54 protein-coding genes, 2 tRNA genes and 1 pseudogene are annotated in these 54854 nt (G+C 64.4%); 24 read left to right on the forward strand and 33 right to left on the reverse strand.

Features of this window, described 5'->3' with window-relative positions:
* Positions 1 to 910 precede the first annotated feature (910 nt).
* Complete coding sequence (locus FAS41_RS26440) at positions 911 to 1102, forward strand: Com family DNA-binding transcriptional regulator (RefSeq protein WP_138526321.1); 192 nt, start codon at positions 911 to 913, stop codon at positions 1100 to 1102.
* An 8-nt stretch (positions 1103 to 1110) separates the two neighbouring features.
* Positions 1111 to 1485, forward strand: a complete 375-nt coding sequence (locus FAS41_RS26445) for a HEAT repeat domain-containing protein (protein ID WP_138526322.1) — start codon at positions 1111 to 1113, stop codon at positions 1483 to 1485.
* Positions 1486 to 1535: 50 nt separating this feature from the next.
* Here the strand turns inward: FAS41_RS26445 and FAS41_RS26450 are convergent, their stop codons facing one another.
* The 3 genes from FAS41_RS26450 to FAS41_RS26460 form a co-directional block, all read right to left on the reverse strand.
* The gene (locus tag FAS41_RS26450) at positions 1536 to 1904 is read right to left on the reverse strand and encodes a hypothetical protein (protein ID WP_138526323.1); all 369 of its coding nucleotides are present in this window, start codon (positions 1902 to 1904) and stop codon (positions 1536 to 1538) included.
* 101 nt (positions 1905 to 2005) lie between these two features.
* Positions 2006 to 2353 (reverse strand): carboxymuconolactone decarboxylase family protein, encoded by a 348-nt coding sequence (locus FAS41_RS26455; RefSeq protein ID WP_017522075.1) that lies wholly within the window; start codon positions 2351 to 2353, stop codon positions 2006 to 2008.
* Positions 2354 to 2496: 143 nt separating this feature from the next.
* On the reverse strand, positions 2497 to 2979 hold the full coding sequence (locus FAS41_RS26460; RefSeq protein WP_138526324.1) for a GreA/GreB family elongation factor: 483 nt from the start codon (positions 2977 to 2979) through the stop codon (positions 2497 to 2499).
* 124 nt (positions 2980 to 3103) lie between these two features.
* Here FAS41_RS26460 and FAS41_RS26465 point away from each other — a divergent pair, with 124 nt between their 5' ends.
* Positions 3104 to 3547, forward strand: a complete 444-nt coding sequence (locus tag FAS41_RS26465; RefSeq protein WP_138526325.1) for a hypothetical protein — start codon at positions 3104 to 3106, stop codon at positions 3545 to 3547.
* A gap of 6 nt (positions 3548 to 3553) precedes the next feature.
* On the opposite strand, the gene FAS41_RS26470 is transcribed toward FAS41_RS26465, so the two are convergent.
* The gene (locus tag FAS41_RS26470; RefSeq protein ID WP_138526326.1) at positions 3554 to 4045 is read right to left on the reverse strand and encodes an RcnB family protein; all 492 of its coding nucleotides are present in this window, start codon (positions 4043 to 4045) and stop codon (positions 3554 to 3556) included.
* A gap of 269 nt (positions 4046 to 4314) precedes the next feature.
* Here FAS41_RS26470 and FAS41_RS26475 point away from each other — a divergent pair, with 269 nt between their 5' ends.
* From FAS41_RS26475 to FAS41_RS26490, 4 genes are all read left to right on the forward strand, one after another.
* The gene (locus FAS41_RS26475) at positions 4315 to 4683 is read left to right on the forward strand and encodes an MbcA/ParS/Xre antitoxin family protein (protein ID WP_138526327.1); all 369 of its coding nucleotides are present in this window, start codon (positions 4315 to 4317) and stop codon (positions 4681 to 4683) included.
* Entirely contained in the window at positions 4684 to 5448 is a 765-nt protein-coding gene (locus FAS41_RS26480) for an RES family NAD+ phosphorylase (RefSeq protein WP_138526328.1), read from the forward strand.
* 77 nt (positions 5449 to 5525) lie between these two features.
* On the forward strand, positions 5526 to 5735 hold the full coding sequence (locus tag FAS41_RS26485; RefSeq protein ID WP_138526329.1) for a hypothetical protein: 210 nt from the start codon (positions 5526 to 5528) through the stop codon (positions 5733 to 5735).
* A 570-nt stretch (positions 5736 to 6305) separates the two neighbouring features.
* Positions 6306 to 7670, forward strand: a complete 1365-nt coding sequence (locus FAS41_RS26490; RefSeq protein ID WP_171049559.1) for a DNA recombination protein RmuC — start codon at positions 6306 to 6308, stop codon at positions 7668 to 7670.
* A gap of 151 nt (positions 7671 to 7821) precedes the next feature.
* Here the strand turns inward: FAS41_RS26490 and FAS41_RS26495 are convergent, their stop codons facing one another.
* From FAS41_RS26495 to FAS41_RS26510, 4 genes are all read right to left on the reverse strand, one after another.
* Positions 7822 to 9162, reverse strand: coding sequence for an NAD(P)/FAD-dependent oxidoreductase (locus FAS41_RS26495; RefSeq protein ID WP_171049558.1), 1341 nt, complete (start codon positions 9160 to 9162; stop codon positions 7822 to 7824).
* 94 nt (positions 9163 to 9256) lie between these two features.
* Entirely contained in the window at positions 9257 to 10147 is an 891-nt protein-coding gene (locus FAS41_RS26500; RefSeq protein ID WP_138526332.1) for a metal-dependent hydrolase, read from the reverse strand.
* Positions 10148 to 10155: 8 nt separating this feature from the next.
* Positions 10156 to 11928 (reverse strand): SDR family oxidoreductase, encoded by a 1773-nt coding sequence (locus FAS41_RS26505; RefSeq protein WP_138526333.1) that lies wholly within the window; start codon positions 11926 to 11928, stop codon positions 10156 to 10158.
* A complete protein-coding gene (locus tag FAS41_RS26510; RefSeq protein ID WP_138526334.1) occupies positions 11925 to 12809 on the reverse strand; it encodes a M24 family metallopeptidase in 885 nt (294 codons plus the stop codon). The genes FAS41_RS26505 and FAS41_RS26510 overlap by 4 nt, the downstream gene beginning before the upstream one ends.
* A 270-nt stretch (positions 12810 to 13079) precedes the next feature.
* On the opposite strand from FAS41_RS26510, the gene FAS41_RS26515 reads away from it, so the two are divergent.
* Positions 13080 to 13898 carry a MerR family transcriptional regulator gene (locus FAS41_RS26515; protein WP_280056066.1) on the forward strand — a complete coding sequence of 273 codons (819 nt, stop codon included), beginning with the start codon at positions 13080 to 13082 and terminating at the stop codon, positions 13896 to 13898.
* A 4-nt stretch (positions 13899 to 13902) separates the two neighbouring features.
* Here the strand turns inward: FAS41_RS26515 and FAS41_RS26520 are convergent, their stop codons facing one another.
* Positions 13903 to 14817, reverse strand: coding sequence for a LysR family transcriptional regulator (locus FAS41_RS26520; protein ID WP_138526335.1), 915 nt, complete (start codon positions 14815 to 14817; stop codon positions 13903 to 13905).
* Positions 14818 to 14900: 83 nt separating this feature from the next.
* Here FAS41_RS26520 and FAS41_RS26525 point away from each other — a divergent pair, with 83 nt between their 5' ends.
* The gene (locus FAS41_RS26525) at positions 14901 to 15359 is read left to right on the forward strand and encodes a DMT family transporter (protein ID WP_138526336.1); all 459 of its coding nucleotides are present in this window, start codon (positions 14901 to 14903) and stop codon (positions 15357 to 15359) included.
* Between the two features lie 135 nt (positions 15360 to 15494).
* Here FAS41_RS26525 and FAS41_RS26530 read toward each other — a convergent pair whose 3' ends face one another.
* Complete coding sequence (locus FAS41_RS26530) at positions 15495 to 18971, reverse strand: PAS domain-containing hybrid sensor histidine kinase/response regulator (protein WP_138526337.1); 3477 nt, start codon at positions 18969 to 18971, stop codon at positions 15495 to 15497.
* A gap of 229 nt (positions 18972 to 19200) precedes the next feature.
* On the opposite strand from FAS41_RS26530, the pseudogene FAS41_RS26535 reads away from it, so the two are divergent.
* From FAS41_RS26535 to FAS41_RS26550, 4 genes and pseudogenes are all read left to right on the forward strand, one after another.
* Positions 19201 to 19802, forward strand: a pseudogene (locus FAS41_RS26535) (GNAT family N-acetyltransferase).
* 65 nt (positions 19803 to 19867) lie between these two features.
* Positions 19868 to 20719, forward strand: a complete 852-nt coding sequence (locus tag FAS41_RS26540; protein ID WP_138526338.1) for a helix-turn-helix transcriptional regulator — start codon at positions 19868 to 19870, stop codon at positions 20717 to 20719.
* 205 nt (positions 20720 to 20924) lie between these two features.
* Complete coding sequence (locus tag FAS41_RS26545) at positions 20925 to 23090, forward strand: TonB-dependent receptor family protein (protein ID WP_138526339.1); 2166 nt, start codon at positions 20925 to 20927, stop codon at positions 23088 to 23090.
* A 168-nt stretch (positions 23091 to 23258) separates the two neighbouring features.
* On the forward strand, positions 23259 to 25133 hold the full coding sequence (locus tag FAS41_RS26550; RefSeq protein WP_138526340.1) for an MFS transporter: 1875 nt from the start codon (positions 23259 to 23261) through the stop codon (positions 25131 to 25133).
* Positions 25134 to 25196: 63 nt separating this feature from the next.
* On the opposite strand, the gene FAS41_RS26555 is transcribed toward FAS41_RS26550, so the two are convergent.
* The 4 genes from FAS41_RS26555 to rdgC all read right to left on the reverse strand — a co-directional run bounded on the left by FAS41_RS26555 (position 25197) and on the right by rdgC (position 28011).
* Positions 25197 to 25406 carry a cold-shock protein gene (locus FAS41_RS26555; protein ID WP_045210321.1) on the reverse strand — a complete coding sequence of 70 codons (210 nt, stop codon included), beginning with the start codon at positions 25404 to 25406 and terminating at the stop codon, positions 25197 to 25199.
* 205 nt (positions 25407 to 25611) lie between these two features.
* Positions 25612 to 25926 carry a quaternary ammonium compound efflux SMR transporter SugE gene (sugE, locus tag FAS41_RS26560; protein WP_017522056.1) on the reverse strand — a complete coding sequence of 105 codons (315 nt, stop codon included), beginning with the start codon at positions 25924 to 25926 and terminating at the stop codon, positions 25612 to 25614.
* A gap of 134 nt (positions 25927 to 26060) precedes the next feature.
* Positions 26061 to 27017, reverse strand: coding sequence for a bile acid:sodium symporter family protein (locus FAS41_RS26565; protein ID WP_138526341.1), 957 nt, complete (start codon positions 27015 to 27017; stop codon positions 26061 to 26063).
* Between the two features lie 73 nt (positions 27018 to 27090).
* The gene (rdgC, locus tag FAS41_RS26570) at positions 27091 to 28011 is read right to left on the reverse strand and encodes a recombination-associated protein RdgC (RefSeq protein WP_017522054.1); all 921 of its coding nucleotides are present in this window, start codon (positions 28009 to 28011) and stop codon (positions 27091 to 27093) included.
* A 177-nt stretch (positions 28012 to 28188) separates the two neighbouring features.
* Here rdgC and FAS41_RS26575 point away from each other — a divergent pair.
* The 4 genes from FAS41_RS26575 to FAS41_RS26590 all read left to right on the forward strand — a co-directional run bounded on the left by FAS41_RS26575 (position 28189) and on the right by FAS41_RS26590 (position 30180).
* Positions 28189 to 28264, forward strand: a tRNA-Val gene (locus FAS41_RS26575).
* A 13-nt stretch (positions 28265 to 28277) separates the two neighbouring features.
* Positions 28278 to 28354, forward strand: a tRNA-Asp gene (locus FAS41_RS26580).
* A gap of 285 nt (positions 28355 to 28639) precedes the next feature.
* Entirely contained in the window at positions 28640 to 29380 is a 741-nt protein-coding gene (bamJ, locus tag FAS41_RS26585; protein ID WP_138526342.1) for a BamJ family beta-barrel-assembly machinery protein, read from the forward strand.
* A 374-nt stretch (positions 29381 to 29754) separates the two neighbouring features.
* Entirely contained in the window at positions 29755 to 30180 is a 426-nt protein-coding gene (locus tag FAS41_RS26590; RefSeq protein WP_045210318.1) for a YkvA family protein, read from the forward strand.
* Here the strand turns inward: FAS41_RS26590 and FAS41_RS26595 are convergent.
* Entirely contained in the window at positions 30168 to 30914 is a 747-nt protein-coding gene (locus tag FAS41_RS26595) for a substrate-binding periplasmic protein (protein ID WP_246084942.1), read from the reverse strand. The genes FAS41_RS26590 and FAS41_RS26595 overlap by 13 nt on opposite strands.
* 97 nt (positions 30915 to 31011) lie before the next feature.
* On the opposite strand from FAS41_RS26595, the gene FAS41_RS26600 reads away from it, so the two are divergent.
* The 3 genes from FAS41_RS26600 (at position 31012) to FAS41_RS26610 (ending at position 32178) form a co-directional block, all read left to right on the forward strand.
* Entirely contained in the window at positions 31012 to 31329 is a 318-nt protein-coding gene (locus tag FAS41_RS26600; RefSeq protein WP_138526343.1) for a helix-turn-helix domain-containing protein, read from the forward strand.
* Positions 31326 to 31691, forward strand: a complete 366-nt coding sequence (locus FAS41_RS26605; protein WP_138526344.1) for a hypothetical protein — start codon at positions 31326 to 31328, stop codon at positions 31689 to 31691. Before FAS41_RS26600 ends, FAS41_RS26605 begins: the two co-directional genes overlap by 4 nt.
* Before the next feature lie 70 nt (positions 31692 to 31761).
* A complete protein-coding gene (locus tag FAS41_RS26610; protein ID WP_246084944.1) occupies positions 31762 to 32178 on the forward strand; it encodes an SEL1-like repeat protein in 417 nt (138 codons plus the stop codon).
* Position 32179: 1 nt separating this feature from the next.
* Here the strand turns inward: FAS41_RS26610 and FAS41_RS26615 are convergent, their stop codons facing one another.
* Together FAS41_RS26615 and FAS41_RS26620 are read right to left on the reverse strand one after the other, a co-directional pair.
* Positions 32180 to 33928 carry a bifunctional diguanylate cyclase/phosphodiesterase gene (locus FAS41_RS26615; RefSeq protein ID WP_138526346.1) on the reverse strand — a complete coding sequence of 583 codons (1749 nt, stop codon included), beginning with the start codon at positions 33926 to 33928 and terminating at the stop codon, positions 32180 to 32182.
* Between the two features lie 91 nt (positions 33929 to 34019).
* Positions 34020 to 36098, reverse strand: coding sequence for a carboxy terminal-processing peptidase (locus tag FAS41_RS26620; RefSeq protein ID WP_138526347.1), 2079 nt, complete (start codon positions 36096 to 36098; stop codon positions 34020 to 34022).
* A 138-nt stretch (positions 36099 to 36236) separates the two neighbouring features.
* Here FAS41_RS26620 and FAS41_RS26625 point away from each other — a divergent pair, with 138 nt between their 5' ends.
* Complete coding sequence (locus FAS41_RS26625; RefSeq protein WP_138526348.1) at positions 36237 to 37199, forward strand: NAD(P)H-quinone oxidoreductase; 963 nt, start codon at positions 36237 to 36239, stop codon at positions 37197 to 37199.
* Between the two features lie 181 nt (positions 37200 to 37380).
* Here FAS41_RS26625 and FAS41_RS26630 read toward each other — a convergent pair whose 3' ends face one another.
* From FAS41_RS26630 to FAS41_RS26655, 6 genes are read right to left on the reverse strand one after another with little or no spacing between them, the layout of a single operon-like run.
* On the reverse strand, positions 37381 to 38034 hold the full coding sequence (locus tag FAS41_RS26630) for an HAD family hydrolase (RefSeq protein WP_138526349.1): 654 nt from the start codon (positions 38032 to 38034) through the stop codon (positions 37381 to 37383).
* Positions 38034 to 39029, reverse strand: a complete 996-nt coding sequence (locus FAS41_RS26635) for an ABC transporter ATP-binding protein (RefSeq protein ID WP_138526350.1) — start codon at positions 39027 to 39029, stop codon at positions 38034 to 38036. The genes FAS41_RS26630 and FAS41_RS26635 overlap by 1 nt, the downstream gene beginning before the upstream one ends.
* Positions 39026 to 39814, reverse strand: a complete 789-nt coding sequence (locus FAS41_RS26640; protein WP_138526351.1) for an ABC transporter permease — start codon at positions 39812 to 39814, stop codon at positions 39026 to 39028. Before FAS41_RS26640 ends, FAS41_RS26635 begins: the two co-directional genes overlap by 4 nt.
* Entirely contained in the window at positions 39798 to 40640 is an 843-nt protein-coding gene (locus FAS41_RS26645; RefSeq protein WP_138526352.1) for an ABC transporter permease, read from the reverse strand. Before FAS41_RS26645 ends, FAS41_RS26640 begins: the two co-directional genes overlap by 17 nt.
* A complete protein-coding gene (locus tag FAS41_RS26650; RefSeq protein ID WP_138526353.1) occupies positions 40637 to 41446 on the reverse strand; it encodes an alkaline phosphatase family protein in 810 nt (269 codons plus the stop codon). The genes FAS41_RS26645 and FAS41_RS26650 overlap by 4 nt, the downstream gene beginning before the upstream one ends.
* Positions 41447 to 41503: 57 nt before the next feature.
* Positions 41504 to 42562 (reverse strand): ABC transporter substrate-binding protein, encoded by a 1059-nt coding sequence (locus tag FAS41_RS26655; protein WP_138526354.1) that lies wholly within the window; start codon positions 42560 to 42562, stop codon positions 41504 to 41506.
* 331 nt (positions 42563 to 42893) lie between these two features.
* Between FAS41_RS26655 and FAS41_RS26660 the strand changes: the two genes are divergently transcribed.
* Complete coding sequence (locus tag FAS41_RS26660; protein WP_138526355.1) at positions 42894 to 43610, forward strand: UTRA domain-containing protein; 717 nt, start codon at positions 42894 to 42896, stop codon at positions 43608 to 43610.
* A 178-nt stretch (positions 43611 to 43788) separates the two neighbouring features.
* Here FAS41_RS26660 and FAS41_RS26665 read toward each other — a convergent pair whose 3' ends face one another.
* The 5 genes from FAS41_RS26665 to minC all read right to left on the reverse strand — a co-directional run bounded on the left by FAS41_RS26665 (position 43789) and on the right by minC (position 48025).
* Positions 43789 to 45078, reverse strand: a complete 1290-nt coding sequence (locus FAS41_RS26665; protein ID WP_138526356.1) for a M18 family aminopeptidase — start codon at positions 45076 to 45078, stop codon at positions 43789 to 43791.
* Between the two features lie 158 nt (positions 45079 to 45236).
* Entirely contained in the window at positions 45237 to 45872 is a 636-nt protein-coding gene (locus FAS41_RS26670; protein ID WP_138526357.1) for an RluA family pseudouridine synthase, read from the reverse strand.
* Positions 45873 to 45949: 77 nt separating this feature from the next.
* Complete coding sequence (gene minE / locus FAS41_RS26675; RefSeq protein ID WP_045210300.1) at positions 45950 to 46204, reverse strand: cell division topological specificity factor MinE; 255 nt, start codon at positions 46202 to 46204, stop codon at positions 45950 to 45952.
* Positions 46201 to 47016 (reverse strand): septum site-determining protein MinD, encoded by an 816-nt coding sequence (minD, locus tag FAS41_RS26680; protein WP_017522034.1) that lies wholly within the window; start codon positions 47014 to 47016, stop codon positions 46201 to 46203. The genes minE and minD overlap by 4 nt, the downstream gene beginning before the upstream one ends.
* Positions 47017 to 47077: 61 nt before the next feature.
* Entirely contained in the window at positions 47078 to 48025 is a 948-nt protein-coding gene (gene minC / locus FAS41_RS26685) for a septum site-determining protein MinC (protein WP_138526358.1), read from the reverse strand.
* Between the two features lie 142 nt (positions 48026 to 48167).
* Between minC and FAS41_RS26690 the strand changes: the two genes are divergently transcribed.
* Together FAS41_RS26690 and FAS41_RS26695 are read left to right on the forward strand one after the other, a co-directional pair.
* Entirely contained in the window at positions 48168 to 49100 is a 933-nt protein-coding gene (locus FAS41_RS26690; RefSeq protein ID WP_138526359.1) for a lipid A biosynthesis lauroyl acyltransferase, read from the forward strand.
* Between the two features lie 55 nt (positions 49101 to 49155).
* Positions 49156 to 50343: a patatin-like phospholipase family protein gene (locus FAS41_RS26695; RefSeq protein WP_138526360.1), complete on the forward strand. Its 1188-nt coding sequence runs from the start codon at positions 49156 to 49158 to the stop codon at positions 50341 to 50343.
* A 111-nt stretch (positions 50344 to 50454) separates the two neighbouring features.
* Here FAS41_RS26695 and FAS41_RS26700 read toward each other — a convergent pair whose 3' ends face one another.
* The 5 genes from FAS41_RS26700 to FAS41_RS26720 all read right to left on the reverse strand — a co-directional run bounded on the left by FAS41_RS26700 (position 50455) and on the right by FAS41_RS26720 (position 54830).
* Positions 50455 to 51315: a pirin family protein gene (locus FAS41_RS26700; protein ID WP_138526361.1), complete on the reverse strand. Its 861-nt coding sequence runs from the start codon at positions 51313 to 51315 to the stop codon at positions 50455 to 50457.
* 141 nt (positions 51316 to 51456) lie between these two features.
* Positions 51457 to 52269, reverse strand: a complete 813-nt coding sequence (locus FAS41_RS26705; RefSeq protein ID WP_138526362.1) for an MlaA family lipoprotein — start codon at positions 52267 to 52269, stop codon at positions 51457 to 51459.
* A 4-nt stretch (positions 52270 to 52273) separates the two neighbouring features.
* Entirely contained in the window at positions 52274 to 53623 is a 1350-nt protein-coding gene (locus FAS41_RS26710; protein WP_138526363.1) for an alpha/beta fold hydrolase family protein, read from the reverse strand.
* An 85-nt stretch (positions 53624 to 53708) separates the two neighbouring features.
* Complete coding sequence (locus tag FAS41_RS26715) at positions 53709 to 54194, reverse strand: GNAT family N-acetyltransferase (protein ID WP_138526364.1); 486 nt, start codon at positions 54192 to 54194, stop codon at positions 53709 to 53711.
* A gap of 69 nt (positions 54195 to 54263) precedes the next feature.
* Complete coding sequence (locus FAS41_RS26720; RefSeq protein ID WP_138526365.1) at positions 54264 to 54830, reverse strand: hypothetical protein; 567 nt, start codon at positions 54828 to 54830, stop codon at positions 54264 to 54266.
* Between the last annotated feature and the right edge of the window lie 24 nt (positions 54831 to 54854).

Here is a 54854-nt window from a genome sequence, read left to right on the forward strand (position 1 = left end):
TTACAGATGGCCGAAACCCCTGAAATGCTTAGCGTTTCAGGGGTTTTGTCTTTTCTGCGCCTTCCGTTCAGGACAGGTACCCTGCCAGGTTGTTTCTACGAGCCCCATTATCCACGACAGGAGCGCCGTCATGCTCTTGATATGTGGCGGGCTCCATCGTTCATGGTTTTTTCGCGCCATTATTGTCTCTGTAGATGAGTGCGCTGCTATCGGAGTGCGCAGAGCAACAAGGGACTCTCGCCGGGTACATCGTTGAACATGGATTCGCGGATATCGATCGTAGAGAAGCATTGCGATTGAGATGCGTACTGGAAGAGCGACTCCCCCTTAGGCTCAATCCCGTCTGCTCAGGTCTGTTCGCCGCCACGCGCAGCCCGCGCATCGTTCGGCCTTCCGAATTCAGCCATCGCTGGCGACATAATCCTTCCGCTGAGGCGGATCCATTTTCGTCGCGCGAGCAACACCCAGTTTGTGCGCGGTTGAGCGGCGTAGGGGGGGGGGGGCTGGGGGCGTGCCGGCCCAGTGATTTCCTCGGGCTTCGCTTGGTTCCTTTAGTGCCTGTGGTGCATGCAAGCGGCGCTGCAAGGGCTCAGGCTGGCGTTCTATGGGGCAGATGGCTGGCATATGGCCGAAGCTGCTGGAATGCCTGGCGTTTCAGAGGGGGCTTTCTGGGATGTGTCTGCCAAATGTGCGTCGCCGTGCTTCGGGTGTCGGCCGGTAGCCATCGGCAGTAAGGCTCGCGAAGCGCAACCAGCTCGCGCCTGGAGGGTTGACGATAGCGGTGCGAAGTCCACTTATGGCCGTGTATTGAACGCACATTCTCGCTGACCAATTGATGAAGAACCGTCCCTTGTCGGATCATTGATTCATTGATTCATTGATTCATCGATTCGGAGCAAGGACTCTGGAGATGTTGAACGATTTCCGTTGTGGCAACTGCAACCGCTTATTGGCTCAAGTGGGAGCCTTTTCCGAAGTTCAGGTGAAATGCACTCGCTGCGGCACCCTCAATCATCTGAAGGCCCCGAGCCTCTCACTATCGCCTGTGAGCGACTTCCGTGCAGCACGACTGCGAGCTCCCTCAATCATTACTGACAGGTGACTAGCATCATGACGACCACTTTTGAAAAACTGATTCAAATCGTAGGCGATGGGTTTTTTTCGCAGGGGTTCAATGCGCTCGGGGCGCTGGGCGGGGACGACGCGCTGAATTATCTGCTGCTGCAATCGCAGGATCCGGCGCGGACGAGCGCTACCGTGAGTGCACTGGCAGAGATTGGCACTCAGCCAGCCATTGATCGTTTGCTTGAGCTTGCCGGTGATAGTAGCGAGTACATGCGAGCTCAGGTTTACACCGCACTAGCGGATTCGGGGTGGCCTGGAAGTGTTAGTTTCCTGTTTAATGCCTATGCCACCGAGACTTCCATGTATGCCAAAAGTACCTCGGTCAATGCAATGAGTGTTGCATTGCGCAAGGCGCAGTAAGGGGCCGCGAGGCGCCCTGAACATTGAGGCGCCTCGCTGGATCATTTTCCTTATCCGCAATATCCATCCATCTTCCGCTGATTCCCCTCAGTGGGATTCGCCTGATACTGCTGTAGCCAGAACTGGCACGGCGCGCCACTGAAGCGTTTTTCCTGCTCCGATTTCTCTATTTGACGATTCTGCTGTTCCTGCGTGGCCTGCTGCCGTTGCAGGTATTGCTGGAACATCTCTTCATTGCTGCGCGCAGGCAGGTGGCTGGCGGGAGTTCCTGCGGATGGTTGTGCGAGGCGGGTGACGACGGCGGGTGGAAGGTTGGGCCAGATCAGCCAGGCAGTAACGGCAACGGCCAGGCAGCCAAGCCAGATGCCGGTGGTAATTGCGAAAGTGAGTTTCCAGAAACCGAGTGTGGGCTGCGACATGGGCTGAGGCTTTGGCTGGTTAGGCCCCACTGATACCCCATCCGGGCTCTGAAGGGAAAGAGGCAGGCCCGCGGCGCTGGAGAAGCGCTGCGGGCGAGGACTCATTTCGGGGCGGCGGCGGACTCGTAGGCTTCGAGGGCGCGCAGGGAGTAGATGTAGGCGGCGCCGGCGTTGAGCGAGATGGCCGTGGCCAGGGTCTGGGCGATCTCGGCTTCGGTGGCGCCGGCCTTGCGCGCGGCTTCGGCGTGGACGCCGATGCAGCCATCACAGCGGGTGGTGATTGCCACGGCAATGGCGATGAGTTCGCGGGTCTTGGCGTCCAGGGCGTCGCCGTCAGCGGCGGCGGCCTCGAGGGCCTGGTAGGCAGCGATCATCTTCGGGTGTTTCTTGCCCAGGGCGCCGAAGGCTTTTTTCACGGCAGGGACGTACTCGGACCAGTTGAACAGCATGGTGCTTCTCCTTGAGGCCGGGAGGGATGAGGTGTGGCCTTGAAGCTTAGTCTGCGCCAGCCTGTGTGCCGGGTATTGTCTGTTCCGCTCAGTTTTTTCATCGATGCGCTCGACTGCTGAGAAGCGGACGGGCATAGAGACTTTCAGCAGGCGTCGAGGATTTCGTAACGTTGGCGCGCGCCACCGGTGCCCACTTCCACTTCGTCGCCGGGATGGCGATGGAGAAGGGCGCTGCCCAGTGGGGCGCGGGTGGTGATGACGAGGATCTCGGTACCTTCGTACTGCACTTTGAGGCCGGCGCCGTCAGGGCCGAGGAACACCCAGCGCTGCTGGTGCCGTTCGTTGACCAGTTGCACCAGGGCGCTGGTCTGGATGCCCTGGTCCTCGTCGAAATCGCGCAGTTGCAGATTCTCGAACAGCGACAGGGCCTGACGGATTTCTTCTACGCGGCGCGATTGACCGGCGGCGAGATAGGCTGCTTCCAGGCCAAGGGTGTCGTACTTGTTCTCGGCGACATTCTCCTCGTGGGTCGCGGTTTCGTGGGCCGTCCGGGCGGCGCGTACGGCGACCTCGAGGTCTTCGGCGAGGCGGACGAGGATCAGTTGATAGGCGCGTTTCTTGTCCATGGTGACAGGCTGGAGATAAAGGCGCCTATCCTAGGGGCTTTGTCGTGTTGTGCGAAGGCGCTTTCAAGTTTTTCCCACGACGGCCGATAGAACGGCTGAATTCCCGGAGCAAAGGACATCCGGCATGAGCCTTTCCATTACCCCCGCCATCCAGACTTTTGCCACCCAGCTTCGTGTGGCGAGTGATGCCAAAGCATCGGCTGGAACTACCAATGAGAGCGCCAGTAGTACCGGTGATAGCCCGCGCCTGCAAGCTGGCGGCACAGCGCCCAGCGGCAAGAGCGACAAGAGTTCCGGCAGCTCTGGAGGCTCCAGCACAACGGTCGAACAACTGCAGAAGCGCCTGAAGGAATTGCAGAAGCAGTTGCAGCAGGAGCAGCGGGAGCTGGCTGAGGCGCAGAAGCGCCACTATTCCTCGGATGCCGAGCGCACTGCTGCGCTCATGGCGCTGCAAAGCCGCATCGCCAGCACTAGCGCAGCCATGCAGCAGACCGCCGCGGCACTGGCCGAGGCGATCCGCAAGGCCGGCGGTAGCGGCGCGGGCTCCATGCTCAGCGCCAGTGCCTGAAGCGGATCAGTAGCCGGCCAGGATGTTGACGATCAGCCCGCTGGCAATGGCAACCAGGATGTAATCGCCGTTGACGTAGAGCCAGCGATGGTCACGCGGCGGAGCGTAAAGGTGGCGGGCTTGCCAGTCAGTGACCCAGTAACGGTCGCCCCGGTAGTTCGGTTCCACGACTACTCCACGGCGCCAATCGCGATGAGGCACGGGCATACCGGCTTGCGGGCGATAGTTCGGGTTCTTGTAGTAGCGCGGATCGCTGTGGCCATTGCGCCCCTGGTTGTAGTTGCCGTGTGGCTGTTGCTGCTGAGGTCGCTGCTGATATTGCTGTTGCTGCCCTGGGTGTTGCTGTTGCTGCTGGGGCGGCCGCTGTTGTTGCTGCTGCGGCTGTCGATTGTCCGGACGGTTCGGGCCATTGTCCGGGCCGCCCCCCGGCTGGGCGAAACTCGCCAGCGGGCTGCCGAGCATCAGGGCGGCACAGATCAGGGCGACTGACTTCTTCATGGTGTTTCTCCTAAAGCATCCGGCAGTGCCGGAGTGCGAATCCTGCTTTCATCGTCCCGGACGATCCGGGTACTTCATGAGACCGCGCGGGCAGGTCAACGAACGCCAAGCGTAAGTAAATGTTCGGTAAAGAAATTCTCTGCTTTGTCAGTTCGCTGATACAGAGCGGACGAAAGCGCAATCCGGTGTATTTCCTTGTGCCGCTATCTTTGTGCAGTTTCAGCATTTGATGATATGTTTGCAGCAAATGCACTGATAGGAGACTCGCCATGAGTGCTCTGCTGAAGGAAAACCCGGTCGCCGATGCCGTCCTGGCCAAGGCCGTGCTGACGGCGCGCGAACACCTGGCGATGACCCAGCAGGAACTGGCCGCCATCGTCGGCGTGGACCGCAGCGCGGTGAGTCGCTGGAAGCAGAACGGCCTGCGCGTCGACAGCAAGACCGGCGAGCTGGCGCTATTGCTGGTGCGCATCTACCGCGCGCTGTTCGCGCTGTTCGGTGGCAACCATGAAGACATGCGCCACTTCCTGCGTACCGAGAACCACCACCTGGGCGGCGTGCCGCTTCAGTTGATGGAGCAGGTGCAGGGGCTGGTTGCGGTGGTCGAGTACCTGGACGCCATCCGGGGCAAGGTCTGAATGTCCTTCACCGCTGGCGCCCGTCTCTGGGCGAAGTATGAGGATTCGGTCGTCGCTCCCATTCGTGGGCGCCTGGTGCGTTTGGTGGAGAGCCAGGGACAGGTGGCGACGCTGCAGTTGGTGGACACCCTGGAAGAGCAGGCGCTACTCGAGGAGTTGCTGGAAACCAGCAAGCCGCACATGCCACCTGCCGCCGAGCCGCTGCACTATCTATTGAAGACGCCGTTTCGTTATCCGCCGCTGCGCTGGGGCTCGCGCTTCGGTCGGCGGCATGAGCCGAGCCTGTTCTACGGCGCGCTCAAGTTGGAAACGGCCATGGCGGAATCAGCTTTCTACCGTTTCGTGCTGTGGGAGGGGATGGCGACGCCGCCGCCCAGTGGGCGAATCCTTTCCGAGCACGCCTCGTTCGAAGCGCGTTTCCAGGTGCAGAAGGGGGTGCGTCTTCACCTGCCGCCTTTCCGTGAGCACGAAGCACTGCTCGATCCGCAGGATTACAGTGTGACCCAAGGCCTGGGAAGTGCGATGCGCGAGGCGGGCGTGGAGGCCTTTGAATACCGTTCGGCACGCTGCCCGCAGGGCGGCGTGAACGTCGCGTTGTTCGCTCCCTCGGCGTTCACCGAGAAGCGCCCGCGTAACCTGATGCCGTGGCTATGCGAGACGACTTCCGAGTATGTCGCCTTCAAGCATGCGCAGGTGCCCGACAGCCCACGACTCTACCGGCGCGAGCAATATCTGGTGGATGGCAGGCTGCCGCATCCGGCCTGACCGTTCATCGTTTTGCCACTGTCGTGTCACGGTGAGCGGTGTATGTTGCGGGATGGCCAAGCAGGGAGCGCCAGACCATGGATATACGGATAGCCGTCCATCCCAGCGACGATCGTCGCTGGCGCGTTTACCTCAATCAATTCTTCTACGACTGCACCAGCCGCAGTTCGGCCGAGCGCATTTATGCGCGAGTCTGTGCCGCCGAGCAGCTGGCGATTCAGCTTCCCGAGCCACCCCGCATCGTCCGGCCGCAGCGTATGCCGCGCCGGCAGGTTCAGATCGCATGAAATTCTCTGGGTATCGGCGTCGGAGGACGGAGCTTCCGACGCACACGTAGCCCGGTTGAATGCACTGTCTGCCTGAGAACACTTCCTATCCACTGCCCTGAAACGGGGCGGTCGGCTGCTGCGTGGCGCGCACTTGTGCACAATGCTGACGCACTCTGTCAAGGCCCCGAAACATTGCAGATGGCCACCCCGTGAATTTCCTTGCGTTTTTTAATTTGTTGAAAAATAAAGAAAATTTCTATTGGTGAAAAAATCACCAATCTGTCGTGCGGCCCCAGTTCACTGGGGGTATGGGATGTTTTAAGCAAGTTCTCCACTGAGTTATCCACAGCTTCTGTGGATTGTCCCGAGCGCTTGCTCAGGAGCCTTGTCCCAGGGCCCTTACAGCGGACGAGGGCTGATCGCGCGGGCGACTGTTAGACTGGCGCGATCCATTGCCACACCTCGGAGTCCTGCATGCCTCTCGATCTTTCCGCCCTGTTGCTCGGTGCGCTCGCCGGATTGCTGCCCATGGCGGCGCTCGCGTGGCGCCTGCAGGCGCGCAGGGTGGAGGTGGAACAGGAGGCAACCCTGCTGCGCGAGCGCCTGGCCACTGCGCAACTGGCGCAGGACGGACTGTCCGCCCGCTCCGAAGCGGACCGCGAGGCTTTCCAGCGCCTTAGTGGCCGACACAGCGAACTCTCCGCCGAGGCAGCGGCATTGCGCCGTGAAGTCGAGCTGGGCAAAGACGAGCGTGCGCGCCTGGGCAACGCCGAGCAGGACTGGCAGGCCGAGCGCGCCGATAAGGAAGTCGAACTGCGTCGACTCTCCGCCGAGCATGCGGCGCTCTCGGCCGAGCTGCGCGAGCAGCAGGAGAATCACCAGCAGCGCCTGGGCGATCTGCAAGCCGCAAAGGATGACCTGCGGGCACAGTTCGCCGAGCTGGCCGGGAAGATTTTCGACGAACGCGAGCAGCGTTTTGCCGAGTCCAGCCAGCAGCGTCTCGGGCAGTTGCTTGACCCACTGAAGGAGCGCATCCAGTCCTTCGAGAAACGGGTGGAGGAGAGCTACCAGGCCGAGGCTCGTGAGCGCTTCTCGCTGACCAAGGAGCTGGAGCGTCTGCAGCAATTGAACCTGCGCCTGGGCGAGGAAGCCACCAACCTGACCCGTGCGCTGAAGGGCCAGAAGACCCAGGGCAACTGGGGAGAGCTGGTGCTTGAGCGCGTACTGGAACACGCCGGCCTGGAGAAGGGCCGCGAGTATGAAACCCAGGTGAGCCTGCGCGCGCCGGATGGCGAGCGCTTCCAGCCTGACGTGCTGATCCGCCTGCCTGGCGACAAGCAGGTGGTGGTGGATGCCAAGGTCAGCCTCACTGCCTACCAGCAGTTCATCGCCGCGGACGACGAGGTGATCCGCCAGCAGGCACTCAAGGCGCATGTGCTGTCGCTGCGCAGCCATGTGAAGGGGCTTTCCGACAAGGATTATCGCCGCCTCGAAGGCCTGCACAGCCTCGACTTCGTGCTGTTGTTCATGCCGATCGAAGCCGCTTTCTCGGCGGCGCTGCAGGCCGAACCGAACCTGTTCCAGGAGGCCTTCGAGCGCAACATCGTGATCGTCAGCCCGACGACCCTGCTGGCGACGCTGCGGGTGATCGACAGCCTGTGGCGTCAGGAGCGGCAGAACCAGAACGCCCGCGAGATCGCCGAGCGTGCCGGAGCGCTGTACGACAAGTTCGTGCTCTTCGTGCAGGACCTGGACGAGATGGGCACCCGCCTGCAGCAGCTGGACAAGACTTACGCGGCGGCGCGCAACAAGCTCTGCGAAGGGCGCGGCAACCTGATCAGTCGCGCAGAGCAGGTGAAGCTGCTGGGTGCACGGGCCAGCAAGAACCTGCCGACGGATTGGCTGGAGCGGGCGTTGAGTGATGATGCGCCGGTGGTGGAAGAGGGCGAGTAGGCCCGGCTTGCAAACGGACCTGTAGGAGCGAGCTTGCTCGCGAACCCCTATCTCTCGTACACATCCCTGTGGCCGACAGGCCCTGTTCGCGAGCATGCTCGCTCCTACGAAGAGCCCGGCGTTGTTTCCCCGGTGGGACGTATGTGCTCCGTCAGAAAAGGGAGTAGGGCTTACCCGCCGTTCCATCGGCGAAGCGCCGCAGCCTGAAGGCATGCAGGTCCATCCCGGCTTCGCCCTTGTGAATCCACTGGCTCATCAATTGGCCGACGATGGGGCCCATGGCGAAACCGTGGCCGCAGAAGCCGGTGGCGATCAGCAGGCCCGGCACTTCAGGCGGAGCATCAAGCACCGGGATGCCGTCGGGCAGCACGTCGATCAGGCCGGCCCAGCTTTCCACCACCTTCACATCGCGTAGCGCCGGGAATGCCTTGGCGAGGTTGGCCTGCGCCTGGAACACGCGCGAGGTGTTTGCCTTTACCTGCGGATCACGTTCGCCGAGTACGGGACCGTTCACGCTACGCTCGGAGCCGGGCAGGCGCTGGCGCAGGTCGTGGAAGAGCGCGCCATTGAGCTTGAAGGAGAAGCCCGCGCGGTGTTCCGGCAGATGCGGCAGGTAGTGCCGCGCACCACGCAGGTAATCGAGATTGAGGTCGATGTCGGCCTGGGTTTCGTCGGCAAGGTTGATGCTGCCGTCGGTGCGCTGGCGCAAGCCGATACCATGGCCGATGAAGCTCTGCGCGCCGATGTCCGGGCCAGGGCTGGTGCGGGAGACGGTACAGCGTACGGCCTGCTGCGGCAGCTCCAGCCCGAGGCTCTGCACCAGACGCCAGCTGCTGGCACCGGCGCAGACCAGTAATCGCCGGGTCTTTACATAGCCGCGCTCGGTCTGCACGCCGCAGATCGCGCCGGCGGCGCGGTCGATTGCGGTGACGCCGCAGCCCTCGACGAACAAGGCACCTCGCTCGGCGGCGCGCAGTGCATAACCCGGGGCAACGCGGCGCGGTTCCGCCTGGCCGTCGTTGGCAGTGTAGAGGGCGCCGAGTGCGGGATCGCTCAGCGCCGGCATCAGCTTTGCGACTTCCGCACGCCCCAGCAGCCGGGTACCGAGGCCGAAGTTGGCGGCGACCTTCAGCCAGTCCTCGTACTTGCGCTGCTGCTCCGGCGTTTCGGCCAGGTACAGGCAGCCGCCTTGGCGCCATTCCAGCGGCAGTTGCAGCTCTGCTTCCAGGCGCTCCCAGAGTGGAATGGCGGCCATCATCAGCGGCACTTCCGTCGGGTCGCGCGCCTGCTGGCGGACGAAGCCCCAGGCGCGGGTGGACTGCTGGCTGGCGAGGCCAGCCTTGTCCAGCACCAGCACGCTCAGGCCAAGACCGGCAAGCTGCCAGGCAGTGGCGCAGCCCATGATGCCACTGCCGGCGATGACCACATCCGCTTGCTCCGGCAGGCGCTCCACGCGGGAGGGAAGGGCGGGGTGGAGGGGGTAGGTTCCCATCGGCATACGTCGGCATCCCTGTAACGAACGGAGAAGACCGCAGTATGCGTTCGGCGTGCGCCGCGCATCCACTGCGCGGGCACGCGAACAGGCCCTATGAGGCGCGTGCGGCCCGGCTGGCGGCCGGCGAGCGGGCCAGGTAGTCCAGCGCTTCCTGGGTGTTGGCTTCGTGGTCCGGGTGGTACCAGGGCTTGAAGTAGCGCAGGAAGCTGGTGGCCAGCGAGCTGATCTTCGGCAGTACGCCGGTCTTCGAACCATCGCGCCAGATGGCGGCGAAGGAGCGTGGCTTGGCGATGGTCGGGTCCTGGCGCGACAGGGTGCGGGTACCGAAGGCGAACAGGTAGATGATCAGCGGCCAGACCACGAACATCCACAACTGTCGGCTGACAAAGGTGCCGCCCAGGTGCACGTGCAGGTCGTGGGCGACGTTGCGGTGCTCCACTTCCTCGGCGCCGTGCCAGCGGAACAGGTCGAGCAGCACCGGGTCGGCCTTGGCGCGGTCCAGCGCGTCGGCTTCGAGAATCCATTTGCCGAGAATGCAGGTGAAGTGCTCCACCGCCGCGACGATGGCGCAGCGCTGGCCGATCCACCAGCGCTTGAGCCAGGGCGTGCGGTTGAACAGTTCGATACCCAGCGGTGTGTCGCTGAGCAGTTGTTCGAACAGGTAGTCCATGACCTTCAGGTAACGCGTGGAGTCGATGCCGTGGTGGCTCAGGTAGCGTTCCAGGGCACCGGAGTGCGCCCGGGCGTGCATCGCTTCCTGGCGAATGAAACCCTGCACGTCATCGCGCAGGCGGCCTTCCTTCACGAAGGGCAGGGCCTTGTTGTACAGCCGGCAGAACCACAACTCCCCCGCCGGCAGCATCATGTGGATGACGTTGATCGCGTGGGACGCCTCGGGCTCGCCGGGAATCCAGTGCAGCGGCGAGTCGCTGTAGTCGAACTGCACCTTGCGTTGTACGAGCTTGTGATGATGGTCGTTCATGGCAGTTCTCAGGCAGTCAGATTGAGGCGGGCGAACAGGCGCGACAGCCAGGGCATGAAGCGCCATTGCAGGGCGCCCAGGTGCACTTCGCTGCCGACCTTCACCACCGGCTGGTTGCGTTCCACCGCGCGGGTGATGCGCTCGCCGACGGTGTCCGGGCTGAGCCGGCGCCGACGGTAGAAGCGCTGCACCCTGGCGCGGTGTTTCGCCTGTTGTTCGTCATTCATGCCGGCGAAGCGTGTGGCCTGGACGATGCCGGTATCGACGAAGCCCGGGCACGCCGCGCTGACGCCGATGCCGTGGCCGGCCAGCTCGGCGCGTAGACATTCGCTGAGCATCAACACCGCTGCCTTGCTGGTGGCGTAGGCCGGGTAGTTGCGCGAGGGCGCGAAGGCCACGCCGGAGGCAACGTTGACCAGATGTCCCGGCTTGCCGGCCCCGACCATCTGCTGGCCGAACAGCCGGCAACCGTCGATCACGCTCCAGAGGTTGATGCGCAGCAGGCGCTCCCATTCCTGCGGGGTGGTCTTGAGCATCGGCCCGGCCATGCCGATTCCGGCGTTGCTCACCACCACGTCGGGCACACCGAGGCTGTTCTTCACCCACTGGGCGAAGCGCTCCATGGCGACACTGTCACCCACGTCCACGCAATAGCTGTGGGCGCTGGCGCCCACCGCGCGGGCCAGTTCCGCGCTGCGCTCGGCGGCGGCCGGGTCGATGTCCGCGGCCAGCACGCTGGCGCCGCGTTCGGCGAAGCTGAGCAGGGTCGAGCGGCCGATACCGCCGCCCGCACCAGTCACCACCACCAGCTTGCCGGCGAACGGGCCGGAGCCCGGTTTCAGTGCGGCGCGTTGCAACTCCGGTGTGGCTTCGCCGCCCTCGATGTGGCTGACGAACTCGTCGATCCAGTTGCCCAGTTGAGCGGGCTCGGCAAGCAGCTGCCAGTGCCCGGCGGTGACGTCGCGGCGCCACAGGCGCGGCGCCCACAGCGAGAGTTGCTGGAACAATTGTTGGCCGACGTAGCGGTCGCGGGTCGGCACGATGAGTTGAACCGGCACCTCGGTGTGCCGTTTGCGCGGCTTGAAGATCGAGGTGATGAAGTTGGCCCGATAGAGCTTCACCCCGTGCTCGCCATCGCTAGCCTGGTGCGGGTTGCGCACCGGGTTGCGGATGCCTTCGACCTTGCGCAGGTACTGCGGCCAGGCCTTCGCCGCGCCGAATCGCCAGGACAGCGAAGGCAGCAGCGGCAGGTGGAAGTAGTAGATGTACCAGGAGTGCAGCAGTTGGCTGGTCATCTGCAACAGCGCGCGCGGCGTCTTGCGGCGCAGGCGGTCGCGCATCCAGAAGCCGACGTGGTCCAGGCAGGGGCCCGAGACGCTGGTGTAGGAAGCAATGCGTGCGCGCAACTGCGGATCGGTGACGCTCTCCCAAGTCTGGATTGAACCCCAGTCGTGGGCCACCAGGTGCACCGCTCGTTGCGGGCTGACGGCGTCAAGCACCGCCTTGAGGTCCTGGCTGAGCAGCTCCAGGCGGTAGTCGCGGGTCTTGCGCGGCTTGTCCGATTCGCCAGCGCCGCGGACGTCGTAGGCGACCAGTTGATAGCGGCCGGACAGGTGGCGGATTAGCGGCAGCCAGGTTTCATGGTTGTCCGGGTAGCCGTGGACGAACAGCACCATCGGAAGGTGCGGTTCCCCCCAGCGCCAGACCGCCAGGCGTACGTTGCCGGACTGCACGTCCAGCCGTTCCGGTGCCGGCAGGGCTTTCTCCAGCATGGCGTTCATGCCACCTCCCGCCGCGCCGGGGCGCTGATCAGGCCGCGCTGGGTCCAGCGGCGCACGTGGGGCAGGTCATCGTCCAGCCAGTAGGCGTCGTCCTCGGTGACGACCAGCAGTTCTTCGAATTTGGCACCCACGCCGCGCAGGCCCAGGTGTGGTTCGACCGCCCAGAGGCCCGGCGTTGGGGCGTGCTGCGAACGGTCATTACTCGACCACAGCGGTGACCAACCTTCGCGGCGGCCGGTGATCAGGGCGTTCTTCATCAGCGTGGCGATGTTGCGTACACCAAAGCGCGCGACCGATGGGCCGGTGTTGCGCGCACCGAGTTTTTCCACACGGTGGGCCAGGACTTCGAACGGGTAGGCCTTGTGCCGGGGCAGGGTGCCCTGGCGCTGGCAGAGGCGGTCCACCGACTGGCTGACTTCGGCCAGCGGCAGGCGCTGGCGCACTTGTTCGACGATCAGGTTGCGGTGCGCCAGCAGGTCGTCCATCAGGCGCTCCACCAGCAGGTTGTGGCCCAGTGCGCCGGAGTAGCCGACGTCGGCGGTGTAGGCGCCCAGGGTTGGCGCGCAGTCGAGGATGAAGGGCATGCCTTCCTCCAGGCGCTGCTTGCCGGGGTAGAAGGCCAGGTTGAAGCCGCCCAAGTGGCGCAGGCCGTCGAAGCCCTTGAACGAGGTGCGGCTGCCGAACCAGGCGAAGGGCTGGTGGAACCAGTCGCGCACGCCGTGATCGAGCAGCCAGGTCTTCATCAGGGCGGCGGTCTCGCGCTCGCTGATGCCCGGGCGCAGTTCGCCGGCAATGGTTTCGCAGCAGCGGTAGGCCAGTTGCTGAATCTCGCGGAAGTGCCGCAGGTCTTCGGGGGTGGGCACCCAGGCGCCTTGGGACATGACTTTCTCCAGGCTGGTTGTTGTTATCGTTACATCGGTCGATGTCATGATCGATGCTGACCCATCGCTCACCATTGCGCCATGCGTGCGCGGCGGGCCTGGAGTGTTACCGCAGCGACGAGCCACTGGCGGCGCGGGTTCCGAGCGAGCGGGCGGAATCGAGCGGGTGCAGTTCCCGTCTTTGGTTGGGCCTGGGAGATGAGAAAAGGATCACCGAAGGATTAATCCTTCCGATTGTTCCGGGGGCATGTCGCTGGCTATCATCCGGCCATGAGCACACCCCTGAACCTCTTGCAGCGCCTGCTGCAGCGCCCGGACGACGCGCCTTCCGAACTGGAAGAGGAGCGCGAGTATTCCGTGGATGAGCTGGCCCGCGAGGGCGGCACCACGGTGCGCAACCTGCGTGCTTACCAGGACCGCGGCCTGCTGCCGCCACCCGAGCGCCGGGGGCGCGCCGGGGTGTACTTCGCCGGCCACCTGCGCCGGCTGCGGCTGATCAACCGCCTGCTGGAGCGCGGTTACAACATCGCCAACATCAAGGAGCTGCTGGAGAGCTGGGAGAGCGGCCATGACCTGGACCATGTACTCGGCCTCGACGAAGCCATCGTTGGCCCGTGGAACCTGGAGTCCCCCGGCAGCATCGAGTTCACCGACCTGCAAGCGTTGTTCGGTGGCGAGCTGAATGATGCGGTGATCGATCAGGCGCTGGCGCAGGGCCTGCTGGCATTCGACGGCGAACGCATCAGCATTCCCAGTCCGCGCCTGTTCAATGCCGGTGTCGAACTGTACCGCGCCGGTATTCCGCTGGCGGCGTTGCTGGATCATCTGGCGGTGCTGCGCACCGACACCGAACACCTGGCCGCCGGCATCGTGCGGCTGGTGGTGACCCACCTGGTGGACAAGCCCGGTGCCGACCTGCTGCCTGGTGCAGCCGATCTGGAGCGCCTCGCCGAAGTCTTCCAGCGCCTGCGGCCGGTGGCCGAGCAGGTGGTACTGGTGGAGCTGGCGCGCGGCCTGAAACGCTCGGCCAACGAAATGCTCGGCGAGCGCGTCGGGGAAATCCTCCGGCGCATGGAGACGCCGGACTAGCGCCTCAGCTGTCGCCGGCGACCTGTGCCAGCTTGCCGCGCAGCCAGCGCTGTGCCGGGTCGTCCTCGCTGGTCTCCGACCAGATCTGCACGAAGTCGAAAGGCGCCAGTTTCAGCGGTGGTGCGAAGCTGGCCAGGCCATGGCTGTCGAGATCATCGGGGAGCATCCGCGCGGCGATCGTCAGGACCATGTCAGTGCCCGCCAACAGGCTTGGCGCCACGCTGAAGTGCGGAACGGTGGCGCCCACCCTGCGGCGGCGGCCGAGCTTTTCCAGGTGGCTGTCGATTTCTTCCGCCGGGCTCTGTTGCAGCGCAACGCGCAGGTGCGGCGCGGCAAGGTAAGCGTCCAGGTCCAGGCGCTTTCTGTCGCCCAGGATTTCCCTCGAACACAGGCAGACGAAGCGCTCCTCGAACAGGCGCTGCACGCGCAGCCCTTCCGACAGCATCGGGAAGACCCCAAGGGCACCGTCCAGCTCGCCGCTCGCCACCTGTTCGGCCATGCCCACGCGTGAGGCCTGGCGGATGTCCAGATGAATGCCCGGCGCCTCGCGGCGCAGAATCGGCAGCAGCGCGGGCAGCACCACCCAGGCGCCATAATCGGACATGCCCAGGCGCAGCTCCAGCTCGGCGCTGGCCGGATCGAAGTCATCGCCCAGCACCAGCCGGCGCACGCCGCCGAGGATTTCCCGCAGCGGTCCGGCCAGTTCGAAGGCGCGGCGGGTCAGCTGCATCTGATTGCCGGTGCGCACCAGCAGCGGGTCGTCGAGCAGGTCACGCAGGCGGTTGAGTGCATGGCTCACCGCCGGCTGCGTCATCGCCAGGTGCTCGGCGGCACGGGACACGTGGCGTTCTTCCAGCAGCGCATCGAGGATCACCAGCAGGTTGAGATCGATGCGGCGCAGGTCATGAATCGAGTGCATTCAGGTTGTACCAATCATTCATTTCCATGCGCAGGATGGATAGCAGAAGCTGAACCCTATCGACAAGCCATGGAGACCACTCGATGTCGAAACTGCTTCTGCTACTGCCTGCCATCGGTGTGGGCGCGCTAGTTGCCTTGCAGGCGGGCAGCAACTCGCTGCTGGCGCGCCAATTGGGTCATCCGCTGAGTGCCAGCCTGACCTCGCTGGGTGTCAGCCTGGCGGCGGTGATCATTGCGCTGCTGGCGTTCCGCGTACCGCTCCCGGCCGCCGCGGGAGTAGCCACCACGCCCTGGTGGGGCTGGCTGGGCGGACTGTTCGGCGCGGCATACCTGACTGTCGCGGTGATGCTCGCGCCGCAGCTGGGCGCGGCGACTTTCCTCGCCTGCGTGGTGGCGGGGCAGATGCTGATGTCGGCGTTGTGCGACCAGTTCGGATGGGCCGGTTTCCCTGTGCGGCGGTTGTCGCCCGAGGGCCTGCTGGCCGTCGGGCTGATCATTGCCGGGGTGGTGTTGTTGCAGTGGCGCGGGAGGGTGGCGTGAGTTGCATGGAGGTGGAGGTGTTGGGCGAGTTCGCGAGCAAGCTCGCTCCTACAGCGACGCCGAGCTTCGGAGTGGCTCTTGTAGGAGCGAGCTTGCTCGCGAACCGCCGCCGCTACGAAGTCACGGCGGGCCGTCTTATCTCAGGCTCAAATGCCGACTCAACAACGCCCGCAACGCCGCCGGCTTCACCGGCTTGGGCAGGAAGTCCAGTCCCGCCGCATGGATCTGCGCCACCAATTCGGGGCGGGCGTCGGCGCTGATCACCACACCGGGCACCGGTTCGCCCAGGCGGGTGCGCAGCCAGGCCATGAGGTCTGTGCCCAATTCTCCATCGTCGAGGTGGTAATCGATCAACGCCAGTTGTGGGCGAGCATCGCCGTCGAGCAGCGCCTGGCATTCCTCGCGGCTACGCGCGGTGAGCACGCGGCAGCCCCAACGCGTGAGCAGGCTGTTCATGCCGGTGAGGATGCTGTCTTCGTTGTCCACGCAGAGCACCTGCGCGCCGTTGAGCTGTTCCGGGGTTTCCACCTTGTGCCCATTGAGCGGCACAGGAGCGGGTTGACGAGCCAGCGGCACGCTGACGCTGAACACGCTGCCCTTGCCCGGCCAGGAGCGGACTTCCAGGCGATGGCCGAGCACCTTGCACAGCCGGTCGGCGATGGCCAGGCCCAGGCCCAGGCCCTTCTCGGCGCGGGTCTGGTGGCTGTCCAGGCGTTTGAATTCCTCGAAGATCACCTGCAGCTTGTCTGGCGGAATGCCCGGGCCGTGGTCCCAGACTTCCAGCCGCAGGTGCCCGGCCTCGCGGCGCACGCCCAGCAACACATGGCCCTTGGCGTAGCGGAAGGCGTTGGTGAGGAAGTTCTGCAGCACGCGGCGTAACAGCTTGATGTCGCTCTCCACCCGTAGCTTGCTGCCGCGCAGGTGGAAGTCGATGCCGTGCTCCTGGGCCAGTACACGGAATTCCACGCCGAGGGTGTCGTACAGGTTGCTCAGCGGGAAGGCCGCGACGTCGGCGCTGACGCGGCCTCCCTCGAGACGCGAGATGTCCAGCAGGTCGGTGATCAGGTCTTCTGCCGATCGCAGCGACGAGTCCAGGTGGCGCACCAGTTCGGTGGCCTCCTCGGGCAGTTTTTCCTGGTGGGCGAGGGCGGCGGAGAACAGCCGCGCCGCGTTCAACGGCTGCATCAGGTCATGGCTGACGGCGGCGAGGAAACGCGACTTCGACTGGTTCGCCGCCTCGGCCGTGCCCTTGGCCTCCGTGAGTGCCTGGTTCAGCTGCGACAGCTCGAAGGTGCGTTCCTGTACACGCTGCTCCAGGCCTTCGTTGGCGTCCTTCAGGCCCTGTTCGGCATCGCGGTAGTTGGTGATGTCGGTGAAGCTCATGACGAAGCCGCCGCCGGGCATCGGGTTGCCGATCAGCTCGATCACCCGGCCATTGGGGAACAGCCGCTCGGAGGTGTGCGGCGTACCCTGGCGCATCCAGTACAGGCGCTTGGCGACGTGCAGGTCCGGGTCGCCCGGGCCGCAGAGGTTGCGCTCGGCGTTGTAGCGGATGATGTCGGCGATTGGCCGACCGACATAGATCAGCCCGTCCGGGTACTCGAACAGTTCGATGTAGCGGTGGTTCCAGGCCACCAGGCGCAGCGACTGGTCGACCACGCTGATGCCCTGGGTGATGTTCTCGATGGCACCCTGCAGCAGTGCACGATTGAACTGCAGCACCTCGGAGGCTTCGTCGGCGATCTTCACCACGTCCTCCACCTGCATCTCGCGGCCTTCGATGGCAGCCTTCACCACGGCGCGCGCGGAGGAAGCGCCGAGTACGCCGGCGAGCAGGCGTTCGGTGTGGGCAATCCACTCGTCGTTGGCATTCTGGCTGGGGGTGAAGCCCTTGCCCTGGCGGTAGGCGAAGCGGATGAAGCTCTGCCGCGCGCGTTCCTCACCGACGAAGCGGGCGGCGAGCATCAGCAGGTCCTCCAACTGCACGGCGAGCATCGAGCGCGAGCTGAGCTTCTGGGAGATTTCCTGGCCGATGAAGCGGCTGGCCTGCCAGTGCTCGGAAACACGGGTACGGGAGAACACCGAGACCAGCCCGAACAGCGCGAAGTTGCCGATCAGCGAGAGCAGCACGCCGAGGGTCAGTGGTTCGATGGACAGGCCGAACGGGCGGCCGGCGAGCCAGGCCAGGCCGGGGAAGGTTTCCAATGGCCAGCCCAGGCCCTTGGCGACCACCGGCAGCACCAGCGTGTAGGCCCACAGGAAGGAGCCAGCGGCCAGCCCGGCGAACACGCCACGGCGATTGGCCTGCTTCCAGTACAGCGCGCCGATCATCGCCGGGCCGAGCTGGGCGATGGCGGCGAAGGCGATCTGGCCGATGGTGGCGAGGCTCGCGGTGGAGCCCAGCAGGCGGTAACTGACGTAAGCCAGCAGGAGGATCAGCGCGATGCTCACCCGGCGCACGGTCAGCAGCCAGTGGCGGAACACCTCGAAGGGCTGCTCGGCCTCGCCCTTGCGGCGCAGCAGCCAGGGCAGCAGCATGTCGTTGGAAACCATGGTGGACAGCGCCACGCTGGCGACGATCACCATGCCGGTGGCCGCCGAGGCGCCGCCGATGAAGGCCAGCAGCGCCAGGGCGGGATGGGCCTCGGCCAGCGGCAGGCTGATCACGAAGGAGTCCGGCATCACGCCGGCCGGCAGGTGCATCTGCCCGGCCAGGGCGATCGGCACCACGAACAGCGCGGCCAGCACCAGGTAGATCGGGAACACCCAGCGCGCCAGGTTCAGGTCGCGCGGCTCGATGTTCTCCACCACCAGCACGTGGAACTGGCGTGGCAGGCACATGATGGCGGTCATCGCCACGCCGGTCTGCAGCAGCATGGCCGGCCAGTGCACGGTCTCCTTCCAGTATTCGTTGAGCTGCGGGGCGACGCGGGCCTTGTCTACCAGGTCGCCGAAGCCGTCGTAGAGGCCGTAGGTGACGAAGATGCCGACGGCGAGGAAGGCAGTGAGCTTGACCAGCGACTCGAAGGCAATCGCCAGCACCATGCCGCGGTGGTGTTCAGTGACGTCCAGGTTGCGGGTGCCGAAGACGATGGTGAACAGCGCGAGGATCAGCGACACGATCAGCGCGGTGTCCTGGGCGCGAATGCCGGTGGAGTCGGGGCCAGCGCCGATCAGCAGGTTCACCCCGAGGACGATGCCCTTGAGCTGCAGGGCGATGTAGGGCAGCACGCAGACCACGCAGATCAGCGCCACCACGACCGCCAGCGCCTGGGACTTGCCGTAGCGCGCGGCGATGAAGTCGGCGATGGAGGTGATGTTCTCCTGCTTGCTGATCATGATCATCTTCTGCAGCACCCAGGGCGCGAAGAGCATCAGCAGCACGGGGCCGACGTAGATCGGCAGGAATGACCAGAGCTGGTCGGCGGCCTGGCCAACGGCGCCGAAGAAGGTCCAGCTGGTGCAGTACACCGCCAGCGAGAGGCTATAGACCCAGGCGCGGACACGCGGCGAAAGAGGCGCGCGACGGCGGTCGCCATAGAACGCGATGGCGAACAGGACCGCCATGTAGAGCAGGGCGACCGTTGCGATCAACCCACTGGACAACGACATGCTGACTCCGGAAGTGAACGGGCTCCCCCGCAGGAGCACTGGCAGCAGTTTCGCACCAAAGTCCGGAACTGTCAGACGCCTGCTACCAATGTCTCAGTGGTGCTGTGTCGCGCCTCACACTTGAGGACGGCGCGCCGGGCTGGTAGCTTGCCGGCCTTTTCGCGGTCCGTCTGTCGTGCGCCTGCCGGCGCGCGGCACTTCATCGGGCCGCTACGCTCTGATGTGAGCGATGATTTCGCGTCGTGCTTCGAGGAGGGCGCCATGTTCAGACCGTTACCCATCACCTTGCAGCGCGGGGCCCTGCGCCTGGAGCCGATGGTGGAGGCCGACGTGCCGGACCTGGTGACGCTGGCGGAGCAGAACCGCGACGTCCTGCAGTTCATGAGTGCACCGGGGCGCCCGGACTGGTACCGCCAGGGCCTGGCCGACCAGCGTGAGGGCCGCGCCCTGCCGCTGGTAGTACGCCTGGGCAACCAGATCGTCGGCACCACACGCTTCATGGACTTTCTTCCGGCGCTGCCGGCCTGCGAGATCGGTGCCACCTGGCTGGACCAGGCCCAGCACGGCAGCGGGCTCAACGCCACGATGAAGTACCTGATGCTGCGCCACGCCTTCGACAGCTGGAAGATGGTCCGCGTGCAGTTCAAGACCGCCGCCAGCAACGAACGCTCCCAGCGCGCCATCGAGAAGCTCGGCGCGGTGCGCGAGGGTGTGCTGCGCAACCACCGGCGCCTGGCCGGCGGGCGGCTGGATGACACCATCCTCTACAGCATCACCGACCAGGAATGGCCGCAGGTGAAGGCGGCGCTGGAAGCCGGTTTCAACGGCTGAAGGGGCGGTGTAAGGTGATCGCCCCGTTCGCTCCCGGAGCGCCGGTGTGACATCGAGGCAGGACCATGGCAGAACACCACGCGAGCGGCGAACGCACCCGTTTCTGGCGCGCCCAGGAGTTGGGCGGCGTCGAGCTGCTGCACGCGCGCTACATCGAGCAGGTGTTCTCGCCCCACGTCCACGAAGGTTTTGCCTTCGTGATGATCGAGCAGGGCGCGCAGCGCTTTCACCATCGAGGCGCCGAGCACTTCGCCCCTGCTGGCAGCGTGGTGCTGATCAACCCTGACGAAGTGCATACCGGTTCCAAGGCCGACGAGGCTGGCTGGCGCTACCGCGGCTTCTACCCGGAGCTGGCGCAGGTTTCCGGCGTACTGGAGGAGCTGGAGTTGGGCGGACGCGGCACGCCGTCCTTCGATGCCAGCGTGGTGTTCGATCCGGAGCTGGTTCAGGCGCTGTTCGCCGCACACCACCTGCTGGATTCCGATGCCACCGTGCTGCAGCGCCAGACCTGCTGGCGCGAGGCCTTGCTGATGCTGTTCCAGCGTCATGCGCGGATTCCCGAGGCACCGCCGGTGGGCAACGAGCCGGTGGCCGTGGCTCGAGCCCGTGAGCTGCTGGGTTCGCGTCTGATGGATCCACCATCACTGGAAGAGCTGGCCGCCGCCGTCGGGCTTTCACCCTTCCACTTCGCCCGGGTGTTTCGCAAGGCCACCGGCCTGCCGCCGCATGCCTGGCTCAAGCAGCGTCGGCTGGAACAGGCGAGGGCGCTGCTCAAGCAGGGCTGCATGCCTGTGAACGTGGCCATGCAGCTCGGCTTCGCCGACCAGAGCCACCTCAGCCGTCAGTTCAAGCAGGCCTATGGCGTCGGCCCGGGCGAATATCGCCAGGCCTGCGCGCGGTCGTTCCGTTCGGGCTGATTCTTCCTGCGACGTTATCAGCCAGACCCCGTCGTTGAAGGGCTGCTGGCCTATTGCTGTGCCTGATGAACAGTCGTTCGAGATGCTGAAAAGAGAATCTGAGTCAACCGAAATATTTTTTCATTTGCGATACATTTGCATTTACAAAATTTACAATCAGTTCTAATTTCCCGCCCCTTCACGAAGTACCCGGGGAGGGGGAAGCATGTCGCACGTTCGTTCATGGTCGCGCCTGGCGATCGCCGTAGCCCTGGCCGCGCCGCTGCTGCCGGCGCAGGCCGAGGAAGAGACCAAGGAGCTGGAGAGTGTCACTGTGGTCGGCGACTGGCTTGGCGAAGCCGACCAGCAGGTGGTGCAGAACCACCCCGGCGCACGCACCGTGGTGCGGCGCGAACAGATGATCGAAGAGGGCGCGCAGAATGTGCGCGACGTGCTGCGCGGCATTCCCGGCGTGCAGGTGCAGGACAACAACGGTACCGGCGGCAGTGACGTCTCCCTCAACGTCGGCGTACGCGGTTTGACCTCGCGCCTGTCGCCGCGCTCCACCGTGCTCATCGATGGCGTCCCGGCCGCCGTGGCGCCCTATGGCCAGCCACAACTGTCGATGTTCCCGCTGTCGGTCGGCAACCTCGACAGCGTCGACGTCGTGCGTGGTGCCGGTTCCGTGCGCTATGGCCCGCAGAACGTCGGCGGGGTGATCAACTTCGTCACCCGCGCGATTCCCAAGGAGTTCTCCGGGGATGTTGGCAGTACCGTGGAAACCGCTTCCCACGGTGGCTGGAAGAAACTCTACAACGCCTTCCTCGGTGGTACTGCCGACAATGGCATGGGCGCTGCGCTGTTGTATTCGGGCGTGAAGGGCGCGGGCTATCGTGACAGCAACGACGCCACCGACATCGACGACGTGATGTTCAAGACCCACTGGGCGCCCACCGACGTCGACGAGTTCTCCGCCAACTTCCATTACTACGACGGCAGCGCCGACATGCCCGGCGGCCTGACCCAGGCGCAGTTCGACAAGGACCCGTACCAGTCGGTGCGCGACTACGACAACTTCACCGGCCGGCGCAAGGACGTCTCGCTCAAGTACAAGCGGCAGATCGACGATCTCACCCAGGTCGAAGTGCTGACCTACTACAGCGACAGCTTCCGTGGCAGCACCATCGCCAACCGCGACCTCAAGACGCTGGCGTCCTATCCGCGCGACTACCACACCTTCGGCATCGAGCCGCGCGTGTCGAAGATCTTCATGGTCGGCCCGACCACCCAAGAAGCCAGCATCGGCTACCGCTACCTGAAGGAGGCGATGCACGAGCGCGCCAGCCAGGTCGGCCTGGTGAACAACATTCCCACCGTGCAGCCGGGCGCTGACGGCCACATCTATCAGGACCGCACCGGTGGCACCGAGGCGAACTCCATCTACCTCGACGACAAGATCGACGTGGGCAACTGGACCGTCACCCCGGGCATCCGCTTCGAGCGCATCTCCACCGACTGGCATGAGCGCCCTGTGCTTGACAACAAGGGCAAGCCGGTCCAGGAGAAGAACCGCAGCAAGGACTACAACGAGCCGCTGCCAGCGCTGGCGGTGATGTATCACCTGTCGGACGAGTGGAAGCTGTTCGCCAACTACGAGACCTCTTTCGGCAGCCTGCAGTACTTCCAGCTCGGCCAGGGCGGTAGCGGCAATGACACCGCCAGCGGCCTGCAGCCGGAGAAGGCGAAGACCTACGAAGTGGGCACCCGCTACGACAACGGCACCTGGGGTGGCGAAGTCACGCTGTTCTACATCGACTTCGACGACGAACTGCAGTACATCAGCAACGATGTGGGCTGGACCAACCTGGGCGCGACCAAGCACCAGGGCATCGAGACCTCGGCGCACTACGACCTGGCTGCGTTGGACCCGGTCCTCGCCGGCCTGACCGCCTACGGCACCTTCACCTATACCCGCGCCACCTACGAAGGTGAGATCCCGTCGTTCAAGGGCCGCGACCTGCCGCTGTACTCGCGCCAGGTGGCGACCATCGGCCTGCGCTACGAGCATGACCGCTGGACCTACAACTTCGACGGCTTCGCCCAGTCGAAGCAGCGCGCGCCCGGCCCGACCACCAACTCCAACGGCAGCTTCACCGGCAACTACATCACCGAACCGAGCGCCGATGGCCAGTACGGCGACATCCCCGGCTACGTGCTGTGGAATGCCCGTGTGGGCTACGACTTCGGCCCGCAGGCGTCGAACCTGAAAGTCGCCGCCGGGGTGAAGAATATCTTCGACCAGATGAACTACACCCGTTCCAGCGACAACAACGCCGGTATCTACCTCGGCGAGCCGCGCACCTTCTACGTGCAGGGCAGCGTCGGCTTCTGACGTCGCCCAGGCCCAGTGAAAAGCCCGTCCTTCGCGACGGGCTTTTTCTTGCACGGATTGCACTGTTCGAATGGATTTGTGCCGGAAATGTGGCTTTTCTTCACGCTGTTGCCGTCATATCCGTGCTGTCATTCCGGCTAAAGGCCGCTACGCAGGTATACAAGGACGATGTCTCAACACTCGCAATTCGCCCTGCTGGGCACCAAGCGATTCCTGCCCTTCTTCATCACCCAGTTGCTGGGTGCATTCAACGACAACATCTTCAAGCAGTCGCTGATCCTGGCGATCCTCTACCACCTCACCGTCGGCGGTGACCGCAACCTGCTGGTCAACCTCTGCGCGTTGTTGTTCATCCTGCCATTTTTCCTGTTCTCCGCCCTGGGCGGACAGTTCGGCGAGAGGTTCAACAAGGACGCGCTGATGCGCGCGCTGAAGTTGGCCGAGATCGTCATCATGGCAGTGGGCGCGGCCGGCTTCGTGTTCGGCAGCCTGCCACTGCTGTTCCTTGCGCTGTTCGCCATGGGCACCCACTCGGCGCTGTTCGGCCCGGTGAAGTATTCGATCCTGCCGCAGCACCTGCGTGAGGACGAACTGGTCGGCGGCAATGCCCTGGTGGAAATGGGCACCTTCCTCGCGATTCTCTGCGGCACCATCGGTGCGGGCGTGCTGATGTCGCGGCAGGACTATGCCGCAGGCGTCGGCATCGCCGTGGTGCTGGTGGCCGTCTGCGGCTTTCTCGCCAGCCGCAACATCCCCCGTGCCGCCGCCGCGCTGCCGGACCTGAAGGTCGACTGGAACATCTTCCGCCAGTCCTGGAGCATCCTCCTGCTCGGCCTGCGCCAGCGCCCGGCGGTGTCGCGCTCGCTGGTGGGCAACTCCTGGTTCTGGTTCCTCGGCGCGGTCTACCTGACGCAGATCCCGACCTACGCCAAGGAGCTGCTGCACGGCGACGAGAGTGTAGTGACGCTGATTCTCACGGTGTTCTCGGTGGGTATCGCGCTGGGCTCGATGCTCTGTGAAAAACTCTCGGGCAAGAAAGTGGAGATCGGCCTGGTGCCCTTCGGTTCCATCGGCCTGAGCCTGTTCGGGATCCTCCTGTGGTGGCATTCGGGCGGCTTCCCACAGGGCGAGCAGCCCTACAACTGGCTGGCGGTGCTGGAGCATTCGCAGTCGTGGGCAGTGCTGGCGGACATCCTCGGCATCGGCATCTTCGGTGGCTTCTATATCGTGCCGCTGTATGCACTGATCCAGGCGCGCACCGAGGAGGACAAGCGCGCACGGGTGATCGCCGCCAACAATATCCTCAACGCGCTGTTCATGGTGGTCGCGGCGATCGTCTCGATCCTGCTGCTGTCGGTGGCGAAGCTGACGATCCCCGAGCTGTTCCTCGTGCTCTCGCTGATGAACGTCGCGGTGAACGTGTACATCTTCAAGATCGTGCCCGAGTTCACCATGCGCTTCCTGGTCTGGCTGCTGACCCATTCGATGTACCGGGTCGACCATCGCAACCTCGAAGCCATCCCCGATGAAGGCCCGGCCGTGCTGGTTTGCAACCACGTGTCTTTCGTCGATGCGTTGCTGATCGCCGGCTCCGTGCGTCGTCCGGTACGCTTCGTCATGTACTACAAGATCTTCCGCATTCCGGTGCTCAACTTCATCTTCCGCACCGCGGGCGCCGTGCCCATCGCCGGACGTAACGAAGATGCCGCGACCTACGAGAAGGCGTTCGCCAAGGTCGCCGAATACCTGCGCGAAGGGGAGCTGGTATGCATCTTCCCCGAGGGCATGCTGACCCTGGACGGCGAGATGAACGAGTTCCGTGGCGGCATCGAGCGGATCATCGAGGAAACCCCGGTACCGGTGATCCCCATGGCGCTACAGGGACTGTGGGGCAGCTTCTTCAGTCGCGATCCGCAGAAGGGCTTCTTCCGTCGCCTGTGGTCGCGGGTCTGTCTGGTGGCGGGTCAGCCGGTGGCACCGGAGGCGGCCAAGCGCCTGGTGCTGCAGGAGCAGGTTGCGGCTCTGCGCGGCGCGGCCCGCTGACTTTATTGGCGGCAAAGAAAAAGCCCCGGCGATGCCGGGGCTTTTTCATGGGCGTGTCGTGGTTCAGATAACCTGAACTTCGTCAGCCTGCAGGCCCTTCTGGCCTTCAACCACAACGAAGGAGACCTTCTGGCCTTCCTGCAGCGATTTGAAGCCGGTGCCCTGGATGGAGCGGAAGTGCACGAAGACATCGTTGCCGCTTTCCGGAGTGATGAAGCCGAAGCCCTTGGCGTCATTGAACCACTTGACGGTGCCGGTCTGACGATTCGACATGGAAATACACCTTGAACAATTGAATATTGTTTTGCGGAAAAGTCCGCGCTCGTCCTGAGTTGCAAGGTGCAGTCGAAGCCGGGCGGCGGGGCATGGCCCCACCTGGTCACGAGCCACAGTGACCCAAGCAAACACAGTGGCCCGCAGCATACCGACAAATTTTCGGGAAAGCGACAGCCCGCCGGTATCGAGAACCGATACAGCGTCAGTGGCTCAATTTCAGGCCGACCAGTCCGCACAGGATCAGCGCAACGCTGAGCAGGCGTACCGGCGCCATGGACTCGCCGAACAGCACGATGCCGACGATGACGGTGCCCACTGCGCCAACGCCGGTCCAGATGGCGTAGGCGGTGCCCAGCGGCAGATTTCTCATGGCCAGGCCCAGCAGTCCCATGCTGGTGATGATCGCCAGCACGGTCAAAGCGGTCGGTATCGGACGGGTGAAACCTTCGGTGTATTTCAATCCGACGGCCCAGGCGACTTCGAACAGGCCGGCGACGAACAGGATGATCCAGGACATGGAGCTCTCCAGACGGTGGATGGAAGAAAGGGCCGTCCCCGCTGGAGCACCGGAAGGTGGTGAGGTCGTCCTCACAATGTGCATTATTTTGCACAAATGTGGGGCGCCGGGCAACCCGGCGCCGGCCTTCTGCCCTATTGCGGGGCGGTCTTCTGGACGGGTGGATCGTCGGTCATGCGGCGGAACCAGGTGGAAAGCGTGGCGCCGGAGATGTTGTGCCAGACGCTGAACAGCGCGCTGGGCACTGCCGCCAGCGGTGAGAAGTGGGCGCTGGCCAGGGCCGCGCCGAGGCCGGAGTTCTGCATGCCGACTTCCAGCGCCAGTGACTTGCGCTGTGCCAGCGGCAGGCGGAAGACCTTGGCGGTGAAGTAGCCGAGCAGGAAGCCAAAGCCGTTGTGCAGGATTACCACGGCCATGATCAGCAGGCCGGACTCGGCGATCTTCGCCTGGCTGGCGGCGACCACGGCGGCGACGATGATCACGATGGAAATCACCGAGATCAGCGGCAGCACATCGACCACGTGACGAACTCGCGCCCCGAGCATGCGCTGGGCGACGATGCCGAGGACGATGGGTACCACGACGACCTGCAGGATCGACCAGAACAGCGCGCCGAAGGACACCGGCAGCCAGGCTGAGGCCAGCAGCCAGATCAGCGCCGGGGTGAGCAGCGGGGCGAGGAGGGTGGTGACGCCAGCGATGGCCACCGACAGCGCCAGGTCACCGCGCGACAGCCAGGTCATCACGTTGGAGGCGGTGCCGCTGGGGCAGCAACCGACCAGGATGACACCCACGGCGATTTCCGGCGGCAGCTGCATCAGTTGGCAGAGCAGCCAGGCCATGCCCGGCATGATGACGAAGTGGGCGATCACGCCGAGGGTGACACGCCAGGGGTGCCGGGCGACTTCGGCGAAGTCCTCGACCTTGAGCGTCAGGCCCATGCCGAACATCACCACGCCGAGCATGGGCACGATAGCGACGGTGAGCGGAGTGAACAGGGAGGGGGCGAAGAAAGCCAGGATGGCGAAGAGCAGCACCCAGAGAGCGAAGGTGTTGCCCATGAAGCGGCTGAGCAGGATGAAAGCACGCATGGGCCGTCCTTCTCTTTAATGTGGGCCTTGCTGTGTTGTCAGGCGCCGCGCGGAGGCGGCGCCTGATGGGGCATCAGATGCCTTCGGGCATCGCTTCGCCACCGAGCGCTTCGATCAGTGCCGGAATGAACTCGGCGAAGGTCAGCATCATCAGGGTGAAGCTGGCGTCGAGCTGGCCGAGGGCGTCTTCGCCGCCGTCCTGCTCCGCCTTTTCCTGCAGCATGTCTTCGAAACGCAGGCGCTTGATTGCGACCTTGTCGTCGAGCACGAAGGACAGCTTGTCCGACCAGGCCAGGGACAGCTGGGTGACCAGCTTGCCGGAGGTCAGGTGCAACTGGATTTCCTCGCTGGTCAGGTCCTGGCGCTTGCAGCGCACCACGCCGCCATCTTCGTGGGTATCACGCAGCTCGCACTCGTCGAGGACGAAGAAGTCGCCGGCGGCTTCCTGGGTCTTCACCCAGTCGGTCAGGGTGGCGGTCGGCGCGGTCTTCACGGTCAGCGGACGAACCGGCAGCGAGCCCAAGGCTTCGCGCAGAGTGGACAGCAGGTCTTCGGCCTTCTTCGCGCTGGAGGTATCGACCAGGATCAGGCCGAGGCTCGGGGCGATGGCGGCGAAGGTCACCGAACGGCGGATGAAGGCACGCGGCAGCAGGGTCTGGACAATCTCGTCCTTGAGCTGGTCGCGCTCCTTTTTATAGACCTTGCGCATCTGCGCAGCTTCGATCTCGTCGACCTTCTCCTTGAGCGCGTCGCGCACCACGCTGCCAGGGAGGATGCGCTCTTCCTTGCGCGCGCTGACCAGGAAGAAGCCTTCGCTGGCGTGCACCAGCGGGGCGTCCGGGCCCTTGCCGAAAGGTGCGGAGAAACCGTAGGTAGTCAGTTCCTGGCTGGCGCAGGAGCGCGCCGGCTTGCTGGCCAGGGCCTTCTCCAGGGCATCGGCGTCGATCTGCAGATCCTGGGTGAGGCGGTATACGAGCAGGTTGCGGAACCACATGAGGGGCTAACTCCTGGACACAAAGGATGCATTATTCCGTTCGGCGCGGTTCAGGCCAACCCCGTTTCGTCATTCGCGCTCTTCATCTAAGCCTTTGGAACATCTGAAAAAATTTTTCATCCGGGGGCTTGCCAGGTGCAAATGTCCTTCGTAGAATGCGCCCCACTTCGAGACGAAGGGTGATTAGCTCAGCCGGGAGAGCATCTGCCTTACAAGCAGAGGGTCGGCGGTTCGATCCCGTCATCACCCACCACTCGAGGTCCGACGCAGCGGTAGTTCAGTCGGTTAGAATACCGGCCTGTCACGCCGGGGGTCGCGGGTTCGAGTCCCGTCCGCTGCGCCACAATTCGAAAAGCCCTCAGGTAGCGATACCTGAGGGCTTTTTCTTTGCCTGCCTTTTATCTGCAAATGCTTTTCCCGCAAAAGCTCCCCGCCGAAAGTTGCCCGCTTCGATCACAGCGATTTCGTGCTGGCCGTCTGACTTATCCTGTTAATTTTCTTATAAGTTTGCTGTGGGAACTTCTCCCTTGGCAGTGGTTCCTATTGCCCATAGCCACTGGCCACGAGCGCCTGATAAGCTCGCGGCTTCATTACTTCAGCCATGACGGCGCAAAGACAAGGATTCAGCATGAAACAACATCGGTTGGCGGCAGCGATCGCGCTGGTCGGCCTGGTTCTCGCGGGCTGCGACAAACAGGCCGCCGAAGTGGAACTCAAGACTCCTGCGCAGAAAGCGTCCTACGGCATCGGCCTGAACATGGGCAAGAGCCTCGCCCAGGAAGGCATGAATGACCTGGATTCGAAAGCCGTCGCCCTGGGGATCGAAGACGCTGTCGGCAAACAGAAGCAGAAGCTGACCGACGAAGAGCTCACCGAAGCCTTCAGCGCCCTGCAGAAGCGTGCTGAAGAGCAGGTCGCCAAGAAGAATTCCGAGGCGCTGGAAGCCGGCAAGAAATTCCTCGAGGAAAACGGCAAGCGCGAAGGCGTGGTCACCACCAAGTCCGGCCTGCAATACGAAGTCGTGAAGAAAGCCGACGGCGCACAGCCCAAGGCCACCGACGTCGTCACCGTTCACTACGAAGGCAAGCTGGTCGATGGTACGGTCTTCGACAGCTCCATCCAGCGTGGCAGCCCGATCGACCTGCCGGTTGGCGGCGTGATTCCGGGTTGGGTCGAAGCCCTGCAACTGATGCACGTCGGCGAGAAGATCAAGCTCTTCATCCCGAGCGAGCTGGCCTATGGCGCCCAGAGCCCGAGCCCGACCATCCCGGCCAACTCGGTCCTGGTGTTCGACCTGGAACTGCTGGCCATCAAGGACCCGAACCAGCCTGACGCTGCCGAAGCTCCGGCGGAAGAACCGAAGAAGTAACTGAGTACCTTCGTACCAGAGAAAACGCCCCGTTACCCACGGGGCGTTTTCATTTGTGCCGGGAACGCTCTGGAACGCTGCGCTGACCACCGGGTCTGAAAGGGAGTAACCTTGGGGGCGGTGTTACCCTTATGCACATATTTGACGCAGTTGAAACAATGTCCTCCCCTTGACATTGATGAGCCCATCGCTTAGCCGCAACTGCATGATTTTTAACGCATTTACAGGGCTGAACAAAAAATCGCCGATCTGTCTGCAGGCCTCGTGGCTCGGGCGTTTTGGCGATATAGGGGGTGGCTTTCAACAGAGTTATCCACAGGAAAGGTGGATAACCTGAACCCGCTCTGTACGAATCTTCCTATCGAGGTGAGTCGATGAAAAAGCCTCCGGGATTTGACCGTTTCCTGAAGCTCGCCAGCCGTTTCATCGCTGGCGGGAGATTGCCGGCACTGCTGTTCGCGGTGTCGCGAAAGAGTGGCCGGGTCAAGCTGGCCAAGACCGATCTGAAGCTGCTGCAGGAGTTGCTGGTGGCCTGGGTGCGGGGCGATTACCGCGGCATCAGTTCCCAGGCGCTGGTCTCGGTGGTGGCGGCGCTGTTGTACTTCCTCTCGCCGGTGGACCTGGTGCCCGACTGGCTGCTGGGCGTCGGTTTCCTCGACGACCTGGCGGTGCTGGCCTGGGTGATCCGTCGCTGGCAATCGGAGATCGATGCCTTCAAGGTCTGGCGCGATGCGCAGGGAGTGGAAACCCGCGAAGCACTGAAGCAGCTCCCGCCGCCGGAAGCGATTCAGCGCCTTTGATGCAACCGTGCAGTCTGTTCGCCAAGCAGGCGCTGGATCGAGCCGTCACTCACCATCGCCTGCAGTACGGCATCCAGTCGTTCGGCGGGTAGCGGTAGCGCCGGGCCATACGAGCAGAAGATCGAGTAGCGCTGCACATTGCGGCTGTTGATCGCGACGGGCAGTTCGCGGTGCTGCGCGAGAAGGAACTCCAGCGGTCGGCGCATCTCGATCAGTGCGTCGAGACGATGGGCTTCGAGCATATGCAGGCGGGTATCCAGGTCGCGCACGTCGGTACGTTTCACCCGACCTTCAGCGAAGGCTTGCATCAGCGGCGCGGGATAGACGTAGCCCAGGCTGGTGCCGATGCGGATGTCGTGCAACTGCGCGAGGTTGTCCACAGGCGGCGCGTCTGCACGCTGGGCCAGGGCGTCTTCTTCCTCGAACAGGCTCGGCGACCAGTGCAGCTTCTCCGGTGCCTTCATCCACTGCGGATTGTTGATGCACAGCAGGTGGATCGCACCCTGGGCGAGTGCAGGTTCGGCGCGCTTGTCCGGCGTTTCGACGAAGCGAACCTCAAGCCCCAGATGCTGCCCGACGATTTCGCCCAGATCGCGGATGAAGCCAGGTGCCAATTCATGGTCGATACTTTCTGCGTAGGGCATGCCGTTGCTTGGCGAATAGCCCCAGCGCAGTTCCTCGGCGCCGCACAGGGCGCTGGCCAGGCATAGGCAGAACGGAAGGAAGCGTTGCAAGTCGGCCCCCCTGTCTGGTGGCGTGAGGCGGTGTGCAGTATAGCCGGCACAGGCACGCATCAGGCTGTTAAGATGGCCGTCTGCAAGGAGTGTTGTCATGAACGTGCAAGTGATAATGCGTGACGGCGAAGCGGAATACGCCGTGGTCCCCTGGGCCGAATACCAGGCATTGCTGGCAGCTGCCGGCCGAGGTGCCGCCCAGATCGTCAAACCGGTCGCCGCACCGGCACTGGACGAGAAGCCGGACTGGAAAACCCTGCGAGAAGCCCGTGGCTTATCCATTGAATCGCTGGCGCGTTCGGTGGGTATCAGCCCGTCCTACCTGGACCTGATCGAGAACGGCGAGCGCGAAGCCAGCGACGCCATCCAGCATGGCCTGCGTCGTGCCCTGGGCACTGGGGAGTCGGCTTCTTGAGCGTGCAGATCAGTCGCAAGCATTGGGAAGGCCTGCTCGGCGAGCTGGAAGACGCCCGCCGCCAACGCCATCTGCTCACCTACCGCGCGCTGATCGAGCGCCTGCAACTGCCGACTCCGGCCATGACTGTGCTGACCGCCGCGCTGGAACACCTGGCTGCGCTGGATGCCCGCGCCGGTCGTCCGCTGCGCAGCTCGCTGGTGATCAGCCAGGGTGCCAGCCGCCTGCCTCGGACCGGTTTCTTCGAGTACGTCGAGCGACTGGGTCGTTTCTCCGGCGCGCCGGATGGGCCTGCTGCGGCGGGTTGGCACGCAGCAGAAGTCGCGCGCGTCTTCGAGTTCGAGTACCCCGAGGACCTCTGACGTGGCGACACCTCGCGAGCTGTTCTGGCGCCTGCGTGCGCGGTTGAGTTATGCCGTGGCGCGACGCCTGATGGGCTGGCCATGGATGGTTCGGCAGCCGCGTTCCTGGGCCTGGATGCAGGGCCAGTTTGCGCGCATGGCAGCGCTGGGGGACGTTGGTGCACAGAGCTTCTATGGGCACCTGCTGCTGTTCCGCGGGCAGGGTTACGGCGCTCGCGAGGAGGGCTTGCGTCTGCTGCGCCTCGCCGCTGCGGCGGGGGACGACAAGGCGGCTTACCAAGTGGGCGTGCAAGCGCTCAAGGGCGATACCCGCCATGCCGGTGATGCACAGGAAGCCGCGCGCTACTGGGGGCAGGCGGCCGGGGCGGGTCACCCGCTGGCGGCACGCAAGCTCGGCGAGTTGTATCGCAGTGGCGGCCCCGGCCTGGAGCCCGATGAAGCCCAGGCCGAGCACTACGAAACGCGTGCTCGCCAGCTGGGGCTTTGACTCATTCGGCGGTGAGGATGTGCAGGCTGTAGCCGGGCATATTCTTCGCGTGACGCTTGGCCTCCGAGGCCAGCCCGGCCAACTGGCTGGCATCCAGGCGCTGTCCGGCGCCACTCTTCACGTGCACCACACCAATCGACAGTGACAACAGCGGATATTCCTCGCGTCGCCCCTGGCGGTTGTGTGCGACGAAGCAGCCCGCGTCCAGGTGCTCGCGGCTGTAGAAGCGCCGGCACTGTCCCTGGAAGTCCTCCAGCAGGTGATTGAGGCGTTCGCGCCAGTCCTGTGTCCCCAGCACCAGCATGAAGTCGTCGCCTCCAATGTGGCCGACGAAGTCCCGCGTCGGATCCACCCGCTCGCCCAGGCACTGCGCCAGGCACAGCAGTACCTCGTCGCCGCGCGCGTAGCCGTAGAGATCGTTGAAGGGCTTGAAGCTGTCGATGTCGACGTAGCACACCACGGCTTCGCGGCCTTGCTGCAACAGACGTGACAGGCACTGCTGGATGGGGACGTTGCCCGGCAGAAGGGTCAGTGGGTTGGCGTGGCGGGCTTGGCGGATCTTCTGTTCGGTAATCAGCTTGAGCACATCGATCACCCGGCCCAGACCGAGGTAGCGGCCGTTCAGGGTGATGATGAAGTCTTCCTCGATGCGCTGCCGCGCGCGGCTGGTCAACAGGCGACTGACCTGCTGCAGCGACTGGCTGCGCTCCACCGCGAGGAAGTCGTCGCTCATCAGTCGGCTGATCGGTTTGCGCGCGTACAGCTCCGGAGCGAAGGGCTTGAGCAGGGCGTCGGACAGCGCATGTCGGTGGACGATCCCCACCGGCTGGTCGTCGCGGTCCAGCACCGCCAGGGAGTTGAGGTTGGCCTGGGCGCGAAAGGCTTCCAGTACATCACCGATAGGCGTGCTGTCGCGCATTGCCGGCTGCTCCAGCAACAGCGGTTCGAGGTCGGACTGATCTTCGGTGAGCAATGTCCCCGCGTTGTCCACCTCTGGCAGCAGGGCTCGGGCATCGCGCGGAGGCGTTTCGTTAGGACGGCCGAGCAGGTAGCCCTGCACCAGGTCCACGCCCATCTCCGAAAGCACGGCCAGCTCTTCCGGAATTTCGATGCCTTCTGCAATTACCTGGGCGCGGGAGGCGTGGGCCATCTTCAGGATCGAGCCAACGAACTCGCGCTTCACCGCATCCAGGTGGATGCCTTCGATGAAGTGGCGGTCGATCTTCACGTAGTCGGGGCGCAGCTCGGACCACAGGCGCAGGCTGGAATAACCCGCGCCCAGGTCGTCCAGGGCGATGGAGAAGCCCATCGCGCGGTAGTGGTGCAGCGCAGTGTCGAGCAGGGTGAAGTCCTCGATGGGCGTCTGCTCGGTCAGCTCGATCACCACGTCGCTGGGCGAGATGCCGAAGGTCTGCAGCAACTGCAACGTGCGGCCGGGCTGGTGGGTGGGCTCCAGCAGGGATTCCGGCGACACGTTGAGGAACAGCTTGCCCTCCAGTTTCAGGTCGCGGAAGCGCGCGCAGGCCTTGCGCCGACAGAGCAGCTCCAGTTGGCTGAGGCGGCCGCTGCTGCGAGCGATGCTGAACAAGGGCAGGGGGGAGTGCAGGGGGCCATTGGACGGGCCGCGGGTGAGGGCTTCGTAGCCCACCAGGCGCCTTTCCGAAAGCGACAGGATGGGCTGGAACAGGCAGTGCAGGTCGCCGTGAGCGAGGATCTGATCCAGCGCGCTCAACTGCTCGGTGACGGTCATGACGGTTCTCGGTGGCTGTAAAAAGCAAAAGGGCCGGTTTCCCGGCCCTGTGCATTTCACGACAGCGTCATGACTGTTTGATTACATCCGATCAGTGTTTGGCGACCTGGGAGTCCAGATTCAGGTAGTCGATCAGGATGTGCCCGGACTCGGTGAGGTAGGCGTCGTCCTGCGGCTTGGTCTTGTCCTCTTCCGGCAGGGCGTTCTCGTCTTCCTTCTTCAGCTCCTTGAGCGGCTCCTGGCCCTTGGATTTGCGCAGGGCGTTCTCCATGGCCAGCTGGCGGTTCTCGATGCTGGTCTGCTGGGCGCGACGCTTGGCTTCGTTGAGGCTGACGGTCTTCTCCTTCATCAGCTCCTGGGCCAGGGCGAGACGCTCGCGGGCATAGACGAAGTCCGCGTTGTGCTCGGTGCGCGCGTCGTGGCGAGTGCGCAGCTGGTCGAGGAACGGCTTGAACGGATCGGCCTGGGCCTTCAGCGCGGGCTTGATGGTGTCCCACGGCATCGAGTCGGGCAGGGCGCTCTCGCCGATTTCCTTGTCGTCGACGATGGACGGGTAGCTGATGTCCGGGATCACGCCCTGGTGCTGGGTGCTCTGGCCGGAGACGCGGTAGAACTTGGCCAGGGTCAGCTTCAGCTCGCCATGGTTGAGCGGCTGGATGGTCTGCACGGTGCCCTTGCCGAAGGTCTGGCCGCCGACGATGAGCGCGCGGTGGTAGTCCTGCATGGCGCCGGCGAAGATCTCCGACGCCGAGGCGGAGAGGCGGTTGACCAGCACGGTCATCGGGCCGGTGTAGAAGGCCTTGCCCTCGTCATCGTTGAGCACGTCGACACGGCCGTCGCTGTTGCGCACCAGCACGGTCGGGCCCTGGTCGATGAACAGGCCGGTCAGCTCGGTGGCTTCCTGCAGGGAGCCGCCGCCGTTGTTGCGCAGGTCGATGACGATGCCGTCGACCTTGTCCTTCTGCAATTCGGCGATGAGCTTCTTCACGTCGCGGGTGGTGGACTTGTAGTCCGGGTCGCCCGCGCGATAGGCCTTGAAGTCGAGGTAGAACGCCGGCACGTCGATGATGCCCAGCTTGTAGGGCTTGCCTTCGTGGTCGATGGTGATTTCGGACTTCTTCGCCGCCTGGTCTTCCAGCTTCACCGCCTCGCGGGTGATGGTGACGATCTTGCTGGTCTGGTCGTTCGGCGCGTTGGTCGACGGGATCACTTCCAGGCGCACCTGCGAGCCTTTCGGGCCGCGGATCAGCTTGACCACTTCATCCAGGCGCCAGCCGACCACGTCGACCATCTCGCCCTTGCCCTGGGCAACGCCGATGATCTTGTCGGAGGTGGCGATCTGCTTGCTCTTCTCGGCGGGGCCGGCCGGTACCAGGCGCACGACCTTGACGTAGTCGTTGTCGCTCTGCAGCACGGCGCCGATGCCTTCCAGAGACAGGCTCATGTTGATGTCGAAGTTTTCCGCGCTGTCCGGCGACAGGTATTGGGTGTGCGGATCATAGGTCTGGGCGAAGGCGTTGATGTAGGCCTGGAAGATGTCTTCGCTACGGGTCTGCTCCAGGCGCATCAGCTGGTTCTTGTAGCGCTTGGTCAGTTGTTCCTGGATGGCCTTGTTGTCCTTGCCGGCGATCTTCAGGCGAAGGACTTCGTCCTTCACCTTCTTGCGCCACAGGTCATCGAGCGCGGCGCTGTCTTTCGCCCAGGGCGATTTCTCGCGGTCGATTTCCAGTGACTCGTCGGTGTTGAAGTCCATCTTGTCGACGCCCTTGTTCAGGGTGGCCAGGGCGAAGTCCAGGCGCTCCTTGAGGCGGTCGAGGTGACGCTTGTAGATGGTGAAGCCGGGCTCCAGTTCGCCGCTTTTCAGGAAGTCGTCGAACTGGGTGCGCCAGGGCGTGAACTGGTCGATGTCGGCCTGGGTGAAATACATCCGCGCCGGATCGAGTGTCTTCAGGTAGCTGTCGTAGATTTTCGCCGAGCGCTCGTCGTTCAGCGGCGGCTTGTTGTAGTGATGGCGCTTGAGCAACTCAACGATGTTGAGGCTGGCGATCACCTGATCCCGGTCGGGCTGCAGACCGTCCCAGACGTTCGGGCTGGTGGTCGCCGCGAACGAGGAAAAGGCGGTTGCGCCGAGGATGAACAACAGGGCGGTACGGGGCAAAAATCGCTTCATGCTGATTCGACTGATCGCGGAGTTATGACGCATATTAGGCCTTAATTGGCGGCGCCGGGTTCAATCGCAGATTAATTCGGCGCGAAGAAAGGGCCCGACCTTACGGATCGGGCCCTGCAAGGTCACTATGGAGGCAGCGTGAACGCATTGCAAGGCATCGAAGGGCGAGTGGAATGGGCCGAGCGCCCGAACCCGACTTGCGCACAGGGGCAGATTCGCATCCAGGTTGCCGCTGCGGGACTCAACCGCGCCGACCTGCTGCAGGTGGCCGGTCTCTACCCGCCGCCGCCGGGGGCGAGCGACATCATTGGCCTGGAATGCTCCGGCGTAGTGATCGAGGTCGGCGCCGGCAGCACCTGGCAGGTGGGCGACCGCGTTTGCGCCCTGCTGGCCGGTGGCGGCATGGCCGAGGAAGTCGTGGTGGACGAGCGCCATGCGCTGCCGGTACCCGCCGGCCTGAGCCTGGCCGAAGCCGCCGCGTTGCCCGAGGTATATGCCACTGCCTGGCTGAACCTGTTCATGCTCGGCGCGCTGCAACCCGGTGAAAAGGTCCTGCTGCACGCGGGTGCCAGCGGCGTCGGCTCGGCCGGTATCCAGCTGTGCAAGGCCTTTGGCAGCCCTTGCTGGGTCAGTGTCGGCTCCGCTGATCGCCTGGCCTACTGCGAGGCTTTGGGCGCCGAGGGCGGCGCGCTGCGCGGCGAGAGTCTCGAATCGCTTCGGGATTTCGCGCCTTTCGATGTGATCCTCGATCCGGTGGGCGCGAACTACGCCAAGCTGGACCTGGAAATCCTCGGCCGTGACGGTCGATGGGTGGTCATCGGCCTGATGGGTGGTCGCAAGGCCGAACTGGACCTGGCCCTGCTGCTGGGCAAGCGCATTCAACTGATCGGCTCGACCCTGCGCTCGCGCGATGCCGACTTCAAGGCACGGCTGATCGCCGAGCTGGGGCAGCGGGTCTGGCCGCTGTTGGAGTCCGGCAAACTCAGCCCCCAACTGGAGCGCACCTTCCCGGTCCACGATGCGCAGAGCGCATTCGATGCCCTGGCGAGCAACCAGGTGCAGGGCAAGGTGGTGGTAGTGATCGACGAGAGTCTGAGCTGACGACCGGGGAATAACGGCGTAGGGCGAATAACCTGGAACAGGTGATCCGCTTTCTTCTGCGATGGCGGGTAACGCTGGCGCATTGAGCGCCCTACGAAAGCAGGTGCTCCGCCATGGATTCTCCTGCGCGAAGGCAACGAAAAAGGGCCGCATCAGCGGCCCTTTTTTCTGGGTGAAGCAGTCACTTCCAGTTCAGCACATCCCAGCCCATCTTCTGCGCGTGCTCCAGCAGCACCGGGTCGGCGTTCACCACGTGCGGCTTGCCCACCAGCTTGAGCAGCGGCAGGTCGTTGCGCGAGTCGGAGTAGAAATGTGCCTCGGCCAGCGGGCTGTCATCGCCTTCCAGCAGGTCGAGCAGGCGCAGTACCTTGCCTTCGCGGTAGGTCAGCACACCCACGGTGCGGCCGGTGTAGTGTCCGTTGGCGACTTCCAGGTCGATGGCCAGTACTTCGTCGATGCCAATGCGTTCAGCGATGGGTTTGACCAGATGCACGCCGGAGGCGGAGATCACCAGCGGCCGGTCGCCTGCCTCGCGGTGGCGCGCCAGGGTGGCACAGGCGTCGCTATGGATCAGCGGCTCGATCACGTCCTCGACGAAGGCTTCCACGTCGCGCTCGATTTCCTCGACGCTACGCCCAGCCATCGGCTCCAGGGCGAAGGCCATGTAGTCCTCCATGGGCAGCTTGCCCTGTGCGTACAGCGCCATCAGCTCGGCGTCGCGCTTGAGGAACGACTCCGCGTCAACCCAGCCCAGATCGGCCATGCGCTGGCTCCACAGGCTCGCGCAGTCGCCGTCGATCAGGGTGTCGTCGAGGTCGAATATCACCAGGGCCATCAGGCCACCTCCCGAATGCTTTCAATGTCTACTTGCAGGCCGAGCTCGGTGCCGGCCGGGTACAGGCGCTCGGCGCTGCGATTGAGGACGTCCACGGTCAGCTCGACGCCGCTGGCGTCGACCCGGTAGCGGATCACGTTGCCCAGCAGGCTGTGGGAGAGTACCCGAACCGGGATGCCTTCGCCCGGCTGCACGCTCAGGCGCAGGGATTCGGGGCGGATCGCCACCTGCTGGCGGAAAGGACGGTCCAGCAGTCGGGTCGCCTGGGCCGCATCGAGCAGGTTGTAGTTGCCGATGAAACCGGCGGCGAAGGCGTTTTCCGGGGCGGTGTAGAGCGTCTCGGCGTCGCCGCTCTGGACGATACGCCCGGCGTTCATCAGCACGATGCGGTCGGACAGCGTCAGCGCTTCCTCCTGGTCGTGGGTGACGAACACCGTGGTCAGCTTCAGTTCCTGCTGGATGCGCCGGATCTGCTCGCGCAGGTGCTTGCGGATGCGTGCGTCCAGCGCCGACAGCGGCTCGTCGAGCAGCAGCAGGCGCGGGCGGGTGACCAGCGAGCGGGCCAGGGCGACGCGCTGGCATTGGCCGCCGGACAACTGGTGCGGGTAGCGTGCGGCCAGTGGGCCGAGCTCGACCATCTCAAGGGCCTCGCGTACACGCTGGGCGGACTCTGCCGCTGGCACCTTCTGCATGCGCAGGCCGAAGGCGACGTTCTGTTCCACGGTCATGTTGGGGAACAGGGCGTAGCTCTGGAACACCATGGCGATGCCGCGCTTCTGCGGGCTCTTGGGAACGATGTCCTCACCGTCCAGCAGGATGCGCCCGCTGTCCACCGCGGTGAGGCCGGCGATGCAGCGCAGCAGGGTGGACTTGCCGCAGCCGCTGGGGCCGAGCAGGGTGACGAACTCGCCACGCTCGGCGGCGAAGTCGATGTCCTGGAACACCGTGGTGGTGCCGTAGCTCTTGTTCAGTGTCTCGACGCTGAGGAAGCTCATGCCTTGTCCTTGCTTAATCGGTTCGCCGCCCAGGTGAGCAGCAGGACGAAGAGGAAATACGAGACCACCACCGCGCTGGTGTAGTGGCCGCTGCTGTTGCGCATGTTGTTGAGGAACACCTGCAGCGTTTCGTAGCGGGTACCTACCAGCAGGTTGGCGAAGACGAACTCGCCGATGAGGAAGCTGAAGGACAGGAACAGCGCTACCATCAGGCCCTTGCGCAGGTTCGGCAGCACCACCAGCAGGGCGGCCTGCCAGGTGCTCGCGCCGAGCAGGTGGGCGGCGTCCATCAGGTCGTGCAGGTTGATCGCCTGCAGGTTGTTGCTGATCGCCCGGTACATGAAGGGCAGGGCGATGGTGAAGTAGCAGCCGATCAGGATCCACGGCGTGCCCACGATGGGTACCGGGCCCGAGGCGTAGAGCTGCAGCAGGCCGACCGACGACACCACTGGTGGCACCGCGAAGGGCAGCAGGATCAGCACGTTCATCAGCGCGTCGAGGCGCGGGAAGTAGTAGTGGATGACGAACATCAGCGGCAGCACCAGCGCCACACTGAGGATCAGTGCACCGAAGCACACCAGCAGCGACTGGCCGAAGGCGACGAGGAAGCGCGGATCGCTCCACAGGGTCATGAACCACTTCAGGGTCAGGCCGTCCGGCAGCACGCTGGCGCTCCACGAGGTGGCCAGCGAATAGAGCAGGGTGGCGGCCAGCGGCACCAGCAGGATCAGGAACAGCGCATAGACCACCACGCGGTGGTACAGCGGACTAGCGTTTCTGGACATGGTAGCTCCGGCGCAGCAGCCACTGGTGGGCCAGGGTAATGATGCTCATCAGGCCGACCAGCACCATCGCCAGCGCACTGGCCATGTTCGGGTCGAGGAATACGTCGCCCGAGACCAACCCGGCGATGCGGATCGGTACTACGTTGAAGTTGCCGGTGGTCAGCGAGTACACGGTGGCGTAGGCGCCTAGCGCGTTGGCCAGCAGGATGACGAAAGTGCCCAGCAGCGCAGGCGTCAGCACCGGGATGCCGATGTGCCGCCAGAACGCCCATTGGCTGGCGCCCAGCAGTGCCGCGGATTCGCGCCAGTCCTCGCGCAGGGCATCGAAGGCGGGGTAGAGCAGCATGACGCCCAGGGGGATCTGGAAGTAGGTGTAGAGGATGATCAGGCCGGTCTTCGAGTAGAGGTTGAAGTCCTCGATGATCCCCGCCTGCTTCAACAGCAGCGTAATGGCGCCGTTGAAGCCCAGGATGATGATGAAGGCGAAGGCCAGCGGCACCCCGGCGAAGTTGCTGGTCATGTTGGCGAAGGCCATCACGAAGTCGCGCAGCTTACTGTCCACCTGGCGCAGCGAGTAGCTGCCGAGGATGGCGATGGCCAGCCCGATCAGGCTCGACCAGACAGAAATCTCCAGGCTGTAGCGGATCGCCTGCAGGTAGAACGGCGAGCCGAAGATCTCGCTGAAGTTGCCCAGGCCCCAGCCGTCGCCGGTGCGCACGCTGTTGATCATCACCCACAGCAATGGCGCGAGCTGGAAGGCGAAGAAGAACAGCGCGAAGGGCAGCAGGCAGAGCAGGGCGAAGAGTTTTCCGGTGTTCGATCTCATGCCTTGAGCAACTCCCGGCAGAGCGGTTTGTCGTGGGGCGCGCCGAGGACCTCGCACAGCGTGCCGCAGAGTTCGACCTGGCGCGGGCGCGCCTGGTCATCGAGGCTGAACGCCTCGCCGAAGACAAACAGCGGCACTTCGCGCTCCTCGGGGAGGATGCCGCCATGGCTGCGGTCGTCGTTCATGCCGTGGTCGGCGGTGACCATCACCTGGTAGCCGGCGGCCAGCCACTGATGCAGGTACTCGGAAAGGATGATGTCGGCATGCCGCGCGCTGTTGCGGTACTGCGCTGTGCCCAGGCCGTGCTTGTGCCCGGCATCGTCGATGTTCATCGGATGCACCAGCAGGCAGTTCGGCGCATGGCGGCGGCGCAGTGACTCGGCGTCGGTGAACAGGTGCGAGTCGGGGTAGTGGTCGGTCCAGTAGAAGTGGCCGTGCTGGATCGCCAGGGATTGGTCGTCGGTATGACGGTCGCGCGCCGGGTCGAAGGGCGTGCGGTTGTACAGCTCGCTGACCCAGTGGTAGGCCGCCGCGGCGGTGGTCAGGCCGGCGTCGCGGGCATAGTGGAACAGGCTGCGCTGGTTGGACAGGCGCGAAACATCGTTGTGCAGGATGCCGCTGTCGATGGGGCGCACGCCGGTAAGGATGCATTCGTAGAGCGGGCGCGACAGCGAGGGCAGCTCGCATTCCAGCCGATACAGCTGGCCTCGGCCAGCGTTGCAAAGGGCCTGCAGGTGGCCCATGCAGTCGTGGGCGACACTGTAGTTGAGGCCGTCGAGGACGACCAGGATGACGTCGTGGCGCATGGGGCGGGGCCTTCGGTGAAACGCGGCCGCCCCGGCGCGAACCGGGGCGGCTGGGCGTCATTGCATATTGATGATGACGTTTTCCTGCCACAGGCGCGGCAGACGCTTGGAGGTCTCTTCCCAGGCCTTGGGGTCCTTGATCGGCTGCGCCTTGGCGTACTGCTCGTTGGGCAGCAGCTTGGCCTTCACCTCGGCCGGCAGGGTCAGGTGCTCGGCGCGGATCGGTCGGGCATTGCCCTTGGCCAGGTTGATCTGCCCCGCGTCGCTGAAGATGTACTCGCGCGCCAGCTTGGCGGCGTTCGGGTTCTTCGCGTACTTGTTGATGATGGTGGTGTAGCCGGAGATCACCGAGCCGTCGGAGGGGATCAGCACCTCGAAGCGCGACGGGTCGATCTGGTCGCGGTAGCTCAGGCCGTTGAAGTCCCAGACGATGCCGACTTCCACTTCACCCTTCTCCAGGGTGTTGATCACCGGGTTGGTCAGCGACAGGCGACCCTGCTTGGCGAGCTGGGCGAAGAACTCCAGGCCCGGCTTGATGTTCTTCTCGTCGCCGCCGTTGGCGATGCTGGCGGCCAGCACGCCATTGACGGCCTGGGCGGCGGCGCTCACGTCACCGATGGTGACCTTGTACTTGCCCTTGAGCAGGTCGGCCCAGCTGTGCGGGACGTCCTTCACCAACTGCTTGTTGACGATGAAGGCGATGGTGCCGGTGTAGGCGAGCGCCCAATGGCCGTCCTTGTCCTTGGCCCAATCAGGAACCTGGTCCCAGGTGCTGGGCTTGTAGGGCTGGCTGACGTCCATCTGCATGGCAATCGGGCCGAAGGCCGCGCCGACGTCGCCGATATCGGCGCTGGCGTTTTCCTTCTCGGCCTTGAACTTGGCCAGCTCCTGGGCCGAGCTCATGTCGGTGTCCATGTGCTTGAGGCCGTACTTGCTCTCCAGGTCCTTCCAGGTGTCCTTCCAGTTTGCCCAGCTGTCGGGCATGCCCACGCTGTTGACCTGGCCTTCCTTGCGGGCGGCGGCTTCCAGCGATTGCAGATCGGCGTTGGCCGCCATGGCGAGGCCGCTGCCCAAGGCAATGGCCGATCCCAGCAGTGAAGCAAGCAAGCGTTTCATTCGGTGCTCCTTCGGATGAAGTTCAGTGTTTTCAAGCGTGGTCTAGATCAGCAAGACGCAGGCCAATCTAAGCGGGGCGGATGACAGTTTGATGTAAGCCCCAGGTGCGCCAGCCCGGCCTTGAGCGCCCTGCGGGTCGTCGGGGAAAAGCGTAGACCATGGCCAATGCCTTGATCCGCCTGGTCTACGCTGGTGTCGTTATCTGGCATGGGCGCTGCTTGCAAAGGCATTGTCACAGGATGGTCATCGGGCTTTCCTAGGATGAGCGCACCCCGTCGGGGTAAAGAAATGCCCTGTTCTGGGGCTGGACTAGTCCAAAAGAGGGAATCGAATGCGCGATACGGCGCTACCTACGGTCACGGCGATCTGCCGCGCACTCATCGAACAGATCGACAGCGGCCTGCTCAGCGCCGGCGGCAAGCTGCCGGCCGAACGCAAGCTGAGCGAGCTGTTCGATACCACGCGGATCACCCTGCGCGAGGCTCTGGGGCAACTGGAGGCTCAAGGGCTGATCTACCGCGAGGAACGTCGCGGCTGGTTCGTCTCGCCGCCGCGCCTGCTGTACAACCCGCTGGTGCGCAGTCACTACCACGCCATGGTGGAAGGACAGGGACGGATGCCGGCGACCGAGGTGCTGTCGGCTCGACAGATACCGGCCAGTGCGGCCATCTGCGAGCTGCTGGAGCTGCCGGCGTTGTCGAGCGTCTACCAGATCCGCCGGCTGCGGCGCGTAGACGGGCGGCTGGTGCTCTATGTCGAGCACTACCTCAACCCGGCGTACTTCCCCGGCATCCTCGACAGCGACCTGACCTGCTCGCTCACCGAGCTGTACGCCAGCCGCTATGACATCCGCTATGGCCGCGTGCGCTTCGACATGGTCCCCACCGCCCTGCACGGCGAGGCGGCCAGTGTGCTGCGTGTCGCCGAGGGCAGCCCGGCGCTGCGGATCACCCGCATCAACGGCGACCAGTACGGGCGCATCATCGATTGCGACCTGGAGTTCTGGCGGCACGATGCCATCCATGTGAGCGTGGAGGTGCCGGATTGATCCCAGGTCTGCGGCGAGCCTGTAGGAGCGAACTTGCTCGCGAACGGACTCAACGTGTGTCATCTAGGGTGGGGCGATTCGCGAGCAAGCTCGCTCCTACAAGAAAGCTGTGCCCGTGGTCGCGCGCAGGTAGCTGCAGTCTGATTGAAAAACGCCCGGCGGGTGCCAGGCGTTGGGGTCAGGGCAGGTCGGCGCTGTCGTAGAAGGCGCTGAGCACCTTGGCCAGGTAGTGCAGGTCCTGGCTGCCGGCCAGCTCGCGAATGGAGTGCATGGCAAAGGTCGGCAGGCCGATGTCGACGGTGCGCACGCCGATCTGGCTAGCGGTGATCGGGCCGATGGTGGAGCCGCAACCCATGTCGCTGCGGGTCACGAAGCTCTGTACCGGTACTTCGTTTTCCAGGCACAGGTGACGGAAGAAACCGGCGGTCTCGCTGTTGGTGGCGTAGCGCTGGTTGCTGTTGATCTTGATCACCGGGCCGCCGTTGAGCTTCGGGCCGTGATTGCCGTCGTGCTTGTCGGCGTAGTTCGGGTGCACACCGTGGGCGTTGTCGGCGGAGACCAGCAGCGAGCGCTGCACGGTACGGGTGAATGCATCGCCCTCGGGCAGCAGGCGGCGCAGCACTTGCTCGAGGAACGGGCCGTCGGCGCCGCAGGCCGAGCAGGAGCCGACCTCTTCGTGATCGGTGCAGACCAGCACGCCGCTCTGTTCGTCGTTGCTGACCAGCAGGGCTTGCAGGCCGGCGAAGCAGGACAGCAGGTTGTCCAGGCGGGCGCCGGCGATGAACGCCTGGTCGAGGCCGATCACGGCGGCGCGCTGGGTATCGTAGAAGCTCAGTTCATAGTCGAGGATGGCGTCGGCAGTGATGCCATGCTCCAGCTGCAGCTGTTCGCCGAGCAGGTCGCGGAAGTCGCGGGTCTCGCCGGCGGCGACCTGGGCGAGGATCGGCGGCAGTTCGGTCTGCGCGTTGATTGACCAGCCCAGGTTGGCCTCGCGGTTGAGGTGGATCGCCAAGTTGGGGATGACCGCAATGGGCGCCTTGAAATCGATCAGCTTGCTTTCGACCTTGCCGGCCAGGCGGAAGGTGACGCGACCGGCCAGGGACAGGTCGCGGTCGAACCAGGGGGCGAACAGCGCACCGCCATAGACTTCCACGCCCAGTTGCCAGTAACCGTTGCGAACCAGTTCGGGGTTGGGCTTGACGCGCAGGCAGGGGCTGTCGGTATGCGCGCCGACCAGGCGCAGGCCGTTCTCCAGCAGCAGCGCGGTGCCGAGCTTGAAAGCGATCAGCGAAGAGTCGTTGCGGGTGACGTAATAGCGGCCGCCGGCTTCGGTGCGCCAGGCGTCACGCTCGTCCAGGCGCTGGTAGCCGGCCTCTTCGAGGCGACGGGCGAGGGCCTGGGTGGCGTGGAAGGGGGTGGGGGAGGCCGCGAGGAAATCGATCAGGCCCTGGTTGAGTTCTGTACGCATGGGTAACTCCGGACAGCGAATGGCCGGAAGTTTAACGTAAATGCGCTAATCTGCGGCCTGGGTAGGACCCTGTAGGAGCGAGCTTGCCCGCGAAGGTTTTTCGCCGGCGACACAGGTGCAGGGCGGTTCGCGAGCAAGCCCGCTCCTGCGAGAAAAAATCAGAACGGCGCGGGAGACTCGAAGCGCAGGCGCTCGCCGGTCTGCGGGTGGGTCAGGGCCAGCATGCTGGCGTGCAGGCACAGGCGGTCGCGCAGGTCCAGGGCTTCGCCTTCGGCATACAGGCGGTCACCGAGCAGGGGGTGACCAATGGTCAGCATGTGCACGCGCAGCTGGTGTGAGCGGCCGGTGATCGGCGTGAGCTCCACGCGGCTCCAGTTTCCGTGGCGTTCCATCACGCGCCAGAAGGTCAGCGCATGGCGGCCCTGCTCGAAGTCCACCACATGGCGCGGCTTGGTCGGCGGGTCGTAGCGCAGCGGCGCTTCGATACGGCCGCTGTCGAGCTCCGGCTCGCCCCAGCACAGTGCGGTATAGGCCTTCTCGGTCTCGCGGTCGTGGAACTGGCGGGACAGTTCGCGGTGGCTGTCGGCGTCACGGGCCAGCACGATCAGGCCGGAGGTTTCCCAGTCCAGGCGGTGGACGATGCGCGCTTCCGGGTAGCCGTTCTCTTGCAGGCGGGTGATCAGGCAATCCTTGTTGTCGTCCGCGCGGCCGGGCACGGAGAGCAGCAGGGTGGGCTTGTTCACCACCAGGAGGGCGGCGTCCTCATGGACGAATTCGATCTGGGAAAGCGGCATGGAAGCTCTATTGCGCGAATAATAAAGACGAAAACGACTGCGGCGGCCGAGGCCGCCGCAGGTTCACCGATGCCGGATCAACGTTCCGGCAGGGTGATGTTGAGTTCCAGGATCGAACAGCTGCCCTGGTTGGCCAGCTCGACCTGGACTTGTTCCTGGTCGATGGGCACGTATTTGCGGATCACTTCCAGCAGGTCTTTCTGCAGCTGCGGGAGGTAGTCCGGTTGCGAACGGTTGCCGCGCTCGTGGGCGACGATGATCTGGAGTCTTTCTTTCGCGATGGATGCGCTGTTTTGCGCCTTCCGGCTGCGGAAGAAATCTAAAAGGCTCATTCACGTCCTCCGAACAGTCTCTGCAGGAATCCTTTCTTCTGCACGTCGAGGAAACGGTGGGGCATTTCTTTGCCCAGCAGTCGCTCGACGGCGTCGCTGTACGCCTGGCCGGCATCGCTTTCTTCGTCGAGGATGACCGGTACACCCTGGTTGGATGCCTTGAGCACCGCCTGGGATTCCGGGATCACGCCGAGCAGACGGATGGCCAGGATTTCCTCGACGTCTTCGACGCCGAGCATTTCGCCCTTGGTGACGCGCTCGGGGTTGTAGCGGGTCAGCAGCAGGTGTTCCTTGATCGCGTCCTCGCCTTTCTCGGCGCGCGCGGATTTGCTGGCCAGCAGGCCGAGCATGCGGTCGGAGTCGCGGACCGAGGAGACTTCCGGGTTGGTCACGACGATCGCCTCATCGGCGTAGTACATGGCCAGATGGGCACCTTTCTCGATGCCGGCCGGGGAGTCGCAGATCACGTAGTCGAAGGACTGCTTGAGCTCTTCGATGACCTTGCCGACGCCTTCCTGGGTGAGTGCGTCCTTGTCGCGGGTCTGGCTGGCGGCCAGCACGAACAGGTTCTCGAGGCGCTTGTCCTTGATCAGGGCCTGGGTCAGGGTCGCTTCGCCGTTGATGACGTTGACGAAGTCGTAAACCACGCGGCGTTCGCAGCCCATGATCAGGTCGAGGTTACGCAGGCCTACGTCGAAGTCGACGATGACGGTCTTGTGGCCGCGCAGGGCCAGGCCGGTGCCGATGGCTGCGCTGGTGGTGGTTTTACCGACGCCACCCTTACCGGAAGTGACTACGAGGATCTTGGCCAAGGTGATTCACCCCAAAGAAAAAACGAAGAATTCTGGTCCCTGAAAGTCGCGGCAGTATCCGTTAAAGGCGGGTGATGTTCAACACGTCACCCGACAGGCTGACGTGCACCGCCTGCCCCCATTGCGGACTGCGTCGAAGGTCTTCGGCGACCTTGTAATTACCGGCGATGGACACCAGTTCGGCGGCCAGCTGCTGGCAGAAAATACGTGCGCTGGTGTCGCCCTTGACTCCGGCCAGGGCACGACCGCGCATCGGACCGTACACATGGATATTTCCGTCGGCGAGAAGTTCCGCGCCGGGGCTGACGGGAGCAAGCACGATCAGGTCGCCGCCGGCGGCGTAGATCTGCACGCCGCCGCGTACCGGAGTGGTGACCAGCTTGGTCGGACGGACGACCGGCGCCGGCGGCTCGGCCGGTTTTTCCGGAGCGGCTTCCGCAGCGGCTTCCTTCGCCGGCTCCTGGGCTGCGTCGGTTGGCTCGGCGGCTGCCTCTTTCGGTTTCTCCGGCTTGGCCTCGGTGGTCTGCTTGGCCGGTTTCTCGGCTTGCACACCGGCGCCGGCGGCCTGCTCGACCACCTTTTCGGAGAGTTTCTCGCCACGCGGGCGACGTACCGGCGCGGCGCCAGTTACCTGCGGGACGGCATCCTTGGGCTCGACCGCGCGCTCGCGGGAGGAGCCCGACGGCGGCAGCACGGGGATGTCGAACATGGTGGCCAGGCGGATGTCTTCCTCGCGGCTGGCGCGGATAGCCAGGGTGCGCAGGCCATGGCGACGGCAGATGTCCAGCACGCCTTGCAGGTCGAGCTGGCCTTCGCCGTCGGGAAGTTTGTCCAGCGCCAGCACCAGCGGGGTATCGCGGAAGAAGTTAGGCGCCTGGGCGACCTTGTCGGCCAACTGGCGGTCCAGGCGCGGCAGGTCATTGTGGGCCAGTTCCAGAACGGTGACGGCCAGCATGCTGCCCTTGAGCTGGAATACGGGATCGTGGTCGAGAAGGTCAGCTTGGCTCATGGTCGGACTGCGTCATCAAAATGGTTGGACTTATAGCGGACCGCCCCGGCAGCCGCAAGCGTGGCCGATGGCTAGGACCGCGTGAGGCACGGGACGTGCCGGCAGGGTAGAATGTCGGGCTTTGCCCTAGCCGGAAAGTTCCATGGACCGCCCCACCTTTCGCCGTGAGTTCCTCCATCCCCGCCACTGGCCGCTCTGGCTTGGTCTCGGCGTGCTCTGGCTGGTGGTGCAGCTGCCGTACCCGACTCTGCTGGGCCTGGGCCGTGCGCTCGGCGCAGTGATGTACCGCGTGGTCGGCAGTCGCCGGGCGATAGCCGCGCGCAACCTGGAGCTGTGCTTCCCGGCGCTCTCCGCCGCCGAGCGCAAGCGCCTGCTCAAGGAGAACTTCGCCTCCACCGGCATCGCCTTCTTCGAGATGGCCATGAGCTGGTGGTGGCCGAAGGCCCGTTTGGCCAGGCTCGCCCATATCGAAGGCATCGAGCACCTGAAGAAGGCCGAGGCCGAAGGCAAGGGCGTGATCCTCATGGCCATGCATTTCACCACCCTGGAGATCGGCGCAGCGTTGCTGGGCCAGGTGCAGACGATTGATGGCATGTACCGCGAGCACGATAACCCGGTGTTCGATTTCGTCCAGCGTACCGGCCGCGAGCGGCATAACGCTGATGCCACCGCCATCGAGCGCGAGGACGTGCGCGCGATGCTCAAGGTGCTGCGCGCCGGCCGCGCCATCTGGTATGCGCCGGACCAGGACTATGGGATCAAACAGAGCCTGTTCGTGCCGCTGTTCGGCATCCAGGCGGCCACTGTCACCGCCACCACCAAGTTCGCCCGACTGGGCCGCGCCCTGGTGCTGCCGTTCACCCAGTCGCGCCTGGCCGATGGTTCCGGCTACCGCCTGACCATCCACCCGCCGCTGGAGGACTTCCCCGGCGAGAGCGAGGAGGCCGATTGCCTGCGCATCAACCAGTGGGTGGAGAGCGAGATTCGTCGCCAGCCCGAGCAGTACCTCTGGGCGCACCGCCGCTTCAAGAGCCGCCCCGAGGGCGAGCCGAAGCTCTACGACAAGAAGAAGTAGGCCGTTCACTCCTCTGGCGGCCTAAGCTGGAAACGACGCGACAAGGACTTCTGCCGTGACCGACTCCGCCACTCTCCCGCAGCAATCTCCGGCCGTTACCGGCCTGATCCTCTCCGGCGGCGGTGCGCGGGCGGCCTATCAGGTCGGCGTGCTGGCCGCCATCGCCGAGCTGTTGCCTGAGGGCGCGGAGAATCCGTTTCCGGTGATCGTCGGCACTTCCGCCGGCGCCATCAATGCCGTCGGGCTGGCCTGTGGGGCGTTGTCCTTTACCGGCGCGGTGGAGCGCCTGACCAAGGTCTGGAAGGGCTTTCGCACCGGGCAGGTCTATCGCTCCGACTGGCCCGGTGTGTTCAGCCAGGCCTTCAAGTTTCTTGGCCACAGCCTGCTGGGGCTAGGCAAGCGCGAACCGGTGGCGCTACTGGACAGCACACCGCTGCGTTATCTCCTCGAACGCGAACTGGATCTCTCCGGCATCGCCGCCGCCGTGCGCCGGCGCAACCTGCGCGCGGTGGCGGTGACCGCATTCGGCTACGAGTCCGGCCAGGCCGTGACCTTCTACCAGGGCCGCGCGACCATCGATCCCTGGCTGCGCCACCGTCGCATCGGCGTGCCGACGCGGCTGCAGATCGAGCACCTGCTGGCCAGCTCGGCAATTCCGCTGCTGTTTCGCCCGGTGAAGATCTTCCGCGAGTTCTTTGGCGACGGCGCAGTGCGCCAGCAGGCGCCGATCAGTCCGGCGCTGCACCTGGGCGCCAACCGCGTGCTGGTGATCGGTGTCAGCGGCAACCCCACGGTGGGCAGTGCCAACGAGCAGGTGGCCAACTACCGCACGGGCCAGCCGCCGAGCCTGGCACAGGTGGGCATCCACCTGTTGAACAGCACCTTCATCGACAGCCTGGAAGGCGATATCGAACTGCTGCACCGGATCAACTTCCTCAGCTCGCTGGTGCCCGAAGAAGCGCGCCGCGCGACGCTGGGGCTGGCGCCGGTGGATGTATTGCTGATTTCACCGAGTCGGCCGCTGGACGAGATCGCCGCGCAGTACCGCCATGAATTGCCCAAGGCGCTGCGCCTGTTCCTGCGTGGGCCGGGGGCGACCAAGGCGAGCGGGGCAGGGGTACTCAGCTACCTGTTGTTCGAACCGGGCTACTGCAATGCGCTGATCGAACTGGGTTACCGCGATGCCATGGAAAAGCGCGCGGAAATCACGCGCTTTCTGGGGATGGAAGACTGGTCGCTGTAGGAGTTATTCGTAGGATGGTGTGGAGCGAAGCGATACCCATCATTTTCCGGTCGTTCCGGACGATGGGTATCGCAAGCTCCACCCATCCTACGAGAGCTCATCCGGCTTCAGTCAGACCGCGAAAACCCCATCGCGGTAATCGCGCAGGGCTTGCTCGATCTCCTCGCGGCTGTTCATCACGAACGGGCCGTACTGCACGATCGGTTCATTGAGCGGCTTGCCGGCCAGCAGCAGGACGCGTGCGCCCTTGTTGCTGGACAGCTGGATCTCGTCGCCCTGGTCCAGGCGTACCAGACGGTTGGTGGCGACGGTCTCGTCACCTCGCTCGCCCGGCACCTGCAGCGATCCTTCATAGACGTACAGCATCACCCGATGGCCCGCCGGAATGCGCGGAGCCACGGAGGCGCCCGCCGGCAGCACGAGGTCGTAGTAGTGCGGCTCGGTGCCGGGGCGTTGTACAGCGCCATCGATGGCCGTCTTGCCATCGTCGAAGCGCCCGGCGATCACGGTCACACCCACGCCTTGCGCGGTGGTTACGCGGGGCACGTCTTCGGGTTCGATGTCGCGGTAGCCGGCCGGAGAGAGCTTGTCCTTCGCCGGCAGGTTCAGCCACAGCTGGAAGCCGCGCATGGCGCCTTCCACCTGCTCGGGCATCTCGCTGTGGATGATGCCGTGGGCGGCCGTCATCCACTGCACGCCACCGGGTTTGAGCAGGCCGGTATTGCCCAGGTGGTCCTCATGGCGCATGCGCCCTTCGAGCATGTAGGTGACGGTCTCGAAGCCACGGTGCGGGTGGGCCGGGAAGCCGGCGATGTAGTCGTCGGGGTTCTGCGTGTCGAACTGGTCGAGCATCAGGAACGGATCGAATCGCTCGATGCCGGGGCCGCCGATCACTCGAGTCAGGCGCACGCCGGCGCCGTCGGAGGCCGGGTGGCCGATGTGCTGGTCGATCACGGTACGTAAGCGGGTCATGGGGACCTCCTTGATCTGTGAATGGAGATCATCCTAGTCCCAATGGATGGATAAATGGTTGCGATTTTTTCGGATTAACTATCGATAAAATTGATTGTTTGTCGAAAAAGCAAACCGCCGCCCGAGGGCGGCGGTTCCGGCTTACTCCTGGATCTGCAGGCGCCGGGCTTCGGTGTAGAAGTAGCGCAGCTTCTCGTACTCGAAGGGCGTGTTCATCTGCCCGTAGCGGAAGCCGTTGCTGTAACGCTTGTCGACGATCTCCAGTACCGGCAGCTCCCAGTAGTCGCTGCTGAGGTCGGAATAGTTCAGGTAGTTCACTTCGCGAGCGGCCACGAAGTCGGTGGCCAGCCCGCCCGTGTCGCGCAGGTTGGACGGGCCGAGGATCGGCAGCATCAGGTACGGGCCTTCCGGTACGCCCCAGTAGCCCAGGGTCTGGCCGAAGTCCTCGCTGACCTTGGGCAGGCCCATGGCGGTGGCCGGGTCCCACAGGCCGCCGATGCCGAGGATGGTGTTGAACAGCAGCCGCGCAGTGCTATTGGCGGCACGTTCGCCCTTGAGCTGGGCGACGCTGTTGAGCAGGGTCGGCACCTCGCCCAGGTTGCTGAAGAAGTTGCTCACGCCGGTGCGCACGAAGCGCGGGGTGACGTACTCGTAGCCGTTCACCACGGGCAGGAACACCCATTCGTCGAAGCGGTAGTTGAAGTGGTAGACCCGGCGGTTCCACGACTCCCAGGGGTCATAGACGTTGAGGGCATCGAAGGTGGCGCGCTCGAACTCGCGCTGGTCCAGGCCGGGGTTGAACTTCAGTGCGTCCAGCGGGTGCTTGAAGCCGTCTTCGTCCGGCGCCATGTCGAATTTGGTGCTGGTGGGCGTCTTCACCGGTTGCGGCGTCTCGGCCTGAGCGAGGCCACAGGCCAGCAACAGGGCGAGGGTCCAGGAATGGCGGAATGGCATGGAGTCAGTTCCCTGTCTGCGCGGTGGCGATGCCGGTAGCCGAGGCATCCTGTCCCTTGAGGAAGCCCAGCATGTCCTGGGCGTTCACGCGGTAGTTGAGGTTGCCGCAATGGCCGCCGCGCGGGTAGAGCGTCAGGCGATCACCGAAGGTGCGGCGCAGGAAGCCGATGTCCCCCGGCCCGAGGATGACGTCATCGGCGTTGTGCATGACGGCGATCTTCGGACTGTCGCGCAGGTAGTCCTCGAGCGCGTAGAGGCTGACCTGCTGGATCAGCTGCGGCAAGCTGCCGCCATCGTACTTGGCGCGCCACAGCGGCATCAGTTGGTCGGTCATGTAGCACTCGAAGTCGCACTGCATGGCGCGCTTGAAGAAGGGCGTCAGGCTGGTGCCTTCGGTGATCGGGTACTTGGGCGGGGTGATCAGGCCGCGGCGGTTGATCAGGTCGGAGGTGAAGGCGATGTCGGCAGAGGAGAAGCGGAATACCGCGCCGATCAGCATCGCCATCTCCTCGTTGGAAAGGTGCTGCTTGGACTGCTGCAGGTCGAAGAGGAAGGCATCGTTGAGGTCGACGTAGCCCTTCTGATTGAAGTAGCGGGTCAGCTTGGCGAGGATCACCTGGTAGAAGGTGTTGGTGTCGTTGATGCCCTTGACCTCTGTCTGCACCATCTTGTCGAGGTTGCTGATCGAGGTATAGAGGTTCACTGGCGGGTTGAGCAGCAGCACGCGCTTGAAGTTGAAGCTGCGGCGGGTTTCATCGAGCTTGCTGACGAAGGCGGCATGCAGGGCGCCGAGGCTGTAGCCGGTCAGGTAGTAATCACTGACGGGCAGATCCGGATGCTGCGCGCGTACGGCCTGCATGACCCGGTACAGGTCATCGGCGTCGTCGGGGGTATAGCCGGGCGTGGCGACGTGGGACGCGCCGACCATGAAGTCCCAGCTGGTCGGTGAGGACAGTTGCACCACATGGTAGCCGGCGTTGTAGAACAGGCGCTTGAGGTACTCCGGCGTGGTGCTGGAGTAGTTGGCACCGGTGCCGGCGATGATGAACACCAGCGGGGCCTCATGTTTCTGCCAGGCCAGCCGGTAGTGCAGCTTCTTCACCGGCCAGAAGTTGCTCGGCAACTCGTACTCCCGCTCAGGGCGCAGCTTGAGTGCGTAGTCCGACTGGCGGATGTCGTCGTCCGACGGCAACTGCGGGCGCAGATCCGGTGGGGTAGTGGCGATGGTCGCCTCGAATGGGTTGACCAACGGGTAGCCATAGCTGGCCTGATCGACGTCGCGGGCGAAAGCGGGCCCGGCGAGCCCCAGTGCGAGGCCGCCGATCAGGGCGGCCACGCGGCGAAGAAATGTCATGGTTCGGAGTCCTTTCAAGAGGAGGCCAACTCTAGGGTGACCGCGCATTAAGACCAGCACATTTCCCACAAGTGCGATCTGCGTTTCAGCCCTTGCGCGCCAGATCACGCAAGGCATCGCCGGTTAGACGATAGACGGTCCACTCGTCCTGCGGGCGTGCGCCGAGACTGCGGTAGAAGCCGATGGCGGGTTCGTTCCAGTCCAGCACCGACCATTCCAGGCGCCCGCAGTCGCGCTCCACCGCCAACCGGGCCAGCTCCGTGAGCAGCGCCTTGCCCAGGCCGGCGCCGCGGGCGGCCGGGCGCACGTAGAGGTCCTCGAGGTAGAGGCCGGGCTGGCTGAGCCAGGTCGAGTAGTTGTGGAAGAACAGTGCGAACCCCTGGGCCTCGCCGTCCACTTCACCGATCAGTACTTCGGCATAGGGACGCGGCCCGAACAGGTGGTCGTGCATGCGCCGGGCATCGGCTTTCACCTCGTGGACCAGTTTTTCGTAGTCGGCCAGTTCGCGAATCAGGTCAAGAATCAGCGGGATGTCCTCAGGGACGGCGGGGCGCAGGGTGACGTGGGGCATGGGTAATTCCTTGCGGAGCGAAATGCCCGGAGCATGACCAAAGCCTCGCGCTGCTGGCAACCGGTCACTTCAGTAGCGCTCCAGGCTCTCCACCCAGATCAACTCGCAGGCGCCGGCGCCCGTGTCCTCGCGGGTCAGCGAGCTGACCCAGCGCCAGCCGTCGTCGCCTTCCACGCGCACCAGCTTGCCGGACAAACGCACGTGCTCGCCGGCGCTGACCTGGGCCAGGGTGTGCGCCACGCCATCATTGGCCGGGATCATGTGCATGTTGGCGGCGTGGGTCTCCAGCTCGCGACGGGGAATCGGCAACCGGTCGGCATGCCAGTAGAACCAGCGGTTGCCCTGGGTGATGCGGATATCGGCCAGTACTTTCGGGTCTTCCATCGGCCCCCAGCCGAGGGCGAGGTCGGTGGGCGACAGCTCAGCCTCGCGGCCCAGACGGTAATCCTCGCGGCCCAGCACGCGAGCCTCGATGCTGAAGTCCTGCAACGGATAGATGGAATAGCGCTCGACGCGAAAGCCGCCATCGGACAGCACCTGGCTGTGCTGCTGCGGTGCCTGGGGGCGGTCGGTTGGCCACAGCCACCAGAAGCTGGCGGCCACGCAGACCAGCAGGAACAGGGTCGATCGCTTCATCGAAGGCTCCGTGGGTGGGGGAAG

The organism is Pseudomonas nicosulfuronedens (assembly GCF_005877905.1).
Lineage (GTDB): Bacteria > Pseudomonadota > Gammaproteobacteria > Pseudomonadales > Pseudomonadaceae > Pseudomonas > Pseudomonas nicosulfuronedens.

Coding starts and splice junctions, on each gene's coding strand:
- FAS41_RS26545 (WP_138526339.1), top strand. CDS start 20,925: ATGTCGCACGTTCGTTCATGGTCGCGCCTGGCGATCGCCGTAGCCCTG.
- FAS41_RS26505 (WP_138526333.1), bottom strand. CDS start 11,928: ATGAACGCCATGCTGGAGAAAGCCCTGCCGGCACCGGAACGGCTGGAC.
- FAS41_RS26720 (WP_138526365.1), bottom strand. CDS start 54,830: ATGAAGCGATCGACCCTGTTCCTGCTGGTCTGCGTGGCCGCCAGCTTC.
- FAS41_RS26715 (WP_138526364.1), bottom strand. CDS start 54,194: ATGCCCCACGTCACCCTGCGCCCCGCCGTCCCTGAGGACATCCCGCTG.
- FAS41_RS26550 (WP_138526340.1), top strand. CDS start 23,259: ATGTCTCAACACTCGCAATTCGCCCTGCTGGGCACCAAGCGATTCCTG.
- FAS41_RS26465 (WP_138526325.1), top strand. CDS start 3,104: ATGAGCCTTTCCATTACCCCCGCCATCCAGACTTTTGCCACCCAGCTT.
- minE (WP_045210300.1), bottom strand. CDS start 46,204: ATGAGCCTTTTAGATTTCTTCCGCAGCCGGAAGGCGCAAAACAGCGCA.
- FAS41_RS26495 (WP_171049558.1), bottom strand. CDS start 9,162: ATGGGAACCTACCCCCTCCACCCCGCCCTTCCCTCCCGCGTGGAGCGC.
- FAS41_RS26610 (WP_246084944.1), top strand. CDS start 31,762: ATGGGCTGGCCATGGATGGTTCGGCAGCCGCGTTCCTGGGCCTGGATG.
- FAS41_RS26530 (WP_138526337.1), bottom strand. CDS start 18,971: ATGTCGTTGTCCAGTGGGTTGATCGCAACGGTCGCCCTGCTCTACATG.
- FAS41_RS26500 (WP_138526332.1), bottom strand. CDS start 10,147: ATGAACGACCATCATCACAAGCTCGTACAACGCAAGGTGCAGTTCGAC.
- FAS41_RS26485 (WP_138526329.1), top strand. CDS start 5,526: ATGGATATACGGATAGCCGTCCATCCCAGCGACGATCGTCGCTGGCGC.
- FAS41_RS26445 (WP_138526322.1), top strand. CDS start 1,111: ATGACGACCACTTTTGAAAAACTGATTCAAATCGTAGGCGATGGGTTT.
- FAS41_RS26590 (WP_045210318.1), top strand. CDS start 29,755: ATGAAAAAGCCTCCGGGATTTGACCGTTTCCTGAAGCTCGCCAGCCGT.
- FAS41_RS26475 (WP_138526327.1), top strand. CDS start 4,315: ATGAGTGCTCTGCTGAAGGAAAACCCGGTCGCCGATGCCGTCCTGGCC.
- FAS41_RS26600 (WP_138526343.1), top strand. CDS start 31,012: ATGAACGTGCAAGTGATAATGCGTGACGGCGAAGCGGAATACGCCGTG.
- FAS41_RS26510 (WP_138526334.1), bottom strand. CDS start 12,809: ATGTCCCAAGGCGCCTGGGTGCCCACCCCCGAAGACCTGCGGCACTTC.
- FAS41_RS26480 (WP_138526328.1), top strand. CDS start 4,684: ATGTCCTTCACCGCTGGCGCCCGTCTCTGGGCGAAGTATGAGGATTCG.
- FAS41_RS26450 (WP_138526323.1), bottom strand. CDS start 1,904: ATGTCGCAGCCCACACTCGGTTTCTGGAAACTCACTTTCGCAATTACC.
- FAS41_RS26540 (WP_138526338.1), top strand. CDS start 19,868: ATGGCAGAACACCACGCGAGCGGCGAACGCACCCGTTTCTGGCGCGCC.
- FAS41_RS26460 (WP_138526324.1), bottom strand. CDS start 2,979: ATGGACAAGAAACGCGCCTATCAACTGATCCTCGTCCGCCTCGCCGAA.
- FAS41_RS26555 (WP_045210321.1), bottom strand. CDS start 25,406: ATGTCGAATCGTCAGACCGGCACCGTCAAGTGGTTCAATGACGCCAAG.
- FAS41_RS26520 (WP_138526335.1), bottom strand. CDS start 14,817: ATGCACTCGATTCATGACCTGCGCCGCATCGATCTCAACCTGCTGGTG.
- FAS41_RS26615 (WP_138526346.1), bottom strand. CDS start 33,928: ATGACCGTCACCGAGCAGTTGAGCGCGCTGGATCAGATCCTCGCTCAC.
- FAS41_RS26440 (WP_138526321.1), top strand. CDS start 911: ATGTTGAACGATTTCCGTTGTGGCAACTGCAACCGCTTATTGGCTCAA.
- bamJ (WP_138526342.1), top strand. CDS start 28,640: ATGAAACAACATCGGTTGGCGGCAGCGATCGCGCTGGTCGGCCTGGTT.
- FAS41_RS26635 (WP_138526350.1), bottom strand. CDS start 39,029: ATGAGCTTCCTCAGCGTCGAGACACTGAACAAGAGCTACGGCACCACC.
- FAS41_RS26455 (WP_017522075.1), bottom strand. CDS start 2,353: ATGCTGTTCAACTGGTCCGAGTACGTCCCTGCCGTGAAAAAAGCCTTC.
- FAS41_RS26700 (WP_138526361.1), bottom strand. CDS start 51,315: ATGACCCGCTTACGTACCGTGATCGACCAGCACATCGGCCACCCGGCC.
- FAS41_RS26705 (WP_138526362.1), bottom strand. CDS start 52,269: ATGCCATTCCGCCATTCCTGGACCCTCGCCCTGTTGCTGGCCTGTGGC.
- FAS41_RS26640 (WP_138526351.1), bottom strand. CDS start 39,814: ATGTCCAGAAACGCTAGTCCGCTGTACCACCGCGTGGTGGTCTATGCG.
- FAS41_RS26645 (WP_138526352.1), bottom strand. CDS start 40,640: ATGAGATCGAACACCGGAAAACTCTTCGCCCTGCTCTGCCTGCTGCCC.
- minC (WP_138526358.1), bottom strand. CDS start 48,025: ATGAGCCAAGCTGACCTTCTCGACCACGATCCCGTATTCCAGCTCAAG.
- FAS41_RS26665 (WP_138526356.1), bottom strand. CDS start 45,078: ATGCGTACAGAACTCAACCAGGGCCTGATCGATTTCCTCGCGGCCTCC.
- FAS41_RS26660 (WP_138526355.1), top strand. CDS start 42,894: ATGCGCGATACGGCGCTACCTACGGTCACGGCGATCTGCCGCGCACTC.
- FAS41_RS26655 (WP_138526354.1), bottom strand. CDS start 42,562: ATGAAACGCTTGCTTGCTTCACTGCTGGGATCGGCCATTGCCTTGGGC.
- FAS41_RS26630 (WP_138526349.1), bottom strand. CDS start 38,034: ATGGCCCTGGTGATATTCGACCTCGACGACACCCTGATCGACGGCGAC.
- FAS41_RS26670 (WP_138526357.1), bottom strand. CDS start 45,872: ATGCCGCTTTCCCAGATCGAATTCGTCCATGAGGACGCCGCCCTCCTG.
- FAS41_RS26690 (WP_138526359.1), top strand. CDS start 48,168: ATGGACCGCCCCACCTTTCGCCGTGAGTTCCTCCATCCCCGCCACTGG.
- FAS41_RS26710 (WP_138526363.1), bottom strand. CDS start 53,623: ATGACATTTCTTCGCCGCGTGGCCGCCCTGATCGGCGGCCTCGCACTG.
- FAS41_RS26525 (WP_138526336.1), top strand. CDS start 14,901: ATGTCGAAACTGCTTCTGCTACTGCCTGCCATCGGTGTGGGCGCGCTA.
- sugE (WP_017522056.1), bottom strand. CDS start 25,926: ATGTCCTGGATCATCCTGTTCGTCGCCGGCCTGTTCGAAGTCGCCTGG.
- FAS41_RS26515 (WP_280056066.1), top strand. CDS start 13,080: ATGAGCACACCCCTGAACCTCTTGCAGCGCCTGCTGCAGCGCCCGGAC.
- FAS41_RS26565 (WP_138526341.1), bottom strand. CDS start 27,017: ATGCGTGCTTTCATCCTGCTCAGCCGCTTCATGGGCAACACCTTCGCT.
- FAS41_RS26620 (WP_138526347.1), bottom strand. CDS start 36,098: ATGAAGCGATTTTTGCCCCGTACCGCCCTGTTGTTCATCCTCGGCGCA.
- FAS41_RS26470 (WP_138526326.1), bottom strand. CDS start 4,045: ATGAAGAAGTCAGTCGCCCTGATCTGTGCCGCCCTGATGCTCGGCAGC.
- rdgC (WP_017522054.1), bottom strand. CDS start 28,011: ATGTGGTTCCGCAACCTGCTCGTATACCGCCTCACCCAGGATCTGCAG.
- FAS41_RS26650 (WP_138526353.1), bottom strand. CDS start 41,446: ATGCGCCACGACGTCATCCTGGTCGTCCTCGACGGCCTCAACTACAGT.